Origin of the sequence: Pseudomonas sp. B8(2017) (assembly GCF_002113575.1) — a bacterium.
In the GTDB taxonomy this organism is placed as follows: Bacteria; Pseudomonadota; Gammaproteobacteria; order Pseudomonadales; family Pseudomonadaceae; genus Aquipseudomonas; species Aquipseudomonas putida_Z.
Genome location: NZ_NEIO01000016.1, coordinates 56,366 through 114,036 on the forward strand (window position 1 = coordinate 56,366; position 57,671 = coordinate 114,036).

The window sequence follows — 57,671 nt, forward strand, 5'->3', positions numbered from 1 at the left end:
GTCATGAACGAACCCTGGCTGCTGGAACCTTTCGCGCTCCAGCACGAACCCGAACCGCACCCCAGCCACCCGGTACTGGCTGGCCATGTACATCCGGTATTTGTACTGCGTGGCAAGGCTCGGCAACGCCTGCGACTGCCCTGCTTCCTGATCGATGGCCAGGTCAGCCTGTTGCCGGCGTTCGGTGAATTCACCGGGGGTTGGGAAATCGCGCCCACGAGCGCCAGCCGGGTGTACCTGGCAGGGGCAGACCGTGTCTGGGCGCTCTAGCCGAGTTCACTCAGGCTACAGGCGCCGGAGGAGGCTCATCAGGCAAGGTTGGCTCGCCCGGTTCCATGGGTGGTGTTTCACCGGGCTCCGGCGGTTGCGGGGTATCCGGGTCAGGCTGGTGGGGCACGCCGCCCGCCTGCATGGGCAGCGGGTGTGCCAGCAGTGACCATGGCAGCAACCCGACGTGATTGGGCTGCAGAACTGCCAGCTTGGCACTGATTGCGGGGTGGAGTTTCATAGGCTGCTCCTGACAAGGCCGCTGCGCATCATGCGCACCGGCGTTATCCAGTTGGAGTGCCAAAGGCGCGGGGAATTCCCCGCGCTCGTCGGCTCAGGTACGCGGCAGGGTGACGCCGCGTTGGCCCTGGTACTTGCCGCCACGGTCCTTGTACGACACTTCGCATTCTTCGTCGGACTGCAGAAACAGCATCTGGGCCACACCTTCGTTGGCGTAGATCTTCGCCGGCAGCGTGGTGGTGTTGGAGAACTCCAGGGTCACGTGGCCTTCCCACTCCGGTTCGAGCGGGGTGACGTTGACGATGATCCCGCAACGGGCGTAGGTGCTCTTGCCCAGGCAGATGGTCAGCACATCACGCGGAATGCGGAAATACTCGACGGTGCGCGCCAGGGCGAAGGAGTTCGGCGGGATGATGCATACGTCGCTCTTGATGTCGACGAAACTGCCGGCATCGAAGTTCTTCGGGTCGACGGTGGCCGAATTGATGTTGGTGAACACCTTGAACTCGTCGGCGCAGCGCACGTCGTAGCCGTAGCTGGAGACGCCGAAGGAGATCACCCGGCTGTCCTGTTCGCCGCGCACCTGGCGCTCGACGAACGGTTCGATCATGCCGTGTTCCTGCGCCATGCGGCGAATCCACTTGTCCGATTTGATGCTCATGGCGGGGTGTCCTGAAGAGTTGCGAGGTGAAAATTCGAGACGCGCATCTTACCGGTCCCGGCGCCCAGGTTAAAGTTCCATGCCTCATCCCGCGCCGGGCGGGGGCTGCAGCCGCCGTCGATCCGAATTTGCGTAAAGCGTCTTCTGACCATTGGCAGGTTGCGGAAAGTGGGGTAAGGTGGCGCCACTGTGCTGCACGTGACACCGAGAATCTCTAGTTTGATGCACGATCCTGATCGGCCCATCGCTGAATTTTCTGCTCTCTTTGCGCTCAGTCCCGGCCAGGGTTTTTCCTGACCGTTATCAAATTGTCCAAGGAGACAGAAAAATGTCCAACCGTCAATCCGGTGTTGTTAAGTGGTTCAACGATGAGAAAGGCTACGGCTTCATCACCCCTCAGTCGGGCGACGACCTGTTCGTGCACTTCAAAGCCATCCAAGCTGACGGCTTCAAAACCCTGAAAGAAGGCCAGGCTGTTACTTTCGTCGCTACCCGCGGCCAGAAAGGCATGCAGGCTGAAGAAGTTCAGATCGCCTAAGTCGATCGAAGCTTCCTAGCTTTCAAAAAACCCGCCTTCCGGCGGGTTTTTTTATGCCTGGCCGAAAGACCGAGTCGCCTGCTTCGCGGGCTTGCCCGCTCCCACAGGTACAACACAAGCTTCAAATGCTGTGCAGTCCCTGTGGGAGCGGGCAAGCCCGCGAAGAGAACGACGCGATCTGACAGGTCAATCTTCGCTGATGGTAATGCTAGGCATCGCCGGCGCAGCAGCTTCCTGCAGCACGATCCGCGCGCCCACCTGGCGGGCCAGTTCCTGATAGACCATGGCAATCTGGCTTTCCGGCTCGGCGATCGCCGTCGGCTTGCCACTATCGGCCTGCTCGCGGATCAGCATCGACAGCGGCAACGATGCCAGCAGGTCGACGCCATACTGGCTCGCCAGCTTCTCGCCACCGCCTTCGCCGAACAGGTGCTCGGCATGGCCGCAGTTCGAGCAGATATGCACGGCCATGTTCTCCACCACGCCCAGCACCGGGATGTTGACCTTGCGGAACATCTCCACGCCCTTCTTGGCATCCAGCAAGGCCAGATCCTGCGGGGTGGTGACGATCACCGAACCGGCCACCGGCACCTTCTGCGCCAGGGTCAGCTGGATGTCACCGGTGCCCGGTGGCATGTCGATCACCAGGTAATCCAGGTCGTCCCAGGCGGTCTGGGTCACCAGCTGCAGCAGCGCGCCGGAAACCATCGGGCCACGCCATACCATCGGCGTGTTGTCGTCAGTCAGGAACGCCATGGACATGACTTCCACGCCATGGGCCTTGATCGGCACGAACCACTTCTGCTCGCGAATCTGCGGACGGGTGCCTTCGGCGATGCCGAACATCACGCCCTGGCTGGGGCCATAGATATCGGCATCGAGAATACCCACCCGCGCACCCTCGCGGGCCAGCGCCAGGGCCAGGTTGGCCGCGGTAGTCGACTTGCCCACACCGCCCTTGCCCGAGGCCACGGCGATGATGTTCTTGACGTTGGCCATTGCCGGCACCTGGGCCTGGGCCTTGTACGCGGCCACCACGCAGTCGATCGACACCTGGGCACTGCTGACGCCCTCGAGGTTGCCGATGGCAGTCTGCAGCACCTGGGCCCAGCCGTTCTTGAACAGCCCTGCGGCATAACCCAGCTGCAACTGCACGCTGACCTGCCCGCCCTGGATATCGATGGCGCGCACGCAGCCGGCGCTGACCGGGTCCTGGTTCAGGTAGGGGTCGGTGTACTGGCGAAGCACGCCTTCGACGGCGGCACGGGTGACGGCACTCATGGAGACTCCCAATGGCAAACTGAATGTAAAACAGACGCCTATCCTAACCCGTCAATCGTCAGCAGATGCGCATGCGGGGTGAAATATCTTCGCCAGCCCTTTATAGTGGCCGATCAACCTCATTTTTACCCCGTCGCCAGATAAGTAGCCGAGCCACCATGTCCGAGCCACGTCAGATTCTCGTCACCAGCGCCTTGCCCTATGCCAACGGATCGATCCACCTTGGCCATATGCTCGAGTACATCCAGACAGACATGTGGGTCCGCTTCCAGAAGCTGCGCGGCAACCAGTGCATCTACGTCTGCGCCGACGACGCCCACGGTTCGGCCATCATGCTGCGCGCCGAGAAGGAAGGCATCACCCCGGAACAGCTGATCGCCAACGTCCAGGCCGAACACAGCAGCGACTTCGCCGACTTCCTGGTGGATTTCGACAATTTCCACTCCACCCACAGCGAAGAAAACCGCGAGCTGTCGAGCCTGATCTACGCGCGCCTGCGTGACGCCGGGCACATCGCCACCCGTTCGGTGACCCAGTACTTCGACCCGGAAAAGGGCATGTTCCTCGCCGACCGCTTCATCAAGGGCACCTGCCCCAAGTGCGCGGCCGAAGACCAGTACGGCGACAACTGCGAGAAATGCGGCGCCACCTACGCGCCCACCGAGCTGAAAAACCCCAAGTCGGCGATCTCCGGCGCCACCCCGGTACTGCGTGATTCCCAGCACTTCTTCTTCAAGCTGCCGGACTTCCAGGCCATGCTGCAGCAGTGGACCCGTAGCGGCACGCTGCAGGACGCGGTAGCCAACAAGCTGGCCGAATGGCTGGACTCGGGCCTGCAGGAATGGGACATCTCCCGCGACGCGCCGTACTTCGGCTTCGAGATTCCGGGCGAGCCAGGCAAGTACTTCTACGTGTGGCTAGATGCACCGATCGGCTACATGGCCAGCTTCAAGAACCTCTGCGCACGCCGCCCGGAGCTGGACTTCGACGCGTTCTGGAACGAGGGCTCCAAGGCCGAGCTGTACCACTTCATCGGCAAGGACATCGTCAACTTCCACGCCCTGTTCTGGCCAGCCATGCTCGAAGGCGCCGGCTTCCGCAAGCCGAGCGCGGTCAACGTGCACGGCTACCTGACCGTGAACGGCGCCAAGATGTCCAAGTCGCGCGGCACCTTCATCAAGGCCCGCACCTACCTCGACCACCTGCAGCCGGAATACCTGCGTTACTACTACGCGGCCAAGCTGGGCCGTGGCGTCGATGACCTGGACTTGAACCTGGAAGACTTCGTGCAGAAGGTCAACTCCGACCTGGTCGGCAAGGTGGTCAACATCGCCAGCCGCTGCGCCGGTTTCATCCACAAGGGCAACGAAGGCGTGATGGTGGCTGGCGATGCCGCACCGGAGCTGACCGAAGCCTTCCTGGCGGCCGCCCCGTCGATCGCCGACGCCTATGAAGGCCGCGACTTCGGCCGTGCCATGCGCGAAATCATGGCGCTGGCCGACCGCGCCAACGCCTGGATCGCCGACAAGGCCCCATGGTCGCTGGCCAAACAGGAAGGCAAGCAGGATGAAGTGCAGGCCATCTGCGCCCAAGGCATCAACCTGTTCCGCCAACTGGTGATTTTCCTCAAGCCGGTGCTGCCGGTGCTGGCTGCCGACGCCGAGGCCTTCCTCAACGTGGCACCGCTGACCTGGAACGACCACCAGTCGCGCCTGGAAAACCACCAGCTGAACCCGTTCAAGGCGCTGATGAGCCGTATCGAACCGGCCAAGGTCGAAGCCATGGTCGCCGCCAGCAAGGAAGACCTGCTGGCCGCCGAAGCCAAGGCCCCGGCCGGCAACGGCGAACTGGCCAAGGACCCGCTGTCGGCGGAAATCGAGTTCGACACCTTCGCAGCCGTCGACCTGCGCGTGGCACTGATCGTCAAGGCCGAGGCCGTGCCGGGTGCCGACAAGCTGCTGCAACTGACCCTGGACATCGGTGACGAGCGCCGCAACGTGTTCTCCGGCATCAAGTCGGCCTACCCCGACCCGTCCCAGCTGGAAGGCCGCCTGACCATGATGGTGGCCAACCTCAAGCCACGCAAGATGCGCTTTGGCGTATCCGAAGGCATGGTCATGGCGGCCGGGCCTGGCGGTGAAGAGATCTACCTGCTGAGCCCGGACAGCGGTGCCAAGCCGGGCCAGCGCATCAAGTAACAAAACCTGCTGGACCTTGTGGGAGCGGGCGTGCCCGCGAAACTGACTACGCGGTGCATCGCACCGGCGTTGCCGGTGTTCGCGGGCACGCCCGTTCCCACAATGACTCCGGCACCTTGATGCCAAACCCGGACAATCGCCCCGATTCCCGGCTATCGTCATCTCATGAGCGACTACATCCTGGTCCTGATCAGCGCTGCGCTGGTCAATCACCTGTGCCTGCAACAACAGCCATTACCCAGGCTGCACCTCCACGTGCACGGCCTCGCCTGCGCACTGTGCATTGCCTTGGGCGTGATCGGCGCACAACTACTGGTGCGCGGGGTGCTTGCCCCGCTGCAGGCCCAGGACCTTGCCCTGTTCCTGTTGTTGCCCTGGCTGGCCGTGCTCGCCTGGGGCGTGCCATGGCTGCTGACAAGGTGGCGCCCGAGCTGGCCGGTGACGCAACTGCCCGCACTGCTGTTGAGCAACGCGGTAGTACTGGGGTTGACCCTGCAACAGGCAAGCGACGACAGCACATGGCTCGCTACCTTGCTGCAAGGCCTGCTGGCCGGCGGCGGCTTCTGGCTGGCGTTGGTGCTGTTCGCCGACCTGCGCCAGCGCAGCGCTCATGCCGACGTCCCGGGGGCAATGCGCGGCCTGCCCATCGAACTGCTTGGGGCCGGGGTAATGGCCATGGCGTTTTCCGGCTTCAACGGGCTTTTCGCCCAATGACCGCCAAGCCCGACCCGCGGCTACGCACCAGCATGGGCTTGGTGTTGCTGGCCTGCGTACCTGGCCTGTTGGCGCTGTTCTGGCTGCACGGCTGGAGTTTGCTACTGAACCTGTTGCTGTGCTCCAGCGCCGCGCTGCTGTGCGAGGCGCTGTTGCTTACCTTGCGAGCACAACCGCTGCGCACGGTGCTGAACGACGGCAGCGCGCTGGTGACCGCCGTGCTGCTGGCCGCCGCCCTGCCCACCCTGGCGCCCTGGTGGTTGCCTGTGGTCGCAGCCAGTGTTGCCATCGGCATCGGCAAACAGGCCTTTGGCGGGGTCGGGCGCAACCTGTTCAACCCGGCCATGGTCGGCTACGCCTTCGTGCTGCTGAGCTTCCCGTTGCAGATGAACCATTGGCCAGGGCCGGCACCAGGCCTGCTCGACAGCCTGCAGCTGGTGTTCGCCGGCGGCGAGCAGATCGATGCCTGGGCCCGGCCGACACTGCTCGACGGCCTGCGCCACAACCGCAGCCTGACCATCGATGAACTGTTCGCCAGCCACCCGGGCTTCGGCAGCATCGGTGGGCAGGGCAGCGAATGGGTCAACCTGGCGTTCCTGCTGGGCGGCCTGTTTTTGCTGCAACGCAAGGTGATTAGCTGGCATGCGCCGGTTGGCCTGCTGGCAGGGTTGTTCCTGTTCAGCCTGCTGGGCTGGAATGGATCGGGTTCGGACTCCAACGGCTCCCCCCTGCTGCACCTGTTCTCCGGCTCGACCATGATGGCGGCGTTCTTCATTGCCACCGAACCGGTATCCGGCCCCCGGCAGGAGTGGGCGAAGCTGGGGTTTGGCCTGGGGGCGGGCCTGCTGATCTACCTGATCCGCACCTGGGGCAGCTACCCGGACGGTACGGCGTTCGCCATCCTGCTGATGAACCTCATGGCGCCGAGCCTCGAACGCCTGGCTTTGCAGCGCCAGCAGGTTGCACGATGAAACGCCTGGTACGTGATGTGGGCCTGCTGCTACTGACCGGGGTACTGGCACTGTCGGCCACCCTGGCCTGGCGACACTGGACCAGCGCGGCCATCGCCGACGCCGAGAAGCAACTGAATAGCCGTCAGCGGCTGGCAGTGCTGTCAGAAGGCAGTTACGACAACCAGCCCCTGGATAGCCCGCTGCCCAGGCCCGCCGCACAGCGGCCAAACAGCCGTATCCTGGCAGCTTACCGGGCGACGCTGGCGGGCAAGCCGGCCGCCATCATCCTGGTCACCCAGGCCCAGGGCTATGCCGGGCCGATCGTGCTGAGCGTGGCCATCACCGCGGACGGCCGGCTGATCGGCAGCCAGGTAGTCGAGCAACAGGAAAGCCCCGGGCTGGGTGCACGCCTGGGTGATCCGCAACTGAACTGGCTTGGGCAATTTGCCAACCGCCAGTTGGGCGATCGCTGGGCGCTGAAGCGCGACCAGGGCGACTTTGACCAGTTGGCAGGCGCAACCGTGACCTCACGGGCGGTGATCGGCGCGCTGCAGGAAGCGCTGAGCTACTTCGATGAGCAGCGCAGCGTATTGCTGGAGGGCATGCATGAATAGGTTCTGCCTGCTCGGCGCAAGCCTCGTGCCCCTGCTGGGCGCCACCCGAACACTGAGCGAAGGCGCCACCATCGGCGTGTGTGCGGTGCTGATGAGCAGCCTTCACCAGCTGTTGCTGGCCCCCCTGCGCCAGCGGCTTGCCACCTGGACCTATGTGCTGGCCAGCCTGCTGCTGTTGGCGGCCCTGGCCAGTTGCCTGCAACTGGCGCTGCATGCCTGGCTGCTGCCAGTGGCACTTGCCCTCGGCCACTATCCCGCACTGCTGTGCCTGCAATGCCTGGCCACTGACCACCTGCTGCCCGATCAAGGGCGCTGGCGCCTGCTCGCCGGCCACCTTTGTGCGCTGCTTGCCACATGCCTGCTGCTCGGCGCCAGCCGCCAATGGTTGGCCGACGGTACCGGCCTGCACCTGGCCAGCCTGGCCCCGGGCGCCTTGCTACTGCTCGGACTGCTGTTGGCCTTGTACAATCGCCTGCGTCCGGACCCCGCCCAACCACGTCGTCAAGGAAAGCTCTGATTTCATGAATGCCGCCAAACGCCTGGAGATCTTTCGCAGGCTGCACGAAGACAACCCAGACCCGAAAACCGAGCTGGCCTACACCACCCCGTTCGAACTGCTGGTCGCCGTGACACTGTCTGCGCAGTCCACCGATGTCGGCGTCAACAAGGCCACCGCACACCTGTTCCCGGTCGCCAACACCCCCGAGGCCATCTATGCGCTGGGCGTCGAAGGCCTGAGCGAGTACATCAAGACCATTGGCTTGTACAACAGCAAGGCCAAGAACGTCATCGAAGCCTGCCGACTGCTGATCGAACGCCATGGCAGCCAGGTACCGCAAACCCGCGAAGCCCTGGAGGCGCTGCCCGGCGTGGGCCGCAAGACCGCCAACGTGGTGCTCAACACGGGGTTCCGCCAGCCAACCATGGCAGTGGATACCCATATCTTCCGGGTCAGCAACCGCACGGGTATTGCACCAGGCAAGACGGTGCTGGAAGTGGAGAAAAAGCTGATCAAGTTCGTGCCGAAGGACTACCTGCTCGACGCCCATCACTGGCTGATCCTGCACGGGCGCTATGTGTGCCAGGCACGCAAGCCGCGCTGCGGCAGTTGCCGGATCGAAGATTTGTGCGAGTACAAGCACAAGACCTCCGACGATTGAGTCGATAGCTGGAAACCACCTGCAGCGATTGAAAAAATCTTTTTTACCAGCGTCTGCTTTCTGGTTATAAGGACGGCCAATGGCCCCTTGGCTTGGAGCGACTCATGAGTAGCGATAAAGACGACCTGTCGATCGAAGATGATTTTGTTGCCGCGGATGACGAAGCGGAACCCCAGGTAGAAACCGCAAAGACCAACCTGAGCAAGCGCCGCACCATCGACAATATGCTGGAAGAAAGGCGCCTGCAGAAACAGCTGGCTGACTTCGACTACGATCTGTAACCCTGGCAAAGCCTCCTGGCTGGAGGCTTTACGGCCTTGGCGGTCAGTTCAACCCTTGCCGCTGCGCCAGCTCGATGAGGTCGACCAGCGAGCGCGCATTGAGCTTGAGCAACAGGCGCGACTTATAGGTACTGACCGTCTTGTTGCTGAGGAACATGCTGTCGGCAATCTCTTTGTTGGAACGCCCTCGCGCCAGCTGTTGCAACACGGTCATCTCGCGCGCCGAGAGGCGGTTGACCATATCCGTCTCGCTTCCGCCCCTGCCACGTGACACATGCAAGGCCTGGTTGGGGAAGTAGCTGTAGCCCGACAGTACGGCCTTGATGGCGCTCAACAGCTCGGTGAGTTCCTGCTGCTTGCACACATACCCCGCCGCCCCCGCCTGCATGCAGCGCATCGAGAAGTTGCCGGGGGCCTGCGATGTCAGCACCAGCACCTTGCTGCCCGGGCTGAAAGTTGTCATGCGACCGATCACCTCCAGGCCATCCAGCTTGGGGATACCGATATCGAGCACCACGATATCCGGCAGGTGTTGCCGTGTGAGTTGCAGCGCAGCCACCCCGTTGTCGGTTTCCGCCACGACGTCATACCCATGCCGCTCCATCAGCATGCGTACGGCCAGGCGTATGACCGGATGATCATCCACGATAAGCACTTTATTCATGCGATATCCATTCATTGCTTTTGCTTTGGCCCGCCAAGATAACCTACAGAACGCTTACTGGCGCGGTGATTTACCGGCGAAATATATGAACAGATAGAACCTACAACACTTACAGAAATTTCCTACACTCAACTGATGCACTTGTAACAATCAAATTCTCTGTTACCGAATGAACGGTATCACCGGCCGATAAAAGTGCACCAGTTGAAAGCCGGCCGACACCTCAGGAAATATTCAGCTCAAATGCGCTGAACAAACACCGTCATCAGGATTTCGAGCGATTATTCTCACCCGGGAAACAATCCAGTCTTTAGTTGAGCATCGCCGTAAGGCAAAGATGTGCAAAATCGCTGGAGACGACCCATATGCACCAAGTACAGCCTGTCGCCCCGCTGACGATCATTGCTATCTTCGCTGGGATTATCGAAGCCTCCGCCCTTGCCACATTGCCGTTTCTCAGCGAGTCCAGCCAAAAGCTCTATACTTGGTTCCTGGTGGGCTTCCCATTCTTCCTGACGGCACTGTTCTTCCTCACGCTCAACTTCAATTACAAGTCGTTCTACGACCCTTCATCAAACAGGACGGCAAATGACAACCCGTCGACACAGAGCGATGTGGCCAAACATGCAATGCCCGGTAATACCAGCGAAGCGCTGCAGGGTGAGCCTGTCACATTCATGTTTTCCGGCCCAGATGCCTATCGCATGATGGAGCAGCAATTGTTGTCCGCCCTTGCCCAACCGCCTCAGCAAGCGCGCACGTGGCGCTTTTGCAACCTGGATAGACGCCAGTGCGCACAACTATCGATCAGCTCGCTTGATGGACAGCAGGCGAGCGACGGCCATTGATATCACAGACAAAAAAAACCCCGGCCTGGGCCGGGGTTCTTGCTGCACATGCCAGCGATCAGAGCAGCGAACGGCCCTTGTTGGCAGCAATGCGCATACGCAGGGCGTTGAGCTTGATGAAGCCCGCTGCGTCCGCCTGGTTGTAGGCGCCGCCATCTTCCTCGAAGGTAGCGATGTTGGCATCGAACAGCGAGTCGTCCGACTTGCGGCCGACAACGGTGACGTTGCCCTTGTACAGCTTCAGGCGTACCACGCCGTTCACGTTGACCTGCGAAGCGTCGATCATCTGCTGCAGCATCAGACGCTCCGGGCTCCACCAGTAGCCGGTGTAGATCAGGCTGGCGTACTTCGGCATCAGCTCATCCTTCAGGTGAGCGACTTCGCGGTCCAGGGTGATCGACTCGATGGCACGGTGGGCCTTGAGCATGATGGTGCCGCCTGGGGTCTCGTAGCAGCCACGCGACTTCATGCCGACGTAACGGTTCTCGACGATGTCCAGACGGCCGATGCCATTGGCACCACCGATACGGTTCAGGTCGGCCAGGACGGTGGCCGGGGTCTTCTCGACACCGTCGATGGCAACGATGTCACCGTTGCGGTAGGTCAGCTCGATGTAGGTAGCCTGGTCTGGGGCGTTCTCGGGCGAGACGCTCCAGCGCCACATGTCTTCTTCGTGCTCGGTCCAGGTATCTTCCAGGACACCGCCTTCGTAGGAGATGTGCAGCAGGTTGGCGTCCATCGAGTACGGCGACTTCTTCTTGCCGTGGCGCTCGATCGGGATGCCGTGCTTCTCGGCGTAGTCCATCAGCTTCTCGCGGGACAGCAGGTCCCACTCACGCCATGGGGCGATTACCTTGACGCCTGGCTTCAAGGCGTAGGCACCCAGTTCGAAACGCACCTGGTCGTTGCCTTTGCCGGTGGCGCCGTGGGAAATGGCGTCGGCGCCGGTTTCGTTGGCGATTTCGATCAGGCGCTTGGCGATCAGCGGACGGGCGATGGAAGTACCCAGCAGGTACTCGCCCTCGTAGACGGTGTTGGCGCGGAACATCGGGAACACGAAATCACGCACGAATTCTTCGCGCAGGTCGTCGATGTAGATCTCTTTAACGCCCATTGCCTGGGCCTTGGCACGAGCCGGCTCGACCTCTTCGCCCTGACCCAGGTCAGCGGTGAAGGTCACCACTTCGCAGTTGTAGGTATCCTGCAGCCACTTGAGAATCACCGAAGTATCAAGGCCGCCGGAATACGCCAGTACGACCTTTTTTACGTCCGCCATGCCATCACTCCACGGGGTTGTACGGAAAGGGATCGATTCTAACGACGTTACGGATAAATTTACAGTGGGGCGACAGCTTCTGACGACAAAGCGACAGGAAGTTTCGGAAGGGCGACGGGAGAATAGTATCAGGGCCCCAAGGTGCATGCCTTGACCTGTTCAGCGCCTATGAGATCGAGCGCCGCCCGCGCGGCGCATCGCCGGCAAGCCGGCTCCCACATCTGTTTCGGGCCAGTTACTCCTGCCTCCTGCGCACTCGCACCCTGGGTGCATGGCTGGAGATTGCAGAAGAGCAGCAGCGCTACCTTCGATATCGTGTCGTACAAACAAGGGGGCGCGCGCGCCAGGCACAGAAGAGACTGGCCCGAAACAGATGTGGGAGCCGGCTTGCCGGCGATGCGCCGCGCGGGCGGCGCTCGGTCTCACAGGCGCCAAAAATGTTGTGGCGGACACCTGTAGGCCCTGATGCAATCCCCTGCCATGTACCCGGCAACCAACCCGATCTCAGGGCGCCTTCGCCCCCGGCGCGGCAGCAGCCGGACTGGCTGGCGCTGGCGTCGGAGCAGCAGGCGCCGCCTGCTCAACCGGCTTCTCCACCGGTTTTTCAACCACCGTCACCCGATCCAGTTCAATATTCACCCGACGATTACGTGCCCGGTTGGCAGCATTGGTGTTCTTCGCCAATGGGTAACGCTCGCCGTGGAAACGCACGGTAATCTGCTCTTCCGGAACGCCATGGGCCTTGAGGTAGTCGGCCACCGCCAGTGCCCGGCGGCGCGACATGTCGCGATTGGTCAGGCGGTTGCCACTGTTGTCGGAGTGGCCGTTGAGCTCGACATGGTTCACCGTCGGGTCGGCCTTCATGTAGTCGAGGATCACGTCCAGCCGCGCCTTGGCCGCACCATCCAGCTCGAAGCCGCCCCCGGGGAAGCCCACCTGGGTCTGGCGCACCTGGTCGTAATTCATCGGCAGCAGCTTGCCGGCACAGGCCTGATAGTCGCTGTAGGCCTTGGCGAAGCTGACCGGTAGTACACGCACTTCCATCGGCCTGCCCGCCTCGCCGGCGTAATTGCGTACCACCGTGCTGCGCCCATCGAGCAGGCCGTTGATCAGGCGGCTGGCCTGGCCCTGGGACGAACTGAACAGCACCCCGGTGCGGGCCATGCGCACGCTGCCCAGGTTGATGTCGCTGCGCCCGGGTTGCCACGGCGCAGCGGCTGCCAGCAAGGTCGCCGTGCCCGCACCCAGTACATTGCTGTCCGAACGCAGCTGGAACACCGGCTGCTCGCCCGCGCGGCGCACGAACTCGCCGCTGCCGAAGCCGTCGATCGGCTGGATCAGCCGGCACTCGAACTGGTCACCCTCGACCTTCCAGGCGATGTTCTCCATGCGCGTCTGGAAGGTCAGCGCGCCGGCCGGCAGGCTGGCGAACAGGGTCAACAGGGCTAGGTAACGCTGGCGCACGGGCGGCTCCACAAATTCTGACGGCTTACCTGCAGGCTATCGGACGCCTGCCGGAAAACTTGATAGCCGTGCTCCACCCAGGGTTTTCCGGTAGCATTGGGGCTTGAGTTCGACCCGCCTGGAATCCCCAATGTCCGATCGCCTGACCCTCCTGCGTCCCGACGACTGGCACATCCATCTGCGCGATGGTGCCGTCCTGCCCCACACCGTTGGCGACGTGGCGCGTACTTTCGCCCGTGCCATCATCATGCCCAACCTGGTTCCGCCGGTACGCAATGCCGTCGAGGCCGGCGCCTACCGTGAGCGCATCCTGGCCGCCCGCCCGGCTGGCAGCCGCTTCGAGCCGCTGATGGTGCTGTACCTCACCGACCGCACCAGCCCCGAGGACATCCGCGCGGCCAAGGCCAGCGGTTTCGTGTACGCCGCCAAGCTGTACCCTGCCGGCGCCACCACCAACTCCGACTCGGGCGTGACCAGCATCGACAACATCTTCCCGGCCATCGAGGCGCTGGCGGAAGTTGGCATGCCGCTACTGGTGCATGGCGAAGTGACCCGCAGCGAGATCGACGTGTTCGACCGCGAGAAGCGCTTCATCGACGAGCACATGCGCCGTGTGGTCGAGCGCTTCCCGACGCTGAAGGTGGTGTTCGAGCACATCACCACCAGCGATGCCGCGCAGTTCGTCACCGAGGCCCCGGCCAACGTCGGCGCGACCATCACCGCGCAGCACCTGCTGTACAACCGCAACCACATGCTGGTTGGCGGCATTCGCCCGCACTTCTACTGCCTGCCGATCCTCAAGCGCAACACCCACCAGGTGGCGCTGCTGGACGCGGCCACCAGCGGCAACCCGAAGTTCTTCCTGGGTACCGACTCGGCCCCGCACGCCCGTCATGCCAAGGAAGCCGCCTGCGGTTGTGCCGGTTGCTACACCGCCTACGCGGCAATCGAGATGTACGCCGAAGCATTCGAGCAGCGTAACGCGCTGGACAAGCTGGAAGGCTTCGCCAGCCTGCACGGCCCGGCGTTCTATGGTCTGCCGGCGAACACCGACACCATTACCCTGGTCCGCGAGGAATGGACCGCCCCGGACAGCCTGCCGTTTGGCGAGCAGACCGTGGTCCCGCTGCGCGCCGGCGAAAAACTGCGCTGGCGCCTGCTGGAGGAAAACGCGTGAGCGAAGACCTCTACGAAGACGACCTGGACACCCAAGGCAGCAGCGGCTCGCGCCACCCGATGGCCGAGCGCTTTCGCGGCTATCTGCCGGTAGTGGTAGATGTTGAAACCGGCGGCTTCAACAGCGCTACCGATGCCCTGCTGGAAATTGCCGCTGTCACCATCGGCATGGACGAAAAGGGCTTTCTGTTCCCCGAGCACACCTACTTCCACCGGGTGGAGCCATTCGAGGGCGCCAACATCGAGGCGGCCGCGCTGGAGTTCACCGGGATCAAGCTGGACCACCCGCTGCGCATGGCGGTCAGCGAGGAAAGTGCGCTGACCGACATCTTCCGCGGCGTACGCAAGGCGCTCAAGGCCAATGGCTGCAAGCGGGCGATCCTGGTCGGCCACAACAGCAGCTTCGACCTGGGCTTCCTCAATGCAGCGGTAACGCGCAATGACCTGAAGCGCAACCCGTTCCACCCGTTCTCCAGCTTCGACACCGCTACCCTGGCGGGCCTGGCTTATGGCCAGACCGTACTGGCGCGGGCCTGCCAGAGCGCCGACATCGACTTCGACGGGCGTGAGGCGCATTCGGCGCGTTATGACACCGAGAAGACGGCCGAGCTGTTCTGCGGCATCGTCAACCGCTGGAAAGAGATGGGCGGCTGGCGCGATTTCAACGATTGAGTTGAAAAAGCATTCGCGGGCAAGCCCGCGAAGAGGCCGGCACAGGACGGCACAAAAAAACCGGCCACAAGGGCCGGTTTTTTCATGCGCTTGGCAATTACAGCTTGCCAGCGTTCTCGCTCAGGTAGGCAGCAACGCCTTCCGGCGAAGCGTTCATGCCTTTGTCGCCTTTTTTCCAGTTGGCAGGGCAGACTTCGCCGTGCTCTTCGTGGAACTGCAGGGCGTCGACCAGGCGCAGCAGCTCGTCCATGTTGCGGCCCAATGGCAGGTCGTTGACGATCTGCGAACGGACAACACCGTTGGTGTCGATCAGGAAGGCACCACGGAAGGCCACGCCGCCTTCGGACTCGACGTCGTAGGCCTTGCAGATTTCGTGGGTCATGTCGGCAGCCAGGGTGTATTTGACCTGGCCGATACCGCCGTTGTTGACCGGGGTGTTACGCCAGGCGTTGTGGGTGAAGTGCGAGTCGATCGACACGCCGATCACTTCCACGTTGCGCGCCTGGAAGTCAGGGATGCGGTTGTCCAGGGCGATCAGCTCGGACGGGCAGACGAAGGTGAAGTCCAGCGGGTAGAAGAACACCAGGCCGTACTTGCCCTTGATGGCCGAAGCCAGGTTGAAGCTGTCGACGATCTCGCCATTGCCCAGCACGGCCGGAACGGTGAAATCGGGGGCTTTCTTACCAACGAGTACGCTCATTGTAATCTCCTGATGAGGGTGAAAAACCGTTTGCCGGGCCAGACGGGCTTGCCCGACATCCAACAAAGGCCGACCATCATACACGGCTTCTGGTGACAGGCCGACTCCAACGACGAAGCAACCGCCGGTCGCTCAACCACGGCCCTTTCAGAAACTCCTTTGACAAGCATTCTCATTAACATTAAGCTCCACCCCATCGAGCCCACCAACGATGGTCAGCCTTTATGTATGTGTGTCTTTGTGTCGGCGTTACCGACGGACAGATCCGCGATGCGATCTATGAAGGATGCTGCAGCTACAAGGAAGTGCGAGCCGCGACCAATGTCGCCAGCCAGTGTGGCAAATGTGCCTGCGTGGCCAAGCAGGTGGTCCGCGAGACCCTGACCGAACTCCAGGTCAGCCAGGCAGCCCTGCCCTACCCCGTGGAATTTACCGCGGCCTGAAAACCCAGAATTCGAAGAACCGGACCTTGCGTCCGGTTTTTTTATGCCCGCAATTCAATAAGTTAGCGCTCCAACGCGGTTCACAAACATTCTTATTTCCATTAATTTTCACTTATTATTCAAGAACTTAGGTTTGACACTCCTAAGTATCGGGCTCAAACTTCACTGTATTGGCACACTTCTACAGGGCAGGAACCCGAAATGAAAGGCGACGTAAGCGTCATCCAGCATCTCAACAAGATCCTCGGAAACGAGCTGGTCGCGATCAACCAGTACTTCCTGCACGCACGCATGTACGAAGATTGGGGCCTGAACAAACTCGGCAAGCACGAGTACAAGGAATCCATCGACGAGATGAAGCACGCTGACAAACTGATCAAGCGTATTCTCTTCCTCGAAGGCATCCCCAACGTCCAGGACCTGGGCAAGCTGCTGATTGGCGAGCACACCAAGGAAATGCTCGAGTGCGACCTGAAGATCGAACAGAAAGGCCTGGTCGACCTGAAAGCAGCCATCGCCCATTGCGAAACCGCTGGCGACTTCGGCTCGCGTGACATGCTCGAAGACATCCTCGAGTCCGAGGAAGAACACATCGATTGGCTGGAAACCCAGCTGGGGCTGATCGACAAGATTGGTATCGAGAACTACCTGCAGTCGCAGATGGGCGAAGAATAAATATTCGCCCCATGAAAAAACCCGCGATCAGCGGGTTTTTTCATGCTTGCCGGAAATTCAGGCCTCGGAAGCCTTGGCCTTCGCAGCCGCTTCCTTGATCAGGGTCTGCAGCTCACCCTTCTCGAACATTTCCAGCATGATGTCGCTGCCGCCGACCAGCTCACCGGCTACCCACAGTTGCGGGAAGGTCGGCCAGTTGGCGTACTTTGGCAGGTTCGCACGGATTTCCGGGTTCTGCAGGATGTCGACGTAGGCGAACTTCTCGCCACAACCCATCACGGCCTGCGATGCACGCGCAGAGAAGCCACACTGCGGGGCATTCGGCGAGCCTTTCATGTAAAGCAGAATGGTGTTGTTGGCAATCTGCTCTTTGATCGTTTCGATGATATCCATGTAGCACCTCGGCTGAACTTTCCGACGCGGTCGTCGGCACGGTGACGCATTGTAACGGAAAGCCGAGCAGCATGCTCGGCCTTACCGTTCCTTACGCGGCCTCTACCTGCACGGGTACGCCATTGAGGGCGGCATTGCCGGAAACCTGATCACGCAGGCGCTCATCGGTGAGGTCGTTGGCGCTCACGCCAGGTTGCGCCTGGGCGGTCTGCATGTGCACGCCCCGACGAGAGTGACCGAAGCCATGAGGCAGGCTCACCACGCCCGGCATCATGTCCTCGCAGGCCTGCACCTCGACTTCAAGCTCCCCGGTACGCGACCGGATACGAACCCGCTGGCCGTCCTGCAGCTGCCGCTGCTGCAGGTCCTGCGGGTGCATCAACAACTGATGTCGCGGTTTGCCTTTCACCAGCCGATGAAAATTGTGCATCCACGAATTGTTGCTGCGTACATGGCGACGGCCGATCAGCAGCAGTTCTCCCGGCGTCGGAGGGGCTTGTTGTGCCAACCGCCCCAGGTCGTCCAGCAGCACCTGGGGCGCCGCTTCGACAGCCTTGCTGGCAGTCGTCAGGCGCGCTGCGAGGTTGGCGCGCAATGGCCCCAGGTCGAGGCCATGCGGGTGCTCGTCCAGCGCTGCCAGCGACAACTGCCAGGGTGTCGCTTCACCATAGCGCCCCTTGCGCAGGGCCAGGTCGATCATCTGCGCTGGCGCCCAGGTCGGCTTCAATTCCAGCTCGGCGCGCTTGGCGAACGCTTGTGCCAGCCCGACGAAAATCTCCCAGTCATGCAATGCCCCTTCGGGCTTGACCAGGATCGCCCGATTGAAGCGGGTCACGTTGCGCACGGCCAGCAAGTTGAACGTTGTGTCGTAATGGTCGTTTTCCAGCGCCGAGGTGGAGGGCAGGATCAGGTCGGCATGGCGGGTGGTTTCGTTGATGTACAGGTCGATGCTGAGCATGAACTCCAGCCCCTCCAGCGCCAAATCCAGCTGGCGCCCGTTGGGCGTGGACAGCACGGGGTTGCCGGCCACCGTCACCAGCGCGCGCACCTGCCCTTCGCCGGGTGTCAGCATTTCCTCGGCCAAGGCCGCCACGGGCAGTTCGCCGCCGTACTCGGGCAAGCCCGACACCCGGCTCTGCCAGGCGTTGAAATGGCCACCCGAGGTGGTCGCCACCAGGTCGACGGCAGGCTCGGTGCACAACGCGCCGCCTTCACGGTCAAGGTTGCCGGTCACCAGGTTGATCAGTTGCACCAACCAGTGGCAAAGGGTGCCGTAGGCTTGGGTCGAAACCCCCATGCGGCCGTAGCACACCGCCTTGTCGGCCGCGGCGAAGTCCCGTGCCAGCTGGCGGATGTCTGTAGCGGCAATGCCACAGTGCGCACTCATGGCCTCCGCGCTGAACGGCGCGATCGCTTCGCGCACCTGCTGCAGACCCGCGACCGGCAAGTGCGAGCCGCGCGCCAGGCCTTCAGCGAACAGGGTGTTGAGCAAGCCGCACAACAAGGCCGCATCCCCTCCAGGGCGAATGAACAGGTGACTGTCGGCCATCGCCGCCGTTTCGCTGCGCCGCGGGTCCACCACCACCAGGCGCCCACCCCGGGCCTGCAGCGCTTTCAGGCGCTTTTCCACGTCCGGCACGGTCATGATGCTGCCGTTGGAGGCCAGCGGGTTGCCGCCGAGGATCAGCATGAAACCGGTCTGGTCGATGTCCGGGATCGGCAGCAGCAGGCCATGGCCGTACATCAGGTGGCTGACCAGGTGCTGCGGCAACTGGTCCACCGAGGTGGCAGAGAAGCGGTTGCGGGTTTTCAGCAGGCCCAGGAAGTAGTTGCTGTGGGTCATCAGGCCGTAGTTGTGCACGCTCGGGTTGCCTTGGTACACCGCCACGGCATTGCGCCCATGGGCCTGCTGGATCGCCCACAGCCTGTCGGCGGCCAGGGCAAAGGCCTCGTCCCAGCCGATGGCATGCCAGTGCTCGCCCACCCGCTTGTGCGGTTGGCGCAGGCGGTCGGGGTCGTTCTGGATGTCCTGCAGGGCCACGGCCTTTGGGCAGACATGGCCGCGGCTGAACGGGTCCTGGGGGTCGCCCTTGATCGAACTGATCAGCGCCCGCCCGTCGTCGTCATGGCTGACTTCGATGTTCAGCCCACAGATCGCTTCGCACAGGTGACAGGCACGGTGATGCAGGGTCTTGGTCATGGCCGCCTCTGCCTTGTTGTCGTGGAGGATGTGTAGAGGGTTGTCGAACATCGACTATGCGCCCAGCCCCCGCCGCCGACCAGCGCGCTTCGCGGCGTGAATCCACCGACATCAGGCACACGATTTGCGACAGCCATTTGCCAAATTGCCGGCAAGCCGTGTACAACCCTCTGTAGCAAATAAAAAACAGCACTGTCCGTCGGGTAAAGACACCCTTTGCAACACCCTTTGGTACTGGGCAGCTGTTTCCCCTCTTGGCTTCAGGCGACATTTACTTATAGTATTGCGCCTTTCCCTATTTCGTCCGCCCCCGTGCGGCTTACGCCGCAGGTCACTCCCGTTGTCAAAAAAAACCATACGGTCGACCTGCATACCGTTGCAGATAAGGTAGTCAATCATGAGCGCTAGGCACTTTCTCTCCCTGCTGGACTTCACCACCGACGAATTGCTCGGGGTGATCCGCCGCGGCATCGAGCTGAAGGACCTGCGCAAGCGAGGCGTGCTGTTCGAGCCGCTGAAGAACCGCGTGCTGGGCATGATCTTCGAGAAGTCCTCGACCCGTACCCGCGTGTCGTTCGAGGCCGGCATGATCCAGCTCGGCGGCCAGGCCATCTTCCTGTCCCCGCGCGACACCCAGCTGGGCCGTGGCGAGCCGATCGGCGACAGTGCCATCGTGCTGTCGAGCATGCTCGACGTGGTGATGATCCGTACCCACGCCCACAGCACCCTGACCGAATTCGCCGCCAACTCGCGTGTGCCGGTGATCAACGCGCTGTCCGACGAGTCGCATCCGTGCCAGCTGCTGGCCGACATGCAGACCTTCCTCGAACACCGCGGCTCGATCCAGGGCAAGACCGTGGCCTGGATCGGCGATGGCTTCAACATGTGCAACTCGTACATCGAGGCAGCCAGGCAGTTCGACTTCCAGCTGCGCATCGCCTGCCCGGAAGGCTACGAGCCGGACCCGCGCTTCATGGCCATTGGTGGTGACCACGTGCAGATCGTGCGCGATCCGAAGGAAGCCGTGCGCGGCGCCCATCTGGTGACCACGGATGTCTGGACTTCCATGGGCCAGGAGGAGGAAACTGCACGGCGCCTGGCGCATTTCGCGCCTTACCAGGTCACCCGCGAACTGCTCGACCTGGCGGCACCCGACGCCCTGTTCATGCACTGCCTGCCAGCCCACCGTGGTGAGGAAATCAGCCATGACCTGCTCGACGACCCACGTTCGGTCGCCTGGGACCAGGCTGAAAACCGCCTGCATGCACAGAAGGCCCTTCTCGAATTCCTTGTAGAACCGGCTTACCACCACGCATGAGTCAACCCCTACTGCTCAACCTGCGCAACCTCGCCTGCGGCTATGGCGACCAGCGCATCGTCCAGAACCTCAATCTGCACCTGAACGCAGGCGACATCGGTTGCCTGCTGGGTTCATCCGGTTGCGGCAAGACCACCACCCTGCGCGCCATCGCCGGTTTCGAACCCGTGCACGACGGCGAGATCCAGCTGGCTGGCGAGGTCATTTCCCGGGCTGGCTTCACCCTGGCCCCGGAAAAACGCCGCATCGGCATGGTGTTCCAGGATTACGCGCTGTTCCCGCACCTGACCGTGGCACAGAACATTGCCTTCGGCATCGCCAAGCACCCGCGCCAGGCCGAGGTCATCGAAGAGATGCTCGAGCTGGTCAAGCTGGGCGGCCTGGGCGGGCGCTACCCGCATGAATTGTCCGGCGGCCAACAGCAACGGGTCGCCCTGGCCCGGGCGCTGGCACCGGAGCCGCAACTGCTGCTGCTAGACGAGCCATTCTCCAACCTTGACGTGGAGCTGCGCCGGCGCCTGAGCCATGAGGTTCGCGACATTCTCAAGAGCCGTGGCACCAGCGCCATCCTGGTGACCCATGACCAGGAAGAGGCCTTTGCCGTCAGCGACCAGGTTGGCGTGTTCAAGGAAGGCCGCCTGGAACAGTGGGACACGCCCTACAACCTTTACCACGAGCCGCAGACGCCGTTCGTGGCCAGCTTCATTGGCCAGGGATATTTCATCCGTGGGCAGATGATCAGCCACGAAGCGGTCAATACCGAGCTGGGTGAACTGCGCGGCAACCGTGCCTACATCATGGCGCCGGGCAGCTCTGTGGATGTGCTGCTGCGCCCTGACGATATCGTCCACGCACCGGGCAGCGCGCTGCAGGCGAACATCGTCGGCAAGAGCTTCCTTGGGGCATCGACCCTGTACCGCCTGCAGTTGCCGACCGGCAGCCAGCTGGAGGCGATCTTCCCTAGCCATAACGACCATCAGGTCGGTGAGGATGTGGGGATTGCGGTCAAGGCCGATCACCTGGTGCTGTTCCCGGTTCCGGGCAGCGTTGCGGCGCAGTTGCCGCGGCAGGAGAACGGCGTTCGCCGATACAGTTCGGCGACCTGATTCGACATTCTGGGGCCGCTCTGCGGCCCTTTCGCCGGCAAGCCAGCTCCCACAGAATCACCACATGCCCTGAAGGCAACGCTGTACCTGTGGGAGCTGGCTTGCCGGCGATGGGCTGCAAAGCAGCCCCCAAGATTCTCAGCCTCTACCAATCCCGGCAAACTTGCCCTGGGTGTACTCAGCCAGCACCACGGCCGCCAATTCCACTTCCAAGCCACGCCGCCCGGCGCTGACATGGATGGTTGCAAAGTTCTGCGCCGAGTCATCGATGAAGGTGCGCAGGCGCTTCTTCTGCCCCAGCGGGCTGATCCCGCCCACCAGGTACCCCGTGGCCCGTTGCGCAACCGCCGGGTCGGCCATCTCGCACTTTTTCACCCCGGCAGCATGGGCCAGGGCCTTGAGGTCGAGCGTACCCACCACAGGCACCACCGCCACCAGCAATTCACCCTTCTCACTGCTCGCCAGCAAGGTCTTGAACACCTGCTGTGGGTCGAGACCGAGCTTTTCCGCCGCCTCCAGGCCATATGACGCCGATTTGGGGTCATGTTCGTAACTGTGCACACGATGCTCGGCACGGTGTTTCTTCAACAGGTCTAGGGCGGGGGTCATGCGGGGGCTCCGGTCGGGGACAGCTCGGCGGCTACTTTAGGACAATTCCCACACCGCAGCCAGCGAACCGCAACTGCGCGCCTCTAGTACGCGGATCCGCACCTGAAACCAGCATCCAGATCGTGACCAGCCGTTCACTTTCGACCTTTGACATCAGCGTTTCTTGTCTATATTTTTTCGTTTCTGAATAAATGATGCACTTTTAAGGTGCGTTTCCTACATCTGCCTGGGGTCAACGGGGATAGACTCCGGGCGTTGCTGTCGAGCGCCACGCGCCTCACAACAAAAAAAACGAGGTCATACATGACGACTGCTCTACGCCAACCCGCGCTGTCAAGCCAATGCCTGGCCGAGTTCCTCGGCACTGCTCTGCTCATCTTCTTCGGTACCGGCTGCGTCGCCGCGCTCAAGGTCGCGGGCGCCAGCTTCGGCCTTTGGGAAATCAGTATCATCTGGGGCGTGGGCGTCAGCATGGCGATCTACCTCACCGCCGGTGTTTCCGGCGCGCACCTGAACCCTGCGGTGAGCATCGCCCTCACCCTGTTCGCCGGTTTCGACAAGCGCAAGCTGCCCTTCTACATGCTGGCCCAGGTATGCGGCGCATTCTGTGGCGCAGCGTTGGTCTACACCTTGTACAGCAACCTGTTCTTCGATTTCGAACAAACCCACGCCATGTTGCGCGGTAGCGAAGCCAGCCTGGAACTGGCCTCGGTGTTCTCCACCTATCCGCACCCATCGCTGTCCACCGGCCAGGCGTTCCTGGTCGAAGTGATCATCACCGCCATCCTGATGGCCGTGATCATGGCCCTGACCGACGACAACAATGGCCTGCCGCGCGGCGCCATGGCTCCGCTGCTGATCGGCCTGCTGATCGCCGTGATCGGCAGCGCCATGGGCCCGTTGACCGGCTTTGCCATGAACCCGGCCCGCGATTTCGGACCCAAACTCATGACCTTCCTGGCCGGTTGGGGCGAAATCGCCTTCACTGGCGGTCGGGACATGCCTTATTTCCTGGTTCCGGTGTTCGCACCGATCCTTGGCGCCTGCCTGGGCGCCGCGACCTATCGCGGCCTGATCGCCCGCAACCTGCCAATGGCAGCCGCCGTGAACCCTGAGACAAATGACAATCGCCAGGGCGATACTCAAGTCAATTGACGCCGGCATCACGCCCAGCCCTGAACCCCTATTTTCGCAAGGCCTACGACCATGACAGACACCCAGGATAAGAACTACATCATCGCCCTGGACCAGGGCACCACCAGTTCGCGGGCCATCATTTTCGACCGCGACGCCAATGTGGTGGGTACCTCCCAGCGCGAATTCGCCCAGCACTACCCGCAGGCGGGCTGGGTCGAGCACGACCCGATGGAAATCTTCGCCACGCAGAGCGCGACCATGGTCGAGGCCCTGGCCCAGGCGGGCATCAGCCACGCTCAGGTCGCCGCACTGGGTATCACCAACCAGCGTGAAACCACCGTGGTATGGGACAAGGAAACCGGCCGCCCGGTGTACAACGCCATCGTCTGGCAGTGCCGCCGCAGCACCGAGATCTGCGCCCAGCTCAAGCGCGACGGCCATGAAGACTACATTCGCGAAACCACCGGCCTGGTCACCGACCCGTACTTCTCCGGCACCAAGCTGAAGTGGATCCTCGACAATGTCGAGGGCGCCCGTGAACGCGCCGAGCGCGGCGAACTGCTGTTCGGCACCATCGATACCTGGCTGATCTGGAAGTTCTCCGGCGGCAAGGTGCATGTCACCGACTACACCAACGCCTCGCGCACGCTGATGTTCAACATCCACAGCCTGCAGTGGGACGACAAGCTCCTGGAAATCCTCGGCATCCCACGGCAGATGCTGCCCGAGGTACGCCCTTCCTCCGAGGTCTATGGCCACACCAAGAGCGGCATCGCCATTGCCGGTATCGCCGGCGACCAGCAGTCGGCGCTGTTCGGCCAGATGTGCGTGGAGCCGGGCCAGGCCAAGAACACCTATGGCACCGGCTGCTTCCTGCTGATGAACACCGGCGACCAGGCGGTGAAGTCGTCCCATGGCCTGCTCACCACCATCGCCTGCGGCCCGCGAGGCGAAGTGGCCTATGCGCTGGAGGGCGCGGTGTTCAATGGTGGTTCCACCGTGCAGTGGCTGCGTGACGAACTGAAGATCGTCAACGACGCACTGGATACCGAATACTTCGCCAGCAAGGTCAAGGACAGCAACGGCGTGTACCTGGTGCCAGCCTTCACCGGTCTGGGTGCCCCGTACTGGGACCCATATGCCCGTGGTGCACTGTTCGGCCTGACCCGTGGCGTGAAGGTAGACCACATCATCCGCGCCGCTCTGGAATCGATCGCCTACCAGACCCGCGACGTGCTCGACGCCATGCAGCAGGACTGCGGCCAGCGCCTGTCCGAGTTGCGCGTGGACGGCGGTGCGGTGGCCAACAACTTCCTCATGCAGTTCCAGGCTGACATCCTCGGCACCTGCGTGGAGCGGCCGAAGATGCGCGAAACCACCGCGCTGGGTGCGGCCTACCTGGCAGGCCTGGCCTGTGGTTTCTGGAGCGGCCTGGACGAACTGCGCGACAAGGCGATCATCGAGCGCGAGTTCAGCCCGCAGCTGGATGAAACGCAGAAAGAGAAGCTGTATGCCGGCTGGAAGAAGGCAGTCGACCGTACCCGTGACTGGGAAGATCACGAGGCCTGATCCCTGGCGCGATAGCTTGCCCAAATCCTGTGGGTTTAGTTTGCCGGCTTGATTGGGGCTGCTTTGCAGCCCTTCGCGGGCTTGCCCGCTCCCACAGGAATCGAGCATTTTCTGAGCCTCGCGCTAAACCTGTGGGAGCGGGCAAGCCCGCCAAGGGCCGCAAAGCGGCCCCAATTTGCTTAACTGACCGGTATTGGGGGACGACGGGGTGCCGCAGCAGGGGACCGCGTGAAACAGCAGGCCCGATAGTCTACTGGTCGTAGTCCGCGTCCTACGGCATCATTGCAGCATTTGTCCGGCAGCCCCAAAGGACCGCCCATGAATCTGCCCCCTCGCCAACAACAAATCCTCGAACTGGTGCGCGAACGCGGTTACGTCAGTATCGAAGAAATGGCGCAGCTGTTCGTCGTCACACCACAAACCATCCGCCGTGATATCAACCAGCTGGCCGAGCTCAATCTGCTACGCCGCTACCACGGGGGCGCAGCCTACGACTCGAGCATCGAGAACACCGCCTACGCCATGCGCGCCGACCAGATGCGTGACGAAAAGCAACGCATCGCCGAAGCCGTGGCCCGGCAGATTCCCGATCATGCCTCGCTGTTCATCAATATCGGCACTACCACCGAATCCATCGCCCGGGCGCTGCTCAACCACAACCACCTGAAAGTCATCACCAACAACCTGCACGTGGCCGCGATCCTTGCCGCCAAGGACGATTTCGAAGTGCTGGTGGCAGGTGGCACGGTCCGCCGTGATGGCGGCGTTGTCGGCCAGGCCAGTGTCGACTTCATCAACCAGTTCAAGGTCGACTTCGCCCTGGTGGGCATCAGCGGCATCGACGAAGACGGCAGCCTGCTCGATTTCGACTATCAGGAAGTGCGGGTGTCACAGGCGATCATCGCCAATGCCCGTCAAGTGATCCTTGCCGCCGACTCCAGCAAGTTCGGGCGCAACGCCATGGTGCGTATGGGCTCGATCAGCCTGGTCGACTGCCTGGTGACCGACCAGGCGCCAACCCCCGCCCTCACCCAGCTGCTGAACCAGTACAAGATCCGGCTTGAGGTGGTTTGAGGGCTGACAGGCGCATGCCGCAAGGTTTGTCGCGCCTGTGAGATCGAGCGTCGCCCGCGCCGCGCTCAATCTTACAGGCGCGGTACCTTTCAAACCGATCATCCAAAACTTTCGTAAATGTTCATTTCATTGTCATCTGATCAGTTTTTTCTATAAAGACTGACTGGCGACCAGCTTTCTGTTGCGCTAGTATTTTCGAAAACGAACATCAATGTTCATATTCGATGTGAACAGCCCCAGGAGGCCTTGCCCGTGTCCCAGCCCGTTTCGTCCCAGCCCCCAGTCGCCGACTGCTATGACCTCGCCGTGATCGGCGGCGGCATCAATGGCGTGGGCATTGCTGCCGACGCCGCCGGGCGTGGCCTCAAGGTATTCCTCTGCGAAAAGGACGACCTGGCCCAGCACACCTCGTCGGCCAGCAGCAAACTGATCCACGGCGGCCTGCGCTACCTGGAGCACTACGAGTTCCGCCTGGTGCGTGAAGCCCTGGCCGAGCGCGAAGTGCTGCTGGCCAAAGCCCCGCACATCGTCAAGCCGATGCGCTTCGTGCTGCCGCACCGCCCGCACTTGCGCCCGGCCTGGATGATTCGCGCCGGCCTGTTCCTCTACGATCACCTCGGCAAGCGCAAGCGCCTGGGTGCTTCGCGCAGCCTGCGCTTCGGCCCGGGCTACCCGCTCAAGCCTGCAATCAGCCGTGGCTTCGAATATGCCGACTGCGCGGTGGACGATGCCCGCCTGGTAGTGCTGAATGCGATGGCCGCACGGGAAAAGGGTGCCCATATCCATACCCGTACCCGCTGCCTGCGTGCGGAGCGTGTGGATGGCCTGTGGCAGGTGGAGTTGCAGCACGCTGACGGCCGCCTGCAGACCATTCGCGCCCGTGCCCTGGTCAATGCCGCCGGGCCGTGGGTGGCCAGCTTCATCAAGGACGACCTCAAACTTGATGCCCCCTACGGCATCCGCCTGATCCAGGGCAGCCACATCATCGTGCCGCGCATGTACGAAGGCGAACATGCCTACATCCTGCAGAACGAGGACCAGCGCATCGTCTTCTGCATCCCGTATCTGGAGCGCTTCACGCTGATCGGCACCACCGATCGCGAATACAGCGGCGACCCCGCCAAAGTCGCGATCACCGAGCAGGAAACCGATTATCTGCTCAAGGTGGTCAACGCCCATTTCAACCACCAGATCAGCCGCAGCGACATCGTGCACACCTATTCCGGCGTGCGCCCACTGTGCAACGACGAATCGGACAATCCGTCCGCGGTCACCCGCGACTACACCCTGGCGCTGTCCGCCAGTGAAGGGCAAGCGCCGTTGCTGTCGGTATTCGGTGGCAAGCTGACCACCTACCGCAAACTGGCCGAGTCGGCCATGGCCGAGCTCAAGCCGCACTTCCCACAGATGCGCGGCAGCTGGACAGCTGGCGCGCCGCTACCAGGTGGTGAGCAGATGACCACGGTGCAGGCTCTGGTCGATGCGGTGCTGGCGCGTTGTGGCTGGTTGCCGGTCGATATCGCCAGGCGCTGGGTGCTGACCTATGGCAGCCGTGTTTGGCAGTTGCTGGATGGCGTGCAAGGGCCGGAAGACCTGGGCCAGGCAATTGGCGGCGGGTTGTTCGGCCGGGAGGTGGACTACCTTGCACACAACGAATGGGCATGCAGCGCTGAAGACATTCTCTGGCGTCGCACCAAGCTGGGCCTGTTCACCAGCACGGGTGAGCAACAGGCGCTTGCAGACTATCTGCAACGAGAGCAGCAGGCGCGCACCCAAGCGGCGTGACCGTGGCCTGCCCGCACCCACGGAACGGCGAGCAAGCCGTCCGTGAGTGCGCACCGGGTGCGTAACCGCTGCAGTCACAGGTTCAACCGGTCATAGGCTTCCCTGGCCAGAGTGCTGATCAAGTCACGTTCGGCAACCTGATAATCACTCATGACCGTTCTGCCGCGTTGTACGTGGGTCCATTCATCGATGCGCTGCGCGGTCAGGTCCGCCTCGATCTGTTCCAGGCGCAGGTCGAAGCGCTGCCGCAGCGTATCGAAACGATCCGGGTAACGCTGGCGCACATGCACCTCCCAGAACGGGCGCTGGGCGAGCGAGACGATCAGGTCCTCTCGGTTTTCCATTTCCAGCACACTACTCTGAACACTGCGCAGCTCCTGCTCGGTGACTCTCGCGAATTCTTCGAAGTGCATCGTGTCCGGCACGATTGGCAGGTCCAGCGGCTGCCGCAGGCGCAGCCTGAAAAAAAGCCTCGTTTCGATATCGTCCACGATCGACGCATCCCCTCTGCGCAACTGCCTGATATGCGCGACGGCGAACCGGTCGACGGCATCCAGGCGAGCCAGTTGCCGCCCCAGACGAACCAGCCCTCCTTCCAGTTCCGCTGGTGGAACACGGCTGCTCACCCGCTCCGCCAGCAAGCTCAACTCCAGTTGCTCCAGAATCAACAGCATCTGGTCTTCGCAGGTGCGGGGGGACGAGGCCTCGGCAAACACCCGCAACCGCAGCTGTTCATGTTGCTCGCATGCCTGAAGGATGCGCCAGATGCGTTTACGGAAATAACCGGGATGTTCATGAAAATCGTCGCTGTCGAGGAAGTCCGCAAGGAACTGGAACAGCCCTTGCGCATCGGGCTCCTGATGTAACGACTCCCACAATGCGGCCCTGGGCGCTTTCAATACACCGTCTTTGCCGACCCAGGCATCGCGGACAGCCTGGTCAACAGCACGATGGCGGAACGAGCCACCACCCCTGCTGCCGGCGCGGTCAACACCGGCAGCCCGATCAAGCGCGGCCTCGCCCTGGGCATCGAGCGGGTTGTCATGCAGGCTGAACGACTGCAATCGCTCGCCCAAGCCGTTCAGTTCCTGGCGCAACTGGCGAATACGGTTTTCCCTCAAGTCCACATGCCCACGCAGGATCACGTCCGCGGGCGTCGTCTCCAGGCCTGCGTCGCGCAGCCGAACATCAGTAAGTTGGTGCAAGCCGGTCAGCACAGGCGCGCGCCCCAACGGGTTGTGGCTCAGGTCCAGCATCGCCAGCCGCCCCAGGCTGGCCAGGCGCCGTTCACTGGCGACATTCATCACGATACGGTTGCCGGAAAGGTTCAAACGCAGCAGACGCGACAGTCGCTCGAGCCCGACAGGCACTTGCTCGAGGCGATTGCCAGCGAGGTCCAACTCGATCAGGTTACCGAAACGTGACAGGAAGTCTGCACCGACTTCGCTCAGGTTCATGTTGCGCAGCACCAGCCTGCTGACGTGTCCGAAATCCAGCCCAGCGGGCAACACCGGCAGGGAGCCAAGCCGCTCTCCGTCGATTGTCAGAACATATTCGCCGGCGTGATTGGTTATTTTCCGCCGCCAGCTTCGCCGTACCTGCCGGGCCACTCGGCGTCGCCTGGCATTCTCAAGTACGCCTGGAGCCTCGGCGCACCAGCCATGCAACGCCTCCCGCAACCGGGAAAGCTGCTGCTGGAGCTGGCTGAAGTGTTCCCATAACCCTGTCGAGTGTTGCATGAGCTCCGCAAGGTAAGCGTCCATCTGCCCATCGGTCAACGTCGGGAATACCTGGTGAATGCCGCTTCTGATTGCCTGCCGGCTGCTTTCGGCACGGCCACTGAGAGGGTACCCGATGCGCCCGTCGGCAAATCTGTGCACCGGGCGCAGCCCCTGCCCGACCGGCGCCAAGCCGATCAGCCGCGCGGCCCGTTCACGGTCGGCAGCGGCCAGGGTAGCCAGGGAATCACGCAGGCCCTGCTCCCCTTCGATACCGCCGAGCAACCCTTTCTGATCGTCCTCGAGCAGGCGCAGCAGCACTTGTGAAAGCTCCAGATTCTGGCTGGCAGCGTCAGCAAGATGGTATCCCTGCTCGCCTCTGACGATGCAACGCACGTCAGCAGCTTGCTCCGCGCCGAAAGCCATCAAGAGCCGGCCGTTTAGCTGCGCCTCACGCAGCTCCACGCGAACCGATTCCGGCCACGGGGCGGCTTCCGATACGAGCCCCAACGCCAAGGCCTCGCTGTCTGCATTGGCCGCGCGCAGCAGGCGCACGCCGGCGCAGGCCCGATCGAGACGACTGTCATGCAGTAGCCAGCGCGCACGTTCCGCCAGCGCCAGCGGTACTCGCCGACCTTGGGCCAAGTTATCGAGTTGCACACCAGAAGCCTGGCCAAGCAACTCGTCCAACGCATGCGCAGACAACGTGGGGAAGTCACGCACAAGCACGGCAGCTGCCTCGGCACTGGGCTTGGGTTGGCGCTCGGTGAAGACGCGATCAAGCGCTGCCCCCCGTAACAATGGCATCTGCTCATGCAATTGATGGAACTCGAAGGCGTCCAGCATACGGCTCGGAGCCGGAGCATTCTCCACACGCAGCCGGCGAAGCTGCTCCAGCTTCAGGCCGGTGATCTGCAACAGCTGGTGCGCCGTTTCATCAGGCACTTCTGCCAGGCTCGCCGCCAGGCGCCGCATCAGGCGAGCAGCGCCCTGCCAACGCTGAGGCTGCTCGAGCGCATGATGCCAACCACCGCCGTTGTCCTCCACCCACGGCGCAAATGCCTCGGCGCGGTCCGGGTGACGAAGACGCGGTATCCCTTCCTGCGGATCGTCCCAGACCTGAAAGGCCGACTCTTCACTGCGCAGCAGACGGTAATCGGAAGCGTCGGCCAATTTCGCCTCGGCAGCATCCACGCCATATCCTTCGAGACTTGGCGAACACAGCCTTACCTTGCCCAGGCCATCAGATAACGGTACGAGGCCATCGACGAAGGCGACCCGCTTCAAGCCCTGGATCACTGCCGCGCCGCCCTTGGCAAGGAGCAGGCCGGCGGCGACGTTTTCCGCCACACCAAAAAGGTGGTCCAGCGCGCCCTCGCGGTCCCCGATGCGCCAGTCCTGGTAGCCCTCATAGACTTCAGAAGCCACTTGCACCGCAGCCACCGCCAGCAATGCCTCCCCAAGCACCGGCACGAACAGGCCCGCCAGGTTGAGCAGGTCCAACCCCAGCGATGCATAGGCGTTGAACCGCTCGTTGCGCGCCTGCTGGTCTTCATCGCCCGTGGGCACGGCAAGCAGGCGGGCATCGTCGTAGATCTTGCCGATCTGCAAGCGTCGCAGGTGTACGTACAACGGTTCACTGACAGCCAGGTGGCGACCATCGAGTTCGATAGCCGAACCCGCCCTCTTCACCAGGCGCTCGGTCAACAGGGTAAAGAAACGGCCTCTGTCCCGCTCACTGACAAACCGAGCGAAGAATGCACGGTAGCCCGGGCTCTGCAAACGAACGGCCAGTGCGGCGTAAAGGGCTTGCCAGGTTGCAAACCGAGCGACAGGGGTGATCGGATCGCCGGGAATCCAGGCAATGACCCCCTCGATACCATCGCCGCCTGCCTGTGCCACCTCAAGGGCCACTACACCGCGGATGCATTTCCCCAGCAGATAGAGCTGCCGCGCCGTGGTCACCTGGGGCAATGCCGGCACCACCGGGGTTTCAGCCAACAATGGCAACAGTTGCAGATAGCTGCGTTCGTCCAGCGCGCCCTTGAACAAAGCCATGTACACAGCGACCTGAAAATGCGCGCGCTGATTGTCTTCGAACAGTTTGTGTACCTCGCGCTCGGCCTGACCTGGCGCGGCGCCTTGTGGATCACTCGGCTTCAGGTAGGTATCGAGCTTGGCCTGATATCTTCCACCCACATCCAGTTGCCGGCACAGCTTCGCGAACGCCTCGAAGTTCAATGGCAGCCTGCTGCCATTCCCGTCCAGGAAATAGGCTTTTCGCAGGGAGTCAGCCTTTGTCTCGTTGACGTGATAGTTGTGCAGCGCGGCGGTCAACAAATTGCGTGTAGACCAACTGACAGGGTATGCCTTGCGTATCCCCGGCTGCACGGATGGCTGGAACTTCGATTCCTGCTGGAACACCTGCCAACGCCACGCCTGCTCATTGCTGACCCCGGCTTGCTGCAGGCCAGCGGTAAGCAGTTGCCGGGCAAACGCTTCCAGCGATGGAATCTTGTGTAGCACCTCGCCCAGGTTACGGGTGGTCTGTTCCTGTTTGCGCAAGGCCTTCAGGAAAGTGCTCCGTCGGTCGGCTGGGGCATGCGTGAGCCAATCGGGCAACTGGCGGGCAATCAGCGTATCGATCGAGTCAGGGGGGAATTCAACGGATGTCATGTGGTGTCTCCAGCGGCAATGGGCGGCCACCTCAACACCTGCGCACCGGGTATGGGCACTAGATAATGCTCATGGTTCGAACCTTGATTTCCCGGCTGGCCGTCAACGCCCCTGGCGGCACCACAGGCAGCTCAGCGCAGCACTATCTACCGCCAAGCCAGGTTCCCAGCGTGATGCTCTGGTGGCTTTTTCAGCCCTGGAGATCACCACGTGCCGCCCATCGAAAGTATCCCGTCCGACTCCATCGACCATCTGATCGCGCAGCAGCTTCCTGACTGGTTGACCCGCGCGGACACACAGCACCGTGAAGCCTTTCGCGAGGCCTTGAGCGAACAGCAGCAGGCAGCCGACAGCCTCAAGCATCTGCTTGCCTCGATACCGGATATTGAACAGTTCGCCGTCCCTCTGCTCGAAGGCGCCTTGCTTGCAGAAGGGCTTGGCGAGATCGACCCTCGGTCTGCATACGTGGTCATCAGCGAAGCGTTTCAGTTGCCCTCTGCTGCAGAAAAACTCTACCAACCCACCATCACCTACACCACACGACAGAGCCTGCTAGCCGCCGCGCTACACAACTTCGAAGCACACGAAACCCAGCCTTGGTGGCAGCGCAAGGCGTATCTGGTAGACGAAAAGGGCAGGCGCCTGGCGATGACGTTCGAGCGCTTTGCCAGCCTGTGCCGCACGTTGGACATCGGCGGACGATACCAAGCCCTTCTGAACCGCATCCTCAAACCCAGAGCAGGCCGAGGCCAACCAGCGGATCAGGCGCGAATCAAGGTGGAACAGCAGTTTCAGCTCGGTATTCGTTCGCGCATGCGAGCCGCGCTTCATGAAGGCAGGCTCAAGGGCCAACTGGATGAGCAGGATCTGCTGCGGTTGCTTCCCGTGCTTGCGACCCCTGCCCAGCCGGTGCATGGCAAAGGCAGCCTGATCCCGCGCCAACTGTATCTGCTGGGCAAGTGCATGGTCGGCATCATCGCGCTCGAATGGCGACCGCTGCCAGATTCCGCCCTCGATGAGATTATCGTCTGGATCCCTGATGACCCTGACCGAAGCCTGCGTTTCTACGACTCGTGGCGCGAGCTCTACGACGACCTTGCCAGGCGCCTCGAACACCGGTCGTTCCAGACCTTTCTGCGGCGTTTCGTCAAGGCGCAGGACAGGAGCGAGTTCGACCAGGCGCTCTCGCGGGCCCTGGCTGCATCGCCAAAGGAGCACACCCCGGAACTAGACGGGCGCAACCTTGCCGTGAGCGGTGATGTGTTCGCCCACGTGCAGGCGTTGCTGATCACCAGGATCTTCGACGATGCCGCCTACCTGGCCGTAGCGACCGATCAGGAAGACCGTCTAAGCAGGCACAAGCGCTTGCAGGCCATGCTCGGCGCAGGGCTGGACCTGCTGGGGCTGGTTGCATTCGTCGTACCCGTCGTAGGCGACCTGATGCTGGTGCTGAGCGCTGCGCAAATGTTGGACGAGGTCTACGAAGGCTATCAGGACTGGCAACTGGGTGATCGCCAAGGGGCTCTGGATCACCTGTTCACCGTGGCCCAGGGCCTGGTTTTAGCCGGCGCCAGCGCAGGCGCGATAAAGGCAATACGGCGTGTACCTTTTGTCGACGGGTTGGCCCCAAGGCCGCTACCTGAAGGCAAAATCAAACTGGCTCGCTCTCCTCACTACTTCCCATCCGAGGAAAACGCGTCGGTACTGCTGCAGGGGTTGCAAGGCAACCACCTGGGTGAACTTCAGGAGTCGAGCGCCAGCATGCTGCTGGATGTCACCGGTTTTTCCACGGAGCAATTACGCCAACTGTGCCAGGAACACGCCTCACCGCCAGCGCGGCTGCTCGACATCCACGAACGTATCGCATTGCATACCGACCACCCGGGGCTACGCGGCTTGGCCTTCGAAGAGCAATTGCTCGCCCGTCGCCAGGCCGTTTCCGATGAGCAGAAAACACTGATGAATGCCTTCAGGTACCTCTCACCGAGGGGGGCCCAGGAAGTCATCGAGCACAGCAGCTCCTCACAGCTGGAAAAACTTCAGGCAACCGGGCGTGTGCCGTTGGGCATGGCGGAACGTGCCCGCTGGTATGAGCGGGACAGCCGTATCGACCGGGCTTGCCTTGGCATGCGCCTGGCGGCGCTGGGTACAGCCGACAGCGAAAAACTGGCGATGGGGCTGATCGAGCGCCAAGCACCCTGGCCGGCCGCATTGCGTGTGGAACTGCGTGAGGGTCACCGGAAAGGTCGCCTGTTGTATGCAAGCCCAGATACGCAGAACAGCCAGGTGTCGATCATCGTGCGACAACCAGACGGCTACAGGCTGGCCAATGACGCGAATCACCTGGCCAGCGGTACCTTGCTCGAAACGGTACTGCGCACCTTTGACGAGCAGCAGAAAACCAAGCTTGGAAACCGCAATTTGCAGGCCAGGCAGCTCCGTCAGCAACTCCTTGTGGCCGCGGTGCAGGATCGGCAACGCACGGCGGAAATCCTTGGGCTACCCCGGATCGGTGCCAATCTGCGGCCGCCCAGGCGCTTTGCCGATGGAAGACTTGGATACCCACTCAGCGGTGGCGGCGAAAGCAGCAGGCAGGCCATTCGCCAAGGCATCCATCAGATCTTCCCGACACTGAGCGAACTGCAACTGGACGCCTACCTGAACGCCGTGCGTCAGCGAGGCGAAAACCTGTGGAGCCATTATCAGATGCTGCAACGCCAGCTTGGCGAACTACGCGAGACGCTACGGGCCTGGCAGGCCGACTGGCAGTCGCCGGTCGACGCCATCCGCCGCCGCCGTATCGTCGATGCCCTCCGCCGCAGCTGGCGGCGCAAGCTGGTGGATGGCAACGACCAGTACGAGTTGTTCATAGACGGTGAGTCCGTACCGACACTGCCAGCGTTGCCAGCAGGCATCGAATACGGGCATGTGCGCCGGCTGACATTGCGCGACATGCATCTGGAACACATCGATGCCCAATTCCTAAGGCGTTTTCCCAACATCGTCGATCTGGACCTCAGCGGCAACCGGCTGACCCAGGTGCCCGAGGGTATCGAAAGCCTTACCCAGCTCCGACGCGTGAACCTTGGCAACAACCGGATCACCCTGGACCAGACGGCAAGCAACCGCCTGGCCCAACTGCAGCGCCTCGATACGCTGATACTGAGCTACAACCCGCTCAATGGTTTGCCTGACCTGTCGGCGTTGCCGCATGTGCGTGACCTGCAGCTGCGCGCCACGGGCCAGGCAGACATCAGCCAGATTCACCAGTTGATAACGATGCGCGCCCATGTCGATCTGCGCGACAACAGGATCAGCGAGCTACAGCGGGAAATGCGCGGGCTGCGCCTGCGTCTGCAGCGTCTCAACCTGCACGACAACCCCTTGAGCGAAAGCAGTATCGAGTACCTCGACGAAGCGCGCGGCGTCACCGATGCCGGTGGCAGGGGCAGCGCCAGCTACACACATGGGGTGATCGACGAGGACACCCGCGCCAATTGGATAGCGTCCAGGAACGAGCTGCTCCGCGCTCAACGCGAGGCAGCCTGGGACCGCCTGATAGAGGAGCCTGGTTCGGCAGGCATGTTCCGGTTCCTGGCCGACTTCGCCCAAAGCGAGGACTTCCAGGACAATCCTCGCCATTATCGTCGGCGCGCCTGGCATATCCTGGAAGCCTGCGAAAACAACGAAGCGCTGCGTGAACAGTTGTTTCGCGAGGCCGATGGACCACGCAGCTGCGATGACCGCCTGCTGCTGATGCTCAACCAGATGGAAGTCGGCGTCATGGCTTATCAGGGCGTCGAAGGCGTACCTGCTGCAATGAGAGAAACAAGCTTGCTGCACCTGGGGGAGCAGTTGCATCGCCTCGACCTGCTGGATGCCATTGCCAATCGCCATGTCCAGCGCTTGCGCCAGGCAGGGCGCAGGACGGATGAAATCGAAGTCCGCCTGTTCTATCGCTTGCGCCTTGCAGACGCCCTCGACCTGCCAGTACCGCCCGATGAAATGCATTTCGCTTCGTACGCGCATGTGACGTCCGCAGACCTGAACGATGCGCAACTGGAAGTGCTGGGCACCTACGAATCGTTACCCATGCTGGATGCGCTCGCCGCCCGCCCCTATTGGCAAACCTACCTGCGTGAAGCCTATGCGGAGCGTTTCGAGGCGATGGCCGGGCCTTACCACGATCGGATGGAAGCGCTCGAAGCGCAGGCCACGGCGGGCCAGGAAGGCGACTACGAAGAACGCGCCAGATCACTGATGCACGAACTGGCGGCAGAAGAATCAACCTTGATTCGCCGTTTGACGGCCGAGGCGTGGGCACGTGCCAGGTTGGCTGACGTGGACCGCCCGCTTCAGCGCTGATCCTCGAACGCTGCCCGGTCAGGCTGCCTGGACCGTGGCCTGACCGGGTTGGTAGCGGCAGCGTGTGACGAGATATGCGTTCGGATTTCCGAATGACCGAAAACAATTCGTTCGGAAATGCGCACGAAACTCACCGTCATACAATGGTCAAAAAAGATTGATTCCCAGCAAATTCGCGGCGTTATCATCGAACACAGGGCTTGGCACGACTCATGCTCTACACTTGGTAGCCGAATGCAATCGTTTATTTCTGTATTCGTTGAACGAAGAGTCCGCCAACGGCTCCATAAAAAAAACAAACACGTCGAGGAAAATTTGATGCGCATCGTTCGTCAATTGCTGGGCGCCGCCATCGCGGCCGCTGTGATCGCTTCGCCGGCCATGGCCGAAGAACTGACCGGCACCCTGAAGAAGATCAAGGATTCGGGCACCATCACCCTGGGCCACCGCGACTCCTCCATCCCGTTTTCCTACCTGGCCGGCAAGCCCGAGCCCGTGGGCTACTCGCATGACATCCAGATGGCTGTCGTCGACGCCCTGAAGAAGCAGCTGGGCACGGACATCAAGGTCCGCTACAACCTCGTCACCTCCCAGACCCGCATCCCGCTGGTGCAGAACGGCACCGTGGACCTCGAGTGCGGCTCCACCACCAACAACGTCGAGCGCCAGCAGCAGGTCGGCTTCTCGGTCGGCATCTTCGAAGTCGGTACCCGCCTGCTGACCAAGGTCAAGGACGGTCAGCCGGCATACAAGGACTTCCCGGACCTGGCCGGCAAGAACGTGGTGACCACCGCCGGTACCACCTCCGAGCGCATCCTCAAGGCGATGAACGCCGACAAGCAGATGAAGATGAACGTGATTTCCGCCAAGGACCACGGTGAAGCCTTCAATATGCTCGAAAGCGGCCGCGCCGTGGCCTTCATGATGGACGACGCCCTGCTCGCCGGCGAAATGGCCAAGGCTCGCAAGCCGTCGGACTGGGTCATCACCGGTACCCCGCAGTCGTACGAAATCTACGGCTGCATGGTGCGCAAGGATGACGCGGCCTTCAAGAAAGCGGTCGATGACGCCATCGTCGGCTACTTCAAGTCGGGCGAAGTCAACAAGAGCTACGACAAGTGGTTCCAGCAGCCAATCCCGCCAAAGGGCCTGAACCTGCAGTTCCCGATGAGCGACGAGCTTAAGAAACTGATCGCCGAGCCGACCGACAAGGCTGCGGACGAGAAGAAGTCCTGACTCTCAGATAGTGGCCTGGTGCTCAACAGCACCAATCAATACTGCAGGCCACTCATTAGTGTCTAACCTTTCATCCGAGGGCGCCAAGCGCTCTCGGATGCTCGAAGGTGCCCGTGAAACAATCGTCTGAGGGGAAATCCCGATGAATTACAACTGGGACTGGGGCGTGTTCTTCAAGTCCACCGGCGTGGGCAGCGAAACCTATCTGGACTGGTATGTCACCGGCCTGGGCTGGACCATCGCCATCGCCATCTCCGCCTGGATCATCGCCTTGCTGCTGGGCTCGGTCCTCGGTGTCATGCGTACCGTGCCGAACCGTGTGGTAGCAGGTATCGCCACCGCCTACGTGGAGCTGTTCCGCAACGTACCGCTGCTGGTGCAGCTGTTCATCTGGTACTTCCTGGTGCCGGACCTGCTGCCAGAAGGCCTGCAGGAATGGTTCAAGCAGGACCTCAACCCGACCACCTCGGCGCTGATCAGCGTGGTCATCTGCCTGGGCCTGTTCACCGCCGCCCGCGTGTGCGAACAGGTGCGTACCGGCATCCAGGCGCTGCCCCGTGGCCAGGAAGCCGCCGCCCGCGCCATGGGCTTCAGCCTGTCGCAGATCTACACCAACGTGCTGCTGCCGCAAGCCTACCGGATCATCATTCCGCCGCTCACCTCGGAATTCCTGAACGTGTTCAAGAACTCGTCGGTGGCGTCGCTGATCGGCCTGATGGAACTGCTGGCACAAACCAAGCAGACCGCCGAATTCTCGGCCAACCTGTTCGAGGCCTTCACCCTGGCCACGCTGATCTACTTCACCCTGAACATGGGCCTGATGCTGCTGATGCGCATGGTCGAGAAGAAAGTCTCGGTGCCCGGCCTGATTTCCGTAGGGGGCAAATAAATGGACATGGATTTCAGCGAAATCATCCCGGCCCTGCCTGCCCTGTGGGAAGGCATGGTCATGACCCTGCAGCTGATGGTCATGGGCGTGGTCGGCGGCATTGTGCTGGGGACCATCCTGGCCCTGATGCGCCTGTCGTCGAGCAAGCTGCTGTCGAACGTGGCCGGCGCCTACGTCAACTACTTCCGCTCGATCCCGCTGCTGCTGGTAATTACCTGGTTCTACCTGGCGGTACCGTTCGTGCTGCGCTGGATCACCGGCGAGGACACCCCGGTGGGTGCCTTCACCTCCTGCGTGGTGGCATTCATGATGTTCGAGGCCGCGTACTTCTGCGAAATCGTCCGCGCCGGCGTGCAGTCGATCTCCAAGGGCCAGATGGGCGCCGCCCAGGCGCTGGGCATGACCTACGGCCAGACCATGCGCCTGATCATCCTGCCCCAGGCCTTCCGCAAGATGACCCCGCTGCTGCTGCAGCAGAGCATCATCCTGTTCCAGGACACCTCGCTGGTATACACCGTGGGCCTGGTGGACTTCCTCAACTCGGCACGCTCCAACGGCGACATCATCGGGCGCTCCCATGAGTTCCTGATCTTCGCCGGTGTCGTGTACTTCCTCATCAGCTTCTCCGCTTCGTGGCTGGTCAAGCGCCTGCAAAAAAGGATCACCGTATGATTTCCATCAAGAACGTCAACAAGTGGTACGGGGACTTCCAGGTACTGACCGACTGCAGCACCGAGGTCAAGAAGGGTGAAGTGGTGGTGGTATGCGGCCCGTCGGGCTCGGGCAAGTCCACCCTGATCAAGTGCGTCAACGCCCTGGAGCCGTTCCAGAAAGGTGACATCGTGGTCGACGGCACCTCGATCGCCGACCCCAAGACCAACCTGCCCAAGCTGCGTTCGCGCGTCGGCATGGTGTTCCAGCACTTCGAGCTGTTCCCGCACCTGTCCATCACCGAGAACCTGACCATTGCCCAGCGCAAGGTGCTTGGCCGCAGCGAAGCGGAAGCGACCAAGAAGGGCCTGGCCCTGCTCGACCGCGTCGGCCTCGGTGCCCACGCCAAGAAGCACCCCGGCCAGCTGTCCGGCGGCCAGCAGCAGCGCGTGGCCATCGCCCGTGCCCTGTCGATGGACCCGATCGTCATGCTGTTCGACGAACCGACCTCGGCGCTGGACCCGGAAATGGTCAACGAAGTACTGGACGTGATGGTCGAACTGGCCCACGAAGGCATGACCATGATGTGCGTGACCCACGAAATGGGCTTCGCCCGCAAGGTGGCCAACCGCGTGATCTTCATGGACAAGGGCAACATCATCGAGGATTGCCAGAAGGAAGACTTCTTCGGCAACCCGAGCGCCCGCCACGAGCGTACCCAGCACTTCCTCAGCAAGATCCTGCAACACTGATTTTGCTTCACTGAAGCGGTCGGCGCCGCTGCCCTTTCGGGCAGCAGGCGCTGGTCGTGACAAGGCCACTGTGATGAAATGCGATCCTTCGCTTCTTCTCCCTGCCAAGCCTGCCGTGAAATCCCGCCTGCTCCGCCAATTGCTGTTGCCGCCACTGATCATCCTGCTGATGGTCGGCCTGGGAATGGCTGGCTACCTGATCAGCGAGAGCAACGGTATCCGCACCCTCAGCGAAAACGGCGAGCGCCAGCTGGAGCTGCACGCGCGCACGGTCGAGAGCGAAATCAGCAAGTACACCTACCTGCCGAGCCTGCTGGAGCTGGAAGACAGCGTCTCGCACCTGCTCACCGACCCTGATGGCGGCTCGCGGCAGATCGTCAACGAATACCTCGAAGGCCTGAACCGGCGCAGCCGCAGCCGGGCCATCTTCGTCCTCGACACCAATGGCCGGGTCCAGGCCACCAGTAACTGGCGCGATGCCGACTCGTTCCTCGGCGAAGACCTTTCATTCCGTGCCTACTTCCAGACCGCCGTGCGCGGCGAGCCCGGGCGTTTCTACGGTATCGGCAGCACCACCGGCGAGGCCGGCTATTACCTGGCCCACGGCCTGGAGGAACACGGCAAGATCATTGGCGTGGCGGTGATCAAAGTGCGCCTGGACACCCTCGAGGAGCGCTGGCAGCGTGCCCGCCTGGAAGCTTTCGTCAGCGACGAGAACGGCATCATCATCCTCTCCAGCGACCCAGCCCGGCGCCTGAAATCTGTACGCCCGCTGACCCCGCAGATCAAGGAGCGCCTGGCCCGTAGCCTGCAATACTACTGGTGGCCGCTGAACGAGCTGCAGCCCCTGGCCCGGGAAACCCTGGCCGATGGTGTGGAAAAGCTGACCTTCCCGGCCAACAGCGAAACCGCACAGGGCAAGGCCCGCGAAATGGCCTACCTGGCCCAGACCCGGCGCCTGGTCGACACGCCCTGGCATTTCACCCTGCTGACCCCACTGCAGGACCTGCGCCGCGAATCCATGGTACAGGGCATCCTGGTAGGCGTGGCCTTCGCCTTGCTGGCGATCCTCGGCATCGCCTGGAACGAACGGCGCAAGGTCATCGCCACCCGCCTGGCAGCCCGCGAGGCCCTGCAGGAAGCCAACAGCCAGCTGGAACGACGGATTACCGAACGCACGGCCGACCTGCGCGCCAGCAATGAACGCCTCAAGGGCCAGATTCGCGAGCGCCGGCATGCCGAGCAGACCCTGCGCCACGCCCAGGATGAGCTGGTACAGGCCGGCAAGCTGGCCGCCATCGGGCAGATGTCCACCAGCATTGCCCACGAACTGAACCAGCCGCTGGCCGCGCTGCGCACGTTGTCCGGCAACACCGTGCGCTTCCTCGAGCGCGGGGCACTGGAAACCGCCAGCACCAACCTGCGCACCATGAACGACCTGATCGACCGCATGGGCCGCATCACCGCCAGCCTGCGCTCGTTCGCCCGACGCAGTGACGACAGCGGCCAGGCCTCGCTGGCCAAGGCGGTGGACGCTACCCTGCAGGTGCTGGCCAACCGCATCAGCGCCTGCCACCTGCAGCTGCACCATCAGTTCGAGGACCAGCAGCTGGCCATCGACCAGACCCGCCTGGAGCAAATCCTGGTCAACCTGATCGGCAACGCCCTGGATGCCATGGCCGCCCAGCCGCTGCCGCAACTGTGGCTGGAAGGCGAGCTGCAGGGCGACAAGTACCGTTTGCAGGTGCGCGACAATGGCCACGGCATCGACGCCGAGGCGCGCAAGCACCTGTTCGAACCTTTCTTCACCACCAAACCGGGCGAACACGGCCTGGGCCTGGGCCTGACCCTGTCGGCGAGCCTTGCCGCCGCCGCCAAGGGCAGCCTCAACGTCGAGCACCCCGCCAGCGGCGGCACGGCCTTCGTCCTGGCCCTGCCCCTGGTCTCACCCCCTAGCGAATCGGCAGAGCACCCATGAACCAAGCGCCTCTTACCGTCCTGATCGTCGAAGACGACCCGCATGTGCTGCTCGGCTGCCAACAGGCGCTGGCCCTGGAAGACATCGCCTGCGAAGGCGTGGGCAGTGCCGAGCAGGCGCTGGAACGCATCGGCGACGACTTCGCCGGCATCGTCGTCAGCGATATCCGCTTGCCGGGCATCGATGGCCTGGAGCTGCTCAACCGCCTCAAGGCCCGCGACCGCAGCCTGCCGGTGGTACTGATCACCGGCCACGGCGATATCGACATGGCGGTCGGCGCCATGCGCAATGGCGCCTACGACTTCATGGAAAAACCCTTCTCCCCGGAGCGCCTGGTCGACGTGGTGCGCCGCGCCCTTGAGCAGCGCGGGCTGTCGCGCGAAGTGGTGGCCCTGCGCCGCCAGTTGGCCGAACAAAGCAGCCTGGAGGGGCGCATCATTGGCCGCTCGCCGGCCATGGAGCACCTGCGCGAACTGATCGCCAACGTCGCCGATACCTCGGCCAACGTGCTGATCGAAGGCGAAACCGGTACTGGCAAGGAACTGGTCGCCCGCTGCCTGCACGACTTCAGCCGCCGCCAGGGCCAGCCGTTCGTGGCACTGAACTGTGGCGGCCTGCCGGAAAACCTGTTCGAAAGCGAGATTTTCGGCCACGAGGCCAACGCCTTCACCGGTGCCGGCAAACGCCGCATCGGCAAGATCGAACACGCCAACGGCGGCACGCTGTTCCTCGACGAGGTGGAGAGCATGCCGATCAACCTGCAGATCAAGCTGTTGCGCGTGCTGCAGGAGCGCACCCTGGAGCGGCTGGGCTCGAACCAGAGCATTCCGGTGGACTGCCGGGTGATCGCGGCCACCAAGTCCGACCTGGATGCCATGGGCCAGAGCGGCCAGTTCCGCAGCGACCTGTATTACCGGCTGAACGTGGTGACCCTGGAGCTGCCGCCGCTGCGCGAGCGCCGCGAAGATATCCTGCAGCTGTTCGAACACTTCCTGCAGCAGTCGGCCCTGCGCTTTGACCGCGAAACGCCTGCGCTGGACAGCCAGACCTTGTCGCGCCTGATGGCCCACGACTGGCCGGGCAACGTGCGTGAACTGCGCAACGTCGCCGAACGCTATGCCCTCGGCCTGCCAGCGTTCAAGAAAGGCCCCAGCGGTGGTGCCAGCCAAGGCTTGGGCTTTGCCGAGGCGGTGGAAGCGTTCGAGCGCAACCTGCTCGGCGATGCCCTGCAACGCACTGGCGGCAACCTGAGCCAGGCCAGCCAGGAGCTGGGCATGGCCAAGACCACGCTGTTCGACAAAGTGAAGAAATACGGCCTCGGCTGACCTCAACCCCAACCTGGAAAGACAACGTGGACCTGGTATTCAAAGCTGCCCTGGGCGCTGGCGTGGTGGTGCTGCTGGCGGTGCTGTCGAAGACACGCAATTACTACATCGCCGGGCTGGTGCCGCTGTTCCCCACCTTCGCCCTGATTGCCCACTACATCGTCGGCAAAGGGCGCAGCATTGCCGACCTGAAGACCACCATTCTGTTCGGCATGTGGTCGATCATTCCGTACTTCGTGTATCTGGCGACCTTGTATGTACTGGTCGACCGCATGCGCCTGGAGGCATCGCTGGCGTTGGCCACGGTGGCCTGGCTGATGGCGGCGACCGTGCTGGTGACCTTGTGGGTGCGGATGCACTGAGTTGCATCGGCGTAGACTTCTTCGCGGGCACGCCCGCTCCCACAGGTATTGCACATGATTGAAAGCGGGTGCATTCCCTGTGGGAGCGGGCGTGCCCGCGAAGAGGCCAACGCCGATTCACAGCCCTGCGATATGCGTGACATCCTGCCGATGTGCCTGCAGGTAGGGCAACACCGCCCCCAGCAACGGCGCCTTGAACGGCTCCTGGAAGCGGTGCGCCAACCCCGGTATCAAGCGCAACTGGCTGCCCTGGATATGCGCCGCCAGGTGCACGCCATGCATCACCGGCAGCAACGGGTCGGCCGTGCCATGCACCACCAGGGTCGGCACCCGCAACTGGTTCAGCAACTCGACCCTGCTCGGCTCGGCCAGTATCGCCATGATCTGGCGCTTGGCCCCGTCCGGGTTGAACGCCCGGTCATAGGCCACCGCCGCCTGCTGCAGCAAGGCCGCACGGTCGTCACGCACCTCGGGGCTACCCAGCGCCGCCAGCAGGTCGGCCTGCTGTTCGATGGCCACTTCGCGGTTCGGCGCGCTGCGCCGGGCCAGCAACTGCACCAGCGCCGGATCCGGCGCCGGCAACCCCGCCGCCCCTGAACTGGACATGACCAGCGTCAGGCTGCGCACGCGCTCGGGCGCCATGGCGGCCAGGTGCTGAGCAATCATGCCGCCCATGCTCACCCCCAGCACATGAAACTGGCGCACGCCCAACGCATCCATCAGGCGCAGGCCATCGTCCGCCATGTCGGTCAGCGTATAGGGCGCAGCCACCGGCAGGCCCAGCTTGTAGCGCAGCAGTTCGACCGTCAGGTTGGCCGACGGTGGCAGCTGGCTCCAGCGTGACAGGCCGACATCGCGGTTGTCATAGCGAATCACCCGAAAGCCCTGGCGGCACAATGCTTCAACCACGTCGTCCGGCCAGTGGATCAGCTGCCCGCCAAGGCCCATCACCAGCAGCAAGGCCGGGTCGCGTGGCGCACCGACGCTCTGGTAGACAAGGCTGACCGCGCCCAGCTCGGCACGCTGCACCGGCACGTGGGCGTCACAACGCTGTTCAGCGAAACTTGCAGGTACGCCGAATACAAAGAAAAGAAAAAGCCAAAAAGCCCGCATGAAAGAAACACCAGAATGCAGATCCCCAGTAGAGCGCGAGTCTGATGAATTCTGTTCGGGCGCGCTGCCACAGTTCAGTGACAGTTTGATGACTCCCGCCAGGCGGTGCGGCGGTACGCCCAGTCGACAGGCGCGGCAACATGAGGGAAACTCAACTCATTCCCTGTTTCCTCAAGTCCACACACCGGAGTCAGCTGTGCTGGAGATCCGTCACCTGAAAACCCTTCATGCCCTGCGCGAGGCCGACAGCCTGGTGGAGGCCGCCGAGCGCCTGCACCTGACCCAGTCGGCGCTGTCGCACCAGTTCAAGGAGCTGGAAGAGCGCCTGGGCCTGCCGCTGTTCGTGCGCAAGACCAAGCCGATCCGCTTCACCAGCGCCGGGTTGCGCCTGCTGCAACTGGCCGATGCCACCCTGCCGCTGCTGCGCGGCGCCGAACGTGACATCGCGCGCCTGGCCGGTGGCACCGCCGGGCGCCTGCACATGGCCATCGAATGCCACAGCTGCTTCCAGTGGCTGATGCCGACCATCGACCAGTTCCGTGACGCCTGGCCGGAGGTGGAGCTGGACCTGGCCTCCGGCTTTGCCTTCGCCCCACTGCCGGCCCTGGCCCGCGGTGACCTCGACCTGGTGGTGACTTCCGACCCGCTGGACCTGGCGGGCATCACCTACGTGCCGCTGTTCACCTACGAGGCGATGCTGGCGGTGGCCAACCAGCATCCGTTGGCCAGCAAGCCCTACATCGTGCCGCAGGACCTGCTTGACCAGACCCTGATCACCTACCCGGTGGAGCGCGACCGCCTGGACATCTTCACCCGCTTCCTGGAGCCGGCCGACATCGAGCCCGCCGCCGTGCGCACCTCGGAGCTGACGGTGATGATGATGCAACTGGTGGCCAGCGGCCGTGGCGTGTGCGGCATGCCGCACTGGGCGCTGCACGAGTACAGTTCGCGCGGGTATGTGAAGGGCAAGCGCCTGGGTGAAAAAGGCCTGTTCGCCACGCTTTATGCCGCCGTGCGCACCGACATGCTCGATGCGCCATACATGCGCGACTTCCTGCTGACGGCGAAGGACACCTCGTTCGCCACCCTCGATGGCGTCAGCGCGGTGCGCTGACGGCCTGGCGGTATAGCGGCAGGATCAGGTCGCGGGTCAGGGGTGCCAGCTGCATGGCGGGTGCCTGGTCTGCGGCCAGCCACACCACCTCCTCGATCTCCGCGGCCGGCAGCACGGCTGCGGCGCTGTCGACACGGAACAGTTCGGCTTGTACCTCGAACCCCGGCTCGTTGGCGGCCGGGGCGCTGAACTGGCCCAGGTGCACGGCCTGGGCCGGGTCGATGTGCAGGCCCAGTTCCTCATGCAGCTCGCGCACCAGCGCCTGCACCGGGGTTTCGCCAGCATCGATCTTGCCGCCGGGCTGCATGAAGGCCTGGGTGCCGCGTTTGCGTACCAGCAGGGTGCGGCCTTGGGGGTCGATCAGCAGGGCGGCGGCGATGCGGATGGTGTTGGGCATGGGTGGGCTCACCTGAAACAATGGCCGGGGAGGATCCCATGGGGTTCCTGGCCTGACAAGGCCAGTGTTTCCTGTGCCGGCCTCTTCGCGGGTGAACCCGCTCCCACAAGTGCACCACAAGGCCAGAGAGCGGCGCAGTACCTGTGGGAGCGGGTTTACCCGCGAAGAGGCCGGCACAGGTCATAGCAGATCTGGCAGACGAACGGCCCCTTGCCAACCCGCCCCACACCCTCCATAACCAACACATGAACCTGCCCGCCAAACACCACCCGGTGCTCGAGCTGTTCCACCCCGCCGTGCGCACCTGGTTCCGTCGCCACTTCGCCACGGTGACCGATGCCCAGGCCCAGGCCTGGCCGTTGATCCATGCGGGCCAGTCGATGCTGCTGGCCGCGCCGACCGGTTCGGGCAAGACCCTCAGCGCGTTCCTGGCCGTGCTCGACGAACTGTTCCGCCAAGGCCTGGAGCACCAGGGCGAGCTACCAGCGCAAACCCAGGTGGTCTACGTTTCGCCACTCAAGGCGCTGTCCAACGATATCCGCCTGAACCTGCAAGCCCCGCTCGAAGGCATCAGCCAGGCCCTCGCCGACCAGGGCCTGAACGCCCCGCGCATCACCACCGCCGTGCGCAGCGGCGACACCCCGCAGAAGGAGCGTGCCGCCATGCGCAAGCTGGCGCCGCACATCCTGGTGACCACCCCCGAATCGCTCTATGTGCTGATGGGCTCGGCTTCTGGCCGTAAAGGCCTGGCCAGCGTGCACACGGTGATCGTCGACGAAATCCATGCCCTGGCAGGCAACAAGCGCGGCGCCCACCTGGCACTGACCCTGGAGCGCCTGCAGGCCCTGTGCAACCGGCCGTTGCGGCGCATCGGCCTGTCGGCCACGCAACGCCCGGTCGAGCGGGTGGCGCAATTTCTGGTCGGCAACGGCCGCCCCTGCGCAATCGTCGATGTCGGCCATGCTCGGCAGCGCGACCTGGCCATCGAGGTGCCGCCAGTGCCGCTGGGTGCAGTGATGGCCACCGATGTCTGGGGCCTGATCTATGACCGCCTGGCCACCCTGGCGCGCGAACACCGCACCACCCTGGTGTTCGTCAACACCCGACGCCTGGCCGAGCGCATCACCCGCCACCTCAGCGACCGCCTGGGCAAGGAGGCGGTTGCCGCGCACCACGGCAGCCTGGCCAAGGAGCTACGCCTGGATGCCGAACAACGCCTGAAGAACGGCCAACTGCAGGTGCTGGTGGCCACTGCATCGCTGGAGCTGGGCATCGATATCGGCGACATCGACCTGGTCTGCCAGATCGCTTCGCCAGGTTCGATCGCGGCCTTGCTGCAGCGGGTCGGTCGCGCCGGACACCAGGTCGATGGCGTGCCCAAGGGGCGCTTGTTCCCGACCTCGCGCGATGACCTGATCGAATGCGTGGCCCTGCTCGACTGCATACGCCGGGGCGAGCTGGATGAACTGCACATTCCCCGGGCGCCGCTGGACGTGCTGGCCCAGCAGATCGTCGCCGAAGCCAGCAACCAGCCCTGGCACGAACAGGCCCTGTTCGACTGCCTGCGCCAGGCCACACCCTACGCCGACCTCGACCAGCAACATTACCAGGCCCTGCTGCGCATGCTCGCCGAGGGCTACAACGGCCGCCAGGGCGTGCGCAGTGCCTACCTGCACCGCGATGCGGTGAGCGGCACCCTGCGTGGCCGCCGCGGCAGCCAGCTGACCGCCCTGACCAGCGGCGGCACCATCCCCGACAACGCCGACTACGCCGTGCTGCTCGAACCCCAGGCGCTGAACATCGGCAGCGTCAACGAAGACTTTGCGGTGGAAAGCATCGCCGGCGATATCTTCCAGCTGGGCAATGCTTCCTATCGCATCCTGCGCGTCGAACCGGGCCGGGTGCGGGTGGAGGATGCCCATGGCCTGCCACCGACCATTCCATTCTGGCTGGGCGAGGCGCCAGGGCGCAGCGACGAGCTGTCTGCCGCGGTGGCCCGGCTGCAGGCGCAGATCGACCAACAGCTGGCTGACAACAACCAGGCCGAGGTGCTGGCATGGTTGCAGGCCACCTTCGAACTGGACGAAGCCGCCGCTGGGCAGCTGCTCGACTACCTGGCCCGCACCCGCGAAGTGCTCGGCGCCCTGCCCTCGCAGGACACGCTGGTGATGGAGCGCTTCTTCGATGAGTCCGGCGGTACTCAGCTGATCATCCATTCGCCCTACGGCAGCCGCATCAACCGCGCCTGGGGCCTGGCCCTGCGCAAGCGCTTCTGCCGCACCTTCAACTTCGAGTTGCAGGCGGCGGCCAGCGAGGACGCCATCGTGCTGTCGCTGTCCTCCAGCCACAGTTTCGAACTGGACGACGTGTGGCGTTACCTGAACAGCCGCAGCGCCGAGCCGATCCTTGTCCAGGCGCTGCTCGATGCGCCGCTGTTTGGCGTGCGCTGGCGCTGGAACGCCAGCGTGACCATGGCCCTGCCGCGCTTTGTCGGCGGTCGCAAGGTGGCACCACAGATCCAGCGGATGAAGAGTGAAGACCTGATTGCCGCCGTATTCCCCGATCAGATCGCCTGCCTGGAGAACATCGTCGGCGAGCGGCAGATTCCCGATCATCCGCTGGTCGAGCAAACCCTCGACGACTGCCTGCACGAGGCGATGGACAGCGAAGGCTGGCTGGCGCTTTTGCGGCGTATGGAAAGCGGCACGGTGCGCCTGCTGTGCCGCGACCTGCCCGCCCCTTCGCCGCTGGCGGCGGCCATCCTCAATGCACGGCCCTATGCCTTCCTGGATGACGCCCCGTTGGAAGAACGGCGCACTCAGGCGGTGCTCAACCGGCGCTGGAGCGAAGTGCAGAGCGGCGACGACCTGGGCGCGCTGGACGCCGATGCCATTGCCGCCGTCGCAGCCGAGGCCTGGCCGCAACCGGGCAATGCCGACGAAATGCATGAAGCGTTGATGGGCCTGGGGGCCATCAGCCAGGGCGAAGTGCAAGGCAATGCCAGCTGGGAGCTGCTGCTCAGGCAGTTGGCCAAGGCCGGCCGGGCCTTGCGCCTGGTGGATGAAAAGCTGTGGTTAGCGCGTGAGCGGTTGAGCCTGCTGCAAGTGCTGTATCCCGGCTCCCGGGTGGAACCTGCGTTGCAGGCACTGCCAGGCTTCGATCAGGCCATCGAGCCAGACATTGCGCTGGTCGAGCTGCTGCGAGCCCGCCTTAGCGGCCATGGCCCGCTGACCCGTGCGCAGATTGCGGCAGCACTTGGCAAACCGCTGCCGGCCATCGAACAGGCCCTGGCCCGCCTGGAGGCCGAAGGCTATGTGCTGCGTGGGCATTTCAGCCCCGGCGCAAGCGAATTGCAGTGGTGCGAGCGCCATTTGCTGGCGCGCATCCACCGCTACACGGTCAAACGCCTGCGTCGGGAGATCGAGCCGGTCAGCCTGCAGGACTTCGTGCGCTTTCTGTTCGACTGGCAGCACCTGGCTGACGACACGCGCCTGCGCGGCCCGCAAGCCGTGGCCGAGGTACTTGGCCAGTTGCAAGGGTTCCCGAGTGCAGCCGGAGCCTGGGAGGCCGAACTGCTGCCGGCACGTATCAAGGACTACAGCCCGCACTGGCTCGACGATGCCTGCCGTAGCGGGCAGTTCGCCTGGAGCCGGCTGGCGGCGACCGTGTCGAGCAACACCTTGTCGAGCACACCGCTGGTGCTGTTGCCGCGCGAGCATCTTGGGTTGTGGCGCAGTCTTGCTCCCGTGCCAGCCTTGGATAGCCTCGGCGCACGGGCGCAACGCGTCCACGAGGTGCTGAACGCACATGGCGCGCTGTTCTTCGACGAGCTGAAACACGATGCCCACCTGCTGCCCAGCGAACTGGAAACGGCCTTGCAAGAGCTGGTAGGCGCAGGCCTGGTAGGGGCCGACAGCTTCACCGGCCTGCGCAGCCTGATCACCCCGGCGGCGAAACGCACATCACGCAACAGCCGACGCGGCCACCCGCCGCTGTCCAGCAGCATGTCCCATGCCGGGCGCTGGGCCTTGCTGCGCAGGGGCGCTGTAGACGACAGCCAGCGCCTGGAGCACATCGCCCGGGCCCTGCTTCGGCGCTATGGCGTGGTGTGCTGGCGCCTGCTGGAGCGCGAAAGCGATGTGCTGCCGCCCTGGCGCGAACTGCTGCGCTGCTATCACAGGCTGGAAGCGCGTGGCGAGATTCGTGGCGGGCGTTTCATTGCCGGGCTGGCCGGCGAACAGTTCGCCCTGCCGGAGGCGGTGGGGCTGCTGCGGCAGGTGCGCAAGCGTGAATTGGACGGGGCACTGGTGGTGGTAAGCGCCAGTGACCCGCTGAACCTGGTCGGGTCGCTGCTGCCGGGGGCGAAAGTGCCGGCGGTGAGTGGCAACCGCCTGTTGTATCGCGACGGGGTGCCGGTGGCGGTGCGGGTGGCCGGGCACTATTCGTACCTGGTCGAAGCGCCGGCACAAGAGCAGGAAAGCTGGCGGCAGAAGCTGCTGCGCGACACTATCTGAATGCTTTTTTGCGGTACTGGCCCTATCGCCGGCAAGCCAGCTCCCACCTCGACCGCATCGGCCGTGAGCGATGCGCTATCCCTGTGGGAGCCGGCTTGCCGGCGATAGGGCCAGTACAGCCAGCACAAGGCTTGGCGAGAATGATTTTCGCTACCCCGATTTTAATTTGCACAGCCGTGCAACTTGGCTATGGTCGGGGTTTGCCCCAGGCCCTGAGCCTGACCGCGCCATCGCAAGGACCCTGTATGAGCCTGTCACTTCTCAGCCGCTATGCCTTCTTCGCCGCCTGTGTGCTGTTCACCCTGGCGAGCCTGCCCTTCACCTACCACGAATGGTTGTGGCCGTTCACCCTGAGCACCGCCATCCTCAGCCTGATCGGCCTGTTCGACCTGTTGCAGCAACGCCACGCAGTACGCCGCAACTACCCGATCCTGGGCAACATCCGCTATCTGGTCGAGGCCATTCGCCCGGAAATCCGCCAGTACCTGCTGGAGGCAGACAGCGACGCCCTACCGTTCTCCCGCGCCCAGCGCTCGCTGGTGTATGCACGGGCGAAGAACGAAGCCTCGGACAAACCCTTCGGCACCCTGATCGACGTGTACGAGTCCGGCTTCGAATTCATCGGCCACTCCATGCGCCCGGCGCCATTGGCCGACCCGGCCAGCTTCCGGGTCATCGTCGGCGGGCCGCAGTGCAGCCAGCCATACTCGGCATCGATCTTCAACATATCGGCGATGAGCTTTGGCTCGCTCAGCGCCAACGCCATCCGCGCCCTCAACCAGGGCGCCAAGCTGGGCAATTTCCACCATGACACCGGCGAAGGCAGCATCAGCCCCTATCACCGCGAGCACGGTGGCGACCTGGTCTGGGAACTGGGCAGCGGCTATTTCGGGTGCCGCACGGCGGACGGGCGCTTCGACCCCGAGCGCTTCGCCACCCAGGCGCGCAGCCCACAGGTGCGGATGATCGAGATCAAGATGAGCCAGGGCGCCAAGCCCGGCCATGGCGGCATCCTGCCCAAGCACAAGGTGACCCGGGAAATTGCCGAAACCCGTGGCGTGCTGATGGGCGAAGACTGCATATCGCCGTCGCGCCACAGCGCCTTCTCCACCCCCATCGAGATGATGCAGTTCATCGCCCAGCTGCGTGAGCTGTCTGGCGGCAAACCGGTAGGTTTCAAGTTCTGCCTGGGCCACCCGTGGGAGTTCATGGGCATCGCCAAGGCCATGCTGGAAACCGGCATCCTGCCCGACTTCATCGTCGTCGACGGCAAGGAAGGCGGCACCGGCGCGGCGCCGGTGGAGTTCACCGACCACATTGGCGTACCGCTGCGCGAAGGGCTGCTGTTCGTGCACAACACCCTGGTCGGCCTGAACCTGCGCGACAAGATCAAGCTGGGCGCCAGCGGCAAGATCGTCAGCGCGTTCGACATTGCCAGCGTGCTGGCCATTGGTGCCGACTGGGCCAACTCGGCGCGCGGCTTCATGTTCGCCATCGGCTGCATCCAGTCGCAGAGCTGCCACACCAACAAGTGCCCGACCGGTGTGGCCACGCAAGACTCACTGCGCCAACGGGCGCTGGTGGTGCCGGACAAAGCCCAACGGGTGTTGAACTTCCATCACAATACCTTGCGTGCCCTGGCCGAAATGCTTGCGGCAGCGGGCCTGGAGCACCCGGCGCAGCTGGAGGCCAAGCACCTGGTACGGCGCATCTCGGCCACCGAGATCAAGCTGTTCTCGCAGATGCATGTGTTCCTGAAGCCGGGTGAGCTGCTGACTGGCGAGGTGAACGGGCAGTTCTATTCGCGCATGTGGCAGTTGGCGCGGGCGGACAGCTTCGAACCGAACAGCGAAGTGGCAGCCTGATAGAACCCTGGGGCTGCTACGCAGCCCATCGCGACACAAGGCCGCTCCTACAGGCGACCGCGACCCATGCAGCTGGCGCGGTCGCCTGTAGGAGCGGCCTTGTGTCGCGAAAGGGCCGCAAAGCGGCCCCGGCCATTTCAGATCAGGAAGCAGTACTGGCCACACCCTGCGCGTCTTTCGGCGCCAGGCGGAACGCGTAGTACAGCACCGTCAGCAGCACCAGGAACGCCGGGCCGATATACAGCGCCACGCGGGTGTCCTCGAAGTACGCCATCAGGCCGACCACCAGCACCAGGAAGGCCAGTGCCAGGTACGAGCTCAGCGGCCACAACCACATACGGTACTTCAGTGCCTTGCGCTCGGCAGTGGTGAGGCCGGCACGGAACTTCAGCTGCGCCAGCAGGATCATCACCCAGGTCCAGATCGCGCCGAAGGTGGCGATCGAAGTCACCCAGACGAAGACCTTTTCCGGCACCAGGTAGTTGGCCAACACGCCCAGCAGCAGCGCGCCGATCGACAGCAGCAGCGCGTTGCGCGGCACGCCGTTCTTCGACGTACGGGCGAAGGCCGCCGGGGCCTGGCCGTTCTGCGCCAGGCTGTAGAGCATGCGCCCGGTGCTGAAGATGCCGCCGTTGCACGACGACAGCGCTGCAGTGATGACCACGAAGTTGATGATGCCGGCGGCGGTCTTGATGCCCAGGCGCTCGAAGGTCATGACGAACGGGCTGCCCTGGCTGCCGATTTCGTTCCACGGGTAGATCGACAGGATCACGAACAGCGCACCGACATAGAACAACAGGATGCGCCAGAACACCGAGCCGATGGCCTGTGGGATGGTCTTTTGCGGGTTGCGTGCTTCACCGGCGGTCAGGCCGATCATTTCCACGCCCAGGTAGGCGAACATCACCATCTGCAGCGACATCAGCACGCCGGTCACGCCATTGGGCATGAAGCCGCCGTTGCTCCACAGGTTGGAGATACCCACTGCCACGCCGTCATTGCCGAAGCCGAAGGCAATGATGCCGATGCCGCCAAGGACCATGGCAATGATGGTGACAATCTTGATCAGGGCGAACCAGAACTCGAACTCACCAAACGCCTTGACGGCCACCAGGTTGACCGCCCCCATGCTGCCCAGCGCCGCCAGGGCCCAGATCCAGCGTGGTACGTCGGGGAACCAGATGCCCATGTAGATGGCCACCGCGGTGATTTCGGCAACGCAGGTCACCAGCCACAGGAACCAGTAGTTCCAGCCGGTAAGGAAACCCGCCAGCGGGCCGAGGTAGTCCTGGGCATAACGGCTGAACGAGCCGGCGACAGGGTTGTGCACGGCCATTTCGCCAAGGGCGCGCATGATCACCAGAATGGCCAGGCCGCCGATGATGTAGGACAGCATGATGGCGGGGCCGGCCATTTCGATGGCCTTGGCCGAACCGAGGAAAAGACCGACACCGATACAGGCGCCCAGCGCCATCAGGCGGATGTGCCGTTCGCCCAGTTCACGCTTGAGCGGGCCGCCTTCGGTGGCCTGGCCGTGGGCAGGGTGGTTGCCGACTGGCATAGCAATACAACCTCATTTTGTTATTGGATTTGACCTTCGTGCAGCTCCGGCCAGGCCGATAGGCGTGGCGTTGGCTTGCCGAGCTGGCCTTGTGGGCCGGCCCGTGTGCCGGAATAGAGCGCCCGGCAAGGCGAAGGGGGCGAGCAGTATAGGAAGACCGTTGTAGGGGTTTTCACTGTAAATATGCAGAAATTTGGCGAGAACTCGGGCTCTGTGGGAGCTGGCTTGCCTGCGATCGGGCGCAAAGCGGCCGCAAAATTTCCTGGCCACCATAGCAATATCGCCTGACGAAAAAACCCACACCAAAGCCGCATAGCCCTACGCCACTTTTCTCCGTCTCTTACAAATTTTTCACCTGACCCGCTCAACGTCTAAGCTTCAGACAAGCAAGACGAAAATACCTGGCCGGATAGAAGACTATGGGCGCACTGTGGCAATCGGAACCAAGCAGAACGGAAGCACCCGAGATACCTCCGGCCGAGACGCCACAACCCAAGTCCCCCCGTCAGCGTCGGCTATGGTGGCGGCTGATCATCCTCATCCTGCTGGTGGCGCTGGTGGCCATCGGCTTCGCTGCGTATGACGAATTCCGCACCTCCAACCTGCAGTCGCGGGAATTCAGCAAGCTGGCCAGCACCCTCACCTATTCGCTGCAACCAGGCCCCAGCGATGCCATCGTCTACCCTGGTGAAGGGCCATTCGACAAACGCCTGGGCTACAGCGCGCTGGGCGAATTCCTGCCGCGCCTGCTCAAGCGCGACTACCTGATCAGCGAGCAGGTGAAGTTCTCGCCGGCGTTGATGAACTACGTCGATCATGGGCTGTTCGCCCCCTATATCGAGAAAATCCAGGCTGGCCTGTCGATCACCGACTGCCGCGGCGACATGCTGTACCAGTACAACTACCCGCAACACCTGTACCCGGACTTTGCGGCGATCCCGCCGGTGATCGTCAACAGCCTGCTGTTCATCGAGAACCGCGACCTGCTCGACACCAAGGACACACGCAACAACCCGGCCGTGGACTGGCCGCGCTTCGCCAAGGCCGCCTACAGCCAGGTGGCCAAGTACCTGGCCCTGCCCGGCCAGTCCGCTGGCGGCAGCACCCTGGCCACGCAGCTGGAAAAGTACCGCCACTCACCGGACGGCCTGACCGTTTCCGGCGCCGAGAAGATCCGCCAGATGATTTCCGCCAGCGTGCGCGCCTACCAGGGCGGCCCCGACACCACCGAGGCGCGCCAGCGCATCGTGCGGGACTACCTCAACAGCGTGCCGCTGTCGGCAGTGCCTGGGCATGGCGAAGTGCATGGCATGGCCGAGGGGCTGCGGGTGTGGTACGGCGCCGACTTCGACCAGGTCAACCAGGCCCTGAGTTCCACCGCCAGCGACCCCGAGAGCATGGCCGCACGCGGCCTGGCCCTGCGCCAGGTGCTGTCACTGATGATTGCCCAGCGCCGGCCGTCGCACTACCTGTCCAAGGGGCGGCTCGAGCTGGCCGAACTGACCGACGCGCACATCCGCGTGCTGGCCGCCAACAAGGTCATCGAGCAGCCACTGGCCGACGCGGCACTGGCCAGCAAGGCGGTATACCGCGACTGGGTGGCGCAACCGACCATTGTGCCGATCGTCACCAACAAGGGCATCAGCCTGGCACGCAACCGCCTGGCGGCCATGCTCAACCGCCCGCTGTACGACCTCGACCGGCTCGACGTGTCGGCCACCAGTACCCTGCAGTCCGACCTGCAGCTGCAGGTCAGCCAGTACCTGAAAAACCTTGCCGACCCTGAATTCGCAGCGCAGATCGGCCTGATCGGCGAACGCCTGCTCACCGCCAAGACCACCGACCAGGTGAGCTACAGCTTCACCCTGTTCGAGCGCACCGCCGACGGCTCGCGGGTGCGGGTGCAGACCGACAGCACCGACCAGCCCTTCGACATCAACGAAGGCAGCAAGCTTGAACTGGGTTCCACCGCCAAGTTGCGGGTACTCACCACCTACCTGGAGATCATCGCCGAACTGCACGACAAGTACGCCGGCAAGCCAGCCGCCGAGTTGAAGAAAGTCGAAGTCGCCGAACTCGACCGCATCAGCCAGTGGTCGCTGGAATGGCTGGCGCAGAACAGCAAGAACCAGAGCCTGGACGCCATGCTCGATGCGGCGCTGGAACGCAAGTATTCGGCCAACACCGGCGAAGCCTTCTTCACCGGCGGCGGCATGCATGTGTTCAACAACTTCCGCAAGGAAGACAACAGCCGCAACCCAACCCTCAAGGATGCATTGCGCGAGTCGATCAACCTGCCGTTCATCCGCCTGATGCGCGACCTGGTGCGCTACGTGACCTACCAGCAACCGTACAACCGCGTGCCGCTGCTCAAGGACGACTCCGACCCGCGCCGCCAGGAATACCTGGCCCGTTTCGCCGACAAGGAAGGCACCAACTACCTGATGCGCTTCTGGAAGAAATACCAGCGCAAGACCTCGCAGCAGCGCCTGGACACCTTCCTCGACAGCATGCGCGTGACCCCACAACGGTTGGCGGCCGTGCACCGCTACCTGTTCCCCGAGGCTGGCCAGGAAACCTTCAACGCCTTCGTCCGCGCCCACCTCAAGGGTGACAAGATCGTCCTGGGCAAACTGACCGATGGCCGCCTGTCGGAGATGTACGACGCCTACGGCCCGGGCAAGTACGACCTGCCCGACCAGGGCTATATCGCCAAGGTCCACCCGCTGGACTTGTGGCTGTTGGGTTACCTGCTGAAGAACCCAGGTTCGACCTTGACCGAAATGGTCAATGCCAGCCGCTTCGAGCGCCAGGAGGTATACGGCTGGCTGTTCAAGAGCCGCCATCAGGGCGCCCGTGACAGCCGCATTCGCACCATGGTCGAGATCGAAGCGTTCCTCGACATTCACCAGCGCTGGAAGCGCGTGGGCTATCCATTCGACCACCTGGTGCCCTCGCTGGCCACCGCCATTGGCAGCTCGGGCGACCGCCCCGCCGCCCTCTCCGAGCTGGTCGGCATCATCCAGAACGACGGCGTGCGCCTGCCGACCTTGCGGATCGACACCCTGCACTTCGCTGCCAACACGCCTTACGAGACCAAGCTGGTCACCGACCCGGACCGGGGTGTGCGGATTCTGCC

Annotated in this window: 46 protein-coding genes (2 of these 46 running past the window's edge); 32 read left to right on the forward strand and 14 right to left on the reverse strand. The window is 63.1% G+C overall.

Annotated elements, in window-relative coordinates; translation table 11 throughout:
• Positions 1-270: the final stretch of a ligase-associated DNA damage response endonuclease PdeM gene (pdeM, locus tag CAG22_RS20305; RefSeq protein ID WP_025340383.1), read on the forward strand. Its footprint begins 384 nt before the window's first position; the window shows 270 of its 654 coding nt (coding positions 385-654); its start codon lies off the left edge, out of view; the stop codon is at positions 268-270.
• Positions 271-280: 10 nt separating this feature from the next.
• Here the strand turns inward: pdeM and CAG22_RS20310 are convergent, their stop codons facing one another.
• Both CAG22_RS20310 and dcd read right to left on the reverse strand, forming a co-directional pair.
• The gene (locus CAG22_RS20310; protein WP_046614742.1) at positions 281-508 is read right to left on the reverse strand and encodes a hypothetical protein; all 228 of its coding nucleotides are present in this window, start codon (positions 506-508) and stop codon (positions 281-283) included.
• A gap of 93 nt (positions 509-601) precedes the next feature.
• On the reverse strand, positions 602-1,168 hold the full coding sequence (dcd, locus tag CAG22_RS20315) for a dCTP deaminase (protein WP_003258001.1): 567 nt from the start codon (positions 1,166-1,168) through the stop codon (positions 602-604).
• Between the two features lie 328 nt (positions 1,169-1,496).
• Between dcd and CAG22_RS20320 the strand changes: the two genes are divergently transcribed.
• Positions 1,497-1,706 carry a cold-shock protein gene (locus CAG22_RS20320; RefSeq protein WP_003254922.1) on the forward strand — a complete coding sequence of 70 codons (210 nt, stop codon included), beginning with the start codon at positions 1,497-1,499 and terminating at the stop codon, positions 1,704-1,706.
• 186 nt (positions 1,707-1,892) lie between these two features.
• On the opposite strand, the gene apbC is transcribed toward CAG22_RS20320, so the two are convergent.
• Positions 1,893-2,987, reverse strand: coding sequence for an iron-sulfur cluster carrier protein ApbC (gene apbC, locus CAG22_RS20325; RefSeq protein ID WP_085706041.1), 1,095 nt, complete (start codon positions 2,985-2,987; stop codon positions 1,893-1,895).
• A gap of 158 nt (positions 2,988-3,145) precedes the next feature.
• Here apbC and metG point away from each other — a divergent pair, with 158 nt between their 5' ends.
• The 7 genes from metG (at position 3,146) to CAG22_RS28545 (ending at position 8,907) form a co-directional block, all read left to right on the forward strand.
• A complete protein-coding gene (metG, locus tag CAG22_RS20330; RefSeq protein ID WP_085590215.1) occupies positions 3,146-5,185 on the forward strand; it encodes a methionine--tRNA ligase in 2,040 nt (679 codons plus the stop codon).
• Between the two features lie 165 nt (positions 5,186-5,350).
• Positions 5,351-5,899, forward strand: coding sequence for an Rnf-Nqr domain containing protein (locus CAG22_RS20335; RefSeq protein ID WP_085692269.1), 549 nt, complete (start codon positions 5,351-5,353; stop codon positions 5,897-5,899).
• Positions 5,896-6,870: an RnfABCDGE type electron transport complex subunit D gene (locus CAG22_RS20340; RefSeq protein ID WP_085590219.1), complete on the forward strand. Its 975-nt coding sequence runs from the start codon at positions 5,896-5,898 to the stop codon at positions 6,868-6,870. The genes CAG22_RS20335 and CAG22_RS20340 overlap by 4 nt, the downstream gene beginning before the upstream one ends.
• Complete coding sequence (locus CAG22_RS20345; RefSeq protein ID WP_085590221.1) at positions 6,867-7,466, forward strand: RnfABCDGE type electron transport complex subunit G; 600 nt, start codon at positions 6,867-6,869, stop codon at positions 7,464-7,466. The genes CAG22_RS20340 and CAG22_RS20345 overlap by 4 nt, the downstream gene beginning before the upstream one ends.
• Positions 7,459-7,983 (forward strand): NADH:quinone oxidoreductase, encoded by a 525-nt coding sequence (locus CAG22_RS20350; RefSeq protein ID WP_085706042.1) that lies wholly within the window; start codon positions 7,459-7,461, stop codon positions 7,981-7,983. Before CAG22_RS20345 ends, CAG22_RS20350 begins: the two co-directional genes overlap by 8 nt.
• Positions 7,984-7,987: 4 nt before the next feature.
• Entirely contained in the window at positions 7,988-8,626 is a 639-nt protein-coding gene (nth, locus tag CAG22_RS20355) for an endonuclease III (RefSeq protein WP_085706043.1), read from the forward strand.
• A gap of 104 nt (positions 8,627-8,730) precedes the next feature.
• Positions 8,731-8,907 (forward strand): PA3496 family putative envelope integrity protein, encoded by a 177-nt coding sequence (locus CAG22_RS28545; RefSeq protein ID WP_003258006.1) that lies wholly within the window; start codon positions 8,731-8,733, stop codon positions 8,905-8,907.
• 43 nt (positions 8,908-8,950) lie between these two features.
• Here CAG22_RS28545 and CAG22_RS20360 read toward each other — a convergent pair whose 3' ends face one another.
• The gene (locus tag CAG22_RS20360; protein ID WP_023660944.1) at positions 8,951-9,571 is read right to left on the reverse strand and encodes a response regulator transcription factor; all 621 of its coding nucleotides are present in this window, start codon (positions 9,569-9,571) and stop codon (positions 8,951-8,953) included.
• Between the two features lie 365 nt (positions 9,572-9,936).
• On the opposite strand from CAG22_RS20360, the gene CAG22_RS20365 reads away from it, so the two are divergent.
• The gene (locus tag CAG22_RS20365) at positions 9,937-10,419 is read left to right on the forward strand and encodes a hypothetical protein (protein ID WP_085590228.1); all 483 of its coding nucleotides are present in this window, start codon (positions 9,937-9,939) and stop codon (positions 10,417-10,419) included.
• A 58-nt stretch (positions 10,420-10,477) separates the two neighbouring features.
• Here the strand turns inward: CAG22_RS20365 and CAG22_RS20370 are convergent, their stop codons facing one another.
• A complete protein-coding gene (locus CAG22_RS20370) occupies positions 10,478-11,695 on the reverse strand; it encodes an argininosuccinate synthase (RefSeq protein ID WP_013973956.1) in 1,218 nt (405 codons plus the stop codon).
• A 504-nt stretch (positions 11,696-12,199) separates the two neighbouring features.
• Positions 12,200-13,159 (reverse strand): OmpA family protein, encoded by a 960-nt coding sequence (locus CAG22_RS20375; RefSeq protein WP_085692270.1) that lies wholly within the window; start codon positions 13,157-13,159, stop codon positions 12,200-12,202.
• 130 nt (positions 13,160-13,289) lie between these two features.
• On the opposite strand from CAG22_RS20375, the gene pyrC reads away from it, so the two are divergent.
• Both pyrC and rnt read left to right on the forward strand, forming a co-directional pair.
• Positions 13,290-14,336 carry a dihydroorotase gene (gene pyrC, locus CAG22_RS20380; protein WP_015271562.1) on the forward strand — a complete coding sequence of 349 codons (1,047 nt, stop codon included), beginning with the start codon at positions 13,290-13,292 and terminating at the stop codon, positions 14,334-14,336.
• A 59-nt stretch (positions 14,337-14,395) separates the two neighbouring features.
• Entirely contained in the window at positions 14,396-15,007 is a 612-nt protein-coding gene (gene rnt / locus CAG22_RS20385; protein ID WP_230388460.1) for a ribonuclease T, read from the forward strand.
• A gap of 97 nt (positions 15,008-15,104) precedes the next feature.
• Here rnt and CAG22_RS20390 read toward each other — a convergent pair whose 3' ends face one another.
• A complete protein-coding gene (locus CAG22_RS20390; RefSeq protein WP_003254945.1) occupies positions 15,105-15,707 on the reverse strand; it encodes a peroxiredoxin in 603 nt (200 codons plus the stop codon).
• A gap of 224 nt (positions 15,708-15,931) precedes the next feature.
• Here CAG22_RS20390 and CAG22_RS20400 point away from each other — a divergent pair, with 224 nt between their 5' ends.
• Both CAG22_RS20400 and bfr read left to right on the forward strand, forming a co-directional pair.
• Positions 15,932-16,150: a bacterioferritin-associated ferredoxin gene (locus tag CAG22_RS20400; RefSeq protein WP_003254947.1), complete on the forward strand. Its 219-nt coding sequence runs from the start codon at positions 15,932-15,934 to the stop codon at positions 16,148-16,150.
• A 201-nt stretch (positions 16,151-16,351) separates the two neighbouring features.
• Positions 16,352-16,825 carry a bacterioferritin gene (gene bfr, locus CAG22_RS20405; RefSeq protein ID WP_003258014.1) on the forward strand — a complete coding sequence of 158 codons (474 nt, stop codon included), beginning with the start codon at positions 16,352-16,354 and terminating at the stop codon, positions 16,823-16,825.
• 57 nt (positions 16,826-16,882) lie between these two features.
• Here bfr and grxD read toward each other — a convergent pair whose 3' ends face one another.
• Together grxD and CAG22_RS20415 are read right to left on the reverse strand one after the other, a co-directional pair.
• Positions 16,883-17,218 carry a Grx4 family monothiol glutaredoxin gene (grxD, locus tag CAG22_RS20410; protein WP_003254949.1) on the reverse strand — a complete coding sequence of 112 codons (336 nt, stop codon included), beginning with the start codon at positions 17,216-17,218 and terminating at the stop codon, positions 16,883-16,885.
• Positions 17,219-17,309: 91 nt separating this feature from the next.
• Positions 17,310-19,418: a molybdopterin-dependent oxidoreductase gene (locus CAG22_RS20415; protein WP_085706044.1), complete on the reverse strand. Its 2,109-nt coding sequence runs from the start codon at positions 19,416-19,418 to the stop codon at positions 17,310-17,312.
• A 397-nt stretch (positions 19,419-19,815) separates the two neighbouring features.
• On the opposite strand from CAG22_RS20415, the gene argF reads away from it, so the two are divergent.
• Positions 19,816-20,736, forward strand: a complete 921-nt coding sequence (argF, locus tag CAG22_RS20420; RefSeq protein WP_013973960.1) for an ornithine carbamoyltransferase — start codon at positions 19,816-19,818, stop codon at positions 20,734-20,736.
• Positions 20,733-21,842, forward strand: coding sequence for an ABC transporter ATP-binding protein (locus CAG22_RS20425; RefSeq protein WP_025340392.1), 1,110 nt, complete (start codon positions 20,733-20,735; stop codon positions 21,840-21,842). Before argF ends, CAG22_RS20425 begins: the two co-directional genes overlap by 4 nt.
• A gap of 138 nt (positions 21,843-21,980) precedes the next feature.
• Here the strand turns inward: CAG22_RS20425 and ybaK are convergent, their stop codons facing one another.
• The gene (gene ybaK, locus CAG22_RS20430) at positions 21,981-22,451 is read right to left on the reverse strand and encodes a Cys-tRNA(Pro) deacylase (RefSeq protein WP_085590236.1); all 471 of its coding nucleotides are present in this window, start codon (positions 22,449-22,451) and stop codon (positions 21,981-21,983) included.
• A 303-nt stretch (positions 22,452-22,754) separates the two neighbouring features.
• Between ybaK and CAG22_RS20435 the strand changes: the two genes are divergently transcribed.
• The 4 genes from CAG22_RS20435 (at position 22,755) to glpD (ending at position 28,016) form a co-directional block, all read left to right on the forward strand.
• Positions 22,755-23,606, forward strand: coding sequence for an MIP/aquaporin family protein (locus tag CAG22_RS20435; protein WP_075046148.1), 852 nt, complete (start codon positions 22,755-22,757; stop codon positions 23,604-23,606).
• A gap of 51 nt (positions 23,607-23,657) precedes the next feature.
• On the forward strand, positions 23,658-25,157 hold the full coding sequence (gene glpK / locus CAG22_RS20440; protein WP_015271569.1) for a glycerol kinase GlpK: 1,500 nt from the start codon (positions 23,658-23,660) through the stop codon (positions 25,155-25,157).
• A gap of 318 nt (positions 25,158-25,475) precedes the next feature.
• On the forward strand, positions 25,476-26,231 hold the full coding sequence (gene glpR / locus CAG22_RS20450; protein WP_046614760.1) for a DNA-binding transcriptional repressor GlpR: 756 nt from the start codon (positions 25,476-25,478) through the stop codon (positions 26,229-26,231).
• Positions 26,232-26,483: 252 nt separating this feature from the next.
• Positions 26,484-28,016 carry a glycerol-3-phosphate dehydrogenase gene (gene glpD, locus CAG22_RS20455; RefSeq protein ID WP_025340395.1) on the forward strand — a complete coding sequence of 511 codons (1,533 nt, stop codon included), beginning with the start codon at positions 26,484-26,486 and terminating at the stop codon, positions 28,014-28,016.
• Between the two features lie 74 nt (positions 28,017-28,090).
• Here glpD and CAG22_RS20460 read toward each other — a convergent pair whose 3' ends face one another.
• Entirely contained in the window at positions 28,091-32,410 is a 4,320-nt protein-coding gene (locus CAG22_RS20460) for an NEL-type E3 ubiquitin ligase domain-containing protein (RefSeq protein WP_085706046.1), read from the reverse strand.
• 210 nt (positions 32,411-32,620) lie between these two features.
• Here CAG22_RS20460 and CAG22_RS20465 point away from each other — a divergent pair, with 210 nt between their 5' ends.
• The 8 genes from CAG22_RS20465 (at position 32,621) to CAG22_RS20500 (ending at position 43,968) form a co-directional block, all read left to right on the forward strand.
• On the forward strand, positions 32,621-36,775 hold the full coding sequence (locus CAG22_RS20465) for an NEL-type E3 ubiquitin ligase domain-containing protein (protein WP_085692274.1): 4,155 nt from the start codon (positions 32,621-32,623) through the stop codon (positions 36,773-36,775).
• 318 nt (positions 36,776-37,093) lie between these two features.
• Positions 37,094-38,011 (forward strand): glutamate/aspartate ABC transporter substrate-binding protein, encoded by a 918-nt coding sequence (locus CAG22_RS20470; RefSeq protein ID WP_013973968.1) that lies wholly within the window; start codon positions 37,094-37,096, stop codon positions 38,009-38,011.
• Between the two features lie 142 nt (positions 38,012-38,153).
• Complete coding sequence (locus CAG22_RS20475) at positions 38,154-38,900, forward strand: amino acid ABC transporter permease (RefSeq protein ID WP_025340399.1); 747 nt, start codon at positions 38,154-38,156, stop codon at positions 38,898-38,900.
• The gene (locus tag CAG22_RS20480; RefSeq protein ID WP_075046155.1) at positions 38,901-39,572 is read left to right on the forward strand and encodes an amino acid ABC transporter permease; all 672 of its coding nucleotides are present in this window, start codon (positions 38,901-38,903) and stop codon (positions 39,570-39,572) included. It begins immediately after the preceding gene.
• Complete coding sequence (locus CAG22_RS20485) at positions 39,569-40,303, forward strand: amino acid ABC transporter ATP-binding protein (RefSeq protein WP_003258023.1); 735 nt, start codon at positions 39,569-39,571, stop codon at positions 40,301-40,303. Before CAG22_RS20480 ends, CAG22_RS20485 begins: the two co-directional genes overlap by 4 nt.
• A 73-nt stretch (positions 40,304-40,376) precedes the next feature.
• The gene (locus CAG22_RS20490; protein ID WP_085706047.1) at positions 40,377-42,281 is read left to right on the forward strand and encodes an ATP-binding protein; all 1,905 of its coding nucleotides are present in this window, start codon (positions 40,377-40,379) and stop codon (positions 42,279-42,281) included.
• Positions 42,278-43,606 (forward strand): sigma-54 dependent transcriptional regulator, encoded by a 1,329-nt coding sequence (locus CAG22_RS20495; RefSeq protein WP_046614764.1) that lies wholly within the window; start codon positions 42,278-42,280, stop codon positions 43,604-43,606. Before CAG22_RS20490 ends, CAG22_RS20495 begins: the two co-directional genes overlap by 4 nt.
• A 26-nt stretch (positions 43,607-43,632) precedes the next feature.
• Positions 43,633-43,968, forward strand: a complete 336-nt coding sequence (locus tag CAG22_RS20500; RefSeq protein WP_013973973.1) for a GlpM family protein — start codon at positions 43,633-43,635, stop codon at positions 43,966-43,968.
• A gap of 117 nt (positions 43,969-44,085) precedes the next feature.
• On the opposite strand, the gene CAG22_RS20505 is transcribed toward CAG22_RS20500, so the two are convergent.
• On the reverse strand, positions 44,086-45,081 hold the full coding sequence (locus tag CAG22_RS20505) for an alpha/beta fold hydrolase (RefSeq protein ID WP_075046157.1): 996 nt from the start codon (positions 45,079-45,081) through the stop codon (positions 44,086-44,088).
• A gap of 196 nt (positions 45,082-45,277) precedes the next feature.
• Between CAG22_RS20505 and metR the strand changes: the two genes are divergently transcribed.
• Complete coding sequence (gene metR, locus CAG22_RS20510; protein ID WP_003258025.1) at positions 45,278-46,195, forward strand: transcriptional regulator MetR; 918 nt, start codon at positions 45,278-45,280, stop codon at positions 46,193-46,195.
• Here metR and CAG22_RS20515 read toward each other — a convergent pair.
• Complete coding sequence (locus CAG22_RS20515) at positions 46,179-46,592, reverse strand: NUDIX domain-containing protein (RefSeq protein ID WP_003258026.1); 414 nt, start codon at positions 46,590-46,592, stop codon at positions 46,179-46,181. The genes metR and CAG22_RS20515 overlap by 17 nt on opposite strands.
• Before the next feature lie 245 nt (positions 46,593-46,837).
• Here CAG22_RS20515 and CAG22_RS20520 point away from each other — a divergent pair, with 245 nt between their 5' ends.
• Complete coding sequence (locus tag CAG22_RS20520) at positions 46,838-51,106, forward strand: DEAD/DEAH box helicase (protein ID WP_085706048.1); 4,269 nt, start codon at positions 46,838-46,840, stop codon at positions 51,104-51,106.
• Between the two features lie 245 nt (positions 51,107-51,351).
• Entirely contained in the window at positions 51,352-52,971 is a 1,620-nt protein-coding gene (locus CAG22_RS20525; protein ID WP_085590249.1) for an FMN-binding glutamate synthase family protein, read from the forward strand.
• A 142-nt stretch (positions 52,972-53,113) separates the two neighbouring features.
• Here CAG22_RS20525 and CAG22_RS20530 read toward each other — a convergent pair whose 3' ends face one another.
• Positions 53,114-54,532: an amino acid permease gene (locus CAG22_RS20530; protein ID WP_075046161.1), complete on the reverse strand. Its 1,419-nt coding sequence runs from the start codon at positions 54,530-54,532 to the stop codon at positions 53,114-53,116.
• Between the two features lie 419 nt (positions 54,533-54,951).
• Here CAG22_RS20530 and CAG22_RS20535 point away from each other — a divergent pair, with 419 nt between their 5' ends.
• On the forward strand, positions 54,952-57,671 hold the 5' portion of the coding sequence (locus CAG22_RS20535; RefSeq protein ID WP_085706049.1) for a transglycosylase domain-containing protein. 430 nt of this gene lie beyond the right edge of the window; the window shows 2,720 of its 3,150 coding nt (coding positions 1-2,720); it begins with the start codon at positions 54,952-54,954; the stop codon falls past the right edge of the window.

What these genes read in the sequence shown, in the direction of transcription:
- nth (WP_085706043.1), top strand. Translation starts at nt 7,988, where the DNA reads ATGAATGCCGCCAAACGCCTGGAGATCTTTCGCAGGCTGCACGAAGAC.
- CAG22_RS20400 (WP_003254947.1), top strand. Translation starts at nt 15,932, where the DNA reads ATGTATGTGTGTCTTTGTGTCGGCGTTACCGACGGACAGATCCGCGAT.
- CAG22_RS20310 (WP_046614742.1), bottom strand. Translation starts at nt 508, where the DNA reads ATGAAACTCCACCCCGCAATCAGTGCCAAGCTGGCAGTTCTGCAGCCC.
- glpK (WP_015271569.1), top strand. Translation starts at nt 23,658, where the DNA reads ATGACAGACACCCAGGATAAGAACTACATCATCGCCCTGGACCAGGGC.
- CAG22_RS20485 (WP_003258023.1), top strand. Translation starts at nt 39,569, where the DNA reads ATGATTTCCATCAAGAACGTCAACAAGTGGTACGGGGACTTCCAGGTA.
- grxD (WP_003254949.1), bottom strand. Translation starts at nt 17,218, where the DNA reads ATGGATATCATCGAAACGATCAAAGAGCAGATTGCCAACAACACCATT.
- CAG22_RS20365 (WP_085590228.1), top strand. Translation starts at nt 9,937, where the DNA reads ATGCACCAAGTACAGCCTGTCGCCCCGCTGACGATCATTGCTATCTTC.
- CAG22_RS20340 (WP_085590219.1), top strand. Translation starts at nt 5,896, where the DNA reads ATGACCGCCAAGCCCGACCCGCGGCTACGCACCAGCATGGGCTTGGTG.
- CAG22_RS20505 (WP_075046157.1), bottom strand. Translation starts at nt 45,081, where the DNA reads ATGCGGGCTTTTTGGCTTTTTCTTTTCTTTGTATTCGGCGTACCTGCA.
- CAG22_RS28545 (WP_003258006.1), top strand. Translation starts at nt 8,731, where the DNA reads ATGAGTAGCGATAAAGACGACCTGTCGATCGAAGATGATTTTGTTGCC.
- CAG22_RS20335 (WP_085692269.1), top strand. Translation starts at nt 5,351, where the DNA reads ATGAGCGACTACATCCTGGTCCTGATCAGCGCTGCGCTGGTCAATCAC.
- CAG22_RS20370 (WP_013973956.1), bottom strand. Translation starts at nt 11,695, where the DNA reads ATGGCGGACGTAAAAAAGGTCGTACTGGCGTATTCCGGCGGCCTTGAT.
- CAG22_RS20515 (WP_003258026.1), bottom strand. Translation starts at nt 46,592, where the DNA reads ATGCCCAACACCATCCGCATCGCCGCCGCCCTGCTGATCGACCCCCAA.
- CAG22_RS20525 (WP_085590249.1), top strand. Translation starts at nt 51,352, where the DNA reads ATGAGCCTGTCACTTCTCAGCCGCTATGCCTTCTTCGCCGCCTGTGTG.
- CAG22_RS20390 (WP_003254945.1), bottom strand. Translation starts at nt 15,707, where the DNA reads ATGAGCGTACTCGTTGGTAAGAAAGCCCCCGATTTCACCGTTCCGGCC.
- CAG22_RS20425 (WP_025340392.1), top strand. Translation starts at nt 20,733, where the DNA reads ATGAGTCAACCCCTACTGCTCAACCTGCGCAACCTCGCCTGCGGCTAT.
- CAG22_RS20475 (WP_025340399.1), top strand. Translation starts at nt 38,154, where the DNA reads ATGAATTACAACTGGGACTGGGGCGTGTTCTTCAAGTCCACCGGCGTG.
- CAG22_RS20490 (WP_085706047.1), top strand. Translation starts at nt 40,377, where the DNA reads ATGAAATGCGATCCTTCGCTTCTTCTCCCTGCCAAGCCTGCCGTGAAA.
- argF (WP_013973960.1), top strand. Translation starts at nt 19,816, where the DNA reads ATGAGCGCTAGGCACTTTCTCTCCCTGCTGGACTTCACCACCGACGAA.
- CAG22_RS20480 (WP_075046155.1), top strand. Translation starts at nt 38,901, where the DNA reads ATGGACATGGATTTCAGCGAAATCATCCCGGCCCTGCCTGCCCTGTGG.
- glpR (WP_046614760.1), top strand. Translation starts at nt 25,476, where the DNA reads ATGAATCTGCCCCCTCGCCAACAACAAATCCTCGAACTGGTGCGCGAA.
- ybaK (WP_085590236.1), bottom strand. Translation starts at nt 22,451, where the DNA reads ATGACCCCCGCCCTAGACCTGTTGAAGAAACACCGTGCCGAGCATCGT.
- CAG22_RS20495 (WP_046614764.1), top strand. Translation starts at nt 42,278, where the DNA reads ATGAACCAAGCGCCTCTTACCGTCCTGATCGTCGAAGACGACCCGCAT.
- CAG22_RS20530 (WP_075046161.1), bottom strand. Translation starts at nt 54,532, where the DNA reads ATGCCAGTCGGCAACCACCCTGCCCACGGCCAGGCCACCGAAGGCGGC.
- CAG22_RS20415 (WP_085706044.1), bottom strand. Translation starts at nt 19,418, where the DNA reads ATGACCAAGACCCTGCATCACCGTGCCTGTCACCTGTGCGAAGCGATC.
- dcd (WP_003258001.1), bottom strand. Translation starts at nt 1,168, where the DNA reads ATGAGCATCAAATCGGACAAGTGGATTCGCCGCATGGCGCAGGAACAC.
- CAG22_RS20470 (WP_013973968.1), top strand. Translation starts at nt 37,094, where the DNA reads ATGCGCATCGTTCGTCAATTGCTGGGCGCCGCCATCGCGGCCGCTGTG.
- rnt (WP_230388460.1), top strand. Translation starts at nt 14,396, where the DNA reads ATGGCCGAGCGCTTTCGCGGCTATCTGCCGGTAGTGGTAGATGTTGAA.
- CAG22_RS20345 (WP_085590221.1), top strand. Translation starts at nt 6,867, where the DNA reads ATGAAACGCCTGGTACGTGATGTGGGCCTGCTGCTACTGACCGGGGTA.
- apbC (WP_085706041.1), bottom strand. Translation starts at nt 2,987, where the DNA reads ATGAGTGCCGTCACCCGTGCCGCCGTCGAAGGCGTGCTTCGCCAGTAC.
- CAG22_RS20320 (WP_003254922.1), top strand. Translation starts at nt 1,497, where the DNA reads ATGTCCAACCGTCAATCCGGTGTTGTTAAGTGGTTCAACGATGAGAAA.
- bfr (WP_003258014.1), top strand. Translation starts at nt 16,352, where the DNA reads ATGAAAGGCGACGTAAGCGTCATCCAGCATCTCAACAAGATCCTCGGA.
- CAG22_RS20520 (WP_085706048.1), top strand. Translation starts at nt 46,838, where the DNA reads ATGAACCTGCCCGCCAAACACCACCCGGTGCTCGAGCTGTTCCACCCC.
- CAG22_RS20350 (WP_085706042.1), top strand. Translation starts at nt 7,459, where the DNA reads ATGAATAGGTTCTGCCTGCTCGGCGCAAGCCTCGTGCCCCTGCTGGGC.
- CAG22_RS20460 (WP_085706046.1), bottom strand. Translation starts at nt 32,410, where the DNA reads ATGACATCCGTTGAATTCCCCCCTGACTCGATCGATACGCTGATTGCC.
- CAG22_RS20435 (WP_075046148.1), top strand. Translation starts at nt 22,755, where the DNA reads ATGACGACTGCTCTACGCCAACCCGCGCTGTCAAGCCAATGCCTGGCC.
- CAG22_RS20360 (WP_023660944.1), bottom strand. Translation starts at nt 9,571, where the DNA reads ATGAATAAAGTGCTTATCGTGGATGATCATCCGGTCATACGCCTGGCC.
- metG (WP_085590215.1), top strand. Translation starts at nt 3,146, where the DNA reads ATGTCCGAGCCACGTCAGATTCTCGTCACCAGCGCCTTGCCCTATGCC.
- pyrC (WP_015271562.1), top strand. Translation starts at nt 13,290, where the DNA reads ATGTCCGATCGCCTGACCCTCCTGCGTCCCGACGACTGGCACATCCAT.